The sequence below is a fragment of the Mucilaginibacter sp. RCC_168 genome, assembly GCF_041355315.1.
Lineage (GTDB): Bacteria > Bacteroidota > Bacteroidia > Sphingobacteriales > Sphingobacteriaceae > Mucilaginibacter.
The window spans coordinates 1-57,671 of record NZ_JBFUPN010000021.1; the positions used below are offsets into that span (position 1 = coordinate 1).

At 40.7% G+C, this 57,671-nt stretch carries 43 protein-coding genes (1 of these 43 running past the window's edge); 24 read left to right on the forward strand and 19 right to left on the reverse strand.

Annotation, left to right across the window (positions count from 1 at the left end):
* The 11 genes from AB6735_RS19765 to AB6735_RS19815 form a co-directional block, all read right to left on the reverse strand.
* Window positions 1–1,286, reverse strand: a 1,286-nt coding sequence (locus tag AB6735_RS19765; RefSeq protein ID WP_370997729.1) for a glycoside hydrolase family 3 protein, incomplete at its 3' end; no start/stop codon positions are given.
* Between the two features lie 55 nt (window positions 1,287–1,341).
* Window positions 1,342–1,572, reverse strand: a complete 231-nt coding sequence (locus tag AB6735_RS19770) for a hypothetical protein (RefSeq protein ID WP_370997732.1) — start codon at window positions 1,570–1,572, stop codon at window positions 1,342–1,344.
* A gap of 564 nt (window positions 1,573–2,136) precedes the next feature.
* A complete protein-coding gene (locus tag AB6735_RS19775) occupies window positions 2,137–3,909 on the reverse strand; it encodes a family 43 glycosylhydrolase (RefSeq protein ID WP_370997734.1) in 1,773 nt (590 codons plus the stop codon).
* 326 nt (window positions 3,910–4,235) lie between these two features.
* Window positions 4,236–5,708, reverse strand: a complete 1,473-nt coding sequence (locus AB6735_RS19780) for a cellulase family glycosylhydrolase (protein WP_370997735.1) — start codon at window positions 5,706–5,708, stop codon at window positions 4,236–4,238.
* Window positions 5,709–5,813: 105 nt separating this feature from the next.
* Window positions 5,814–6,008, reverse strand: a complete 195-nt coding sequence (locus tag AB6735_RS19785) for a hypothetical protein (RefSeq protein WP_370997737.1) — start codon at window positions 6,006–6,008, stop codon at window positions 5,814–5,816.
* Window positions 6,009–6,248: 240 nt separating this feature from the next.
* Window positions 6,249–6,800 (reverse strand): hypothetical protein, encoded by a 552-nt coding sequence (locus AB6735_RS19790; protein ID WP_370997738.1) that lies wholly within the window; start codon window positions 6,798–6,800, stop codon window positions 6,249–6,251.
* A gap of 183 nt (window positions 6,801–6,983) precedes the next feature.
* Window positions 6,984–8,498 carry a glycan-binding surface protein gene (locus AB6735_RS19795; protein WP_370997740.1) on the reverse strand — a complete coding sequence of 505 codons (1,515 nt, stop codon included), beginning with the start codon at window positions 8,496–8,498 and terminating at the stop codon, window positions 6,984–6,986.
* A gap of 24 nt (window positions 8,499–8,522) precedes the next feature.
* Window positions 8,523–10,112, reverse strand: coding sequence for a RagB/SusD family nutrient uptake outer membrane protein (locus tag AB6735_RS19800; protein ID WP_370997742.1), 1,590 nt, complete (start codon window positions 10,110–10,112; stop codon window positions 8,523–8,525).
* 31 nt (window positions 10,113–10,143) lie between these two features.
* Entirely contained in the window at window positions 10,144–13,335 is a 3,192-nt protein-coding gene (locus AB6735_RS19805) for a SusC/RagA family TonB-linked outer membrane protein (RefSeq protein WP_370997744.1), read from the reverse strand.
* A 543-nt stretch (window positions 13,336–13,878) separates the two neighbouring features.
* The gene (locus AB6735_RS19810) at window positions 13,879–18,090 is read right to left on the reverse strand and encodes a two-component regulator propeller domain-containing protein (RefSeq protein WP_370997745.1); all 4,212 of its coding nucleotides are present in this window, start codon (window positions 18,088–18,090) and stop codon (window positions 13,879–13,881) included.
* 394 nt (window positions 18,091–18,484) lie between these two features.
* Window positions 18,485–19,258 (reverse strand): helix-turn-helix domain-containing protein, encoded by a 774-nt coding sequence (locus tag AB6735_RS19815; protein ID WP_370997746.1) that lies wholly within the window; start codon window positions 19,256–19,258, stop codon window positions 18,485–18,487.
* Between the two features lie 106 nt (window positions 19,259–19,364).
* Between AB6735_RS19815 and AB6735_RS19820 the strand changes: the two genes are divergently transcribed.
* Window positions 19,365–19,838, forward strand: coding sequence for a hypothetical protein (locus tag AB6735_RS19820; protein WP_370997747.1), 474 nt, complete (start codon window positions 19,365–19,367; stop codon window positions 19,836–19,838).
* Window positions 19,839–19,946: 108 nt separating this feature from the next.
* On the opposite strand, the gene AB6735_RS19825 is transcribed toward AB6735_RS19820, so the two are convergent.
* The 4 genes from AB6735_RS19825 to AB6735_RS19840 all read right to left on the reverse strand — a co-directional run bounded on the left by AB6735_RS19825 (window position 19,947) and on the right by AB6735_RS19840 (window position 26,215).
* Entirely contained in the window at window positions 19,947–23,006 is a 3,060-nt protein-coding gene (locus tag AB6735_RS19825) for an efflux RND transporter permease subunit (RefSeq protein WP_370997748.1), read from the reverse strand.
* Complete coding sequence (locus AB6735_RS19830) at window positions 23,003–24,079, reverse strand: efflux RND transporter periplasmic adaptor subunit (RefSeq protein ID WP_370997750.1); 1,077 nt, start codon at window positions 24,077–24,079, stop codon at window positions 23,003–23,005. Before AB6735_RS19830 ends, AB6735_RS19825 begins: the two co-directional genes overlap by 4 nt.
* A 5-nt stretch (window positions 24,080–24,084) precedes the next feature.
* Window positions 24,085–25,470: a TolC family protein gene (locus AB6735_RS19835; protein WP_370997751.1), complete on the reverse strand. Its 1,386-nt coding sequence runs from the start codon at window positions 25,468–25,470 to the stop codon at window positions 24,085–24,087.
* Between the two features lie 133 nt (window positions 25,471–25,603).
* The gene (locus tag AB6735_RS19840) at window positions 25,604–26,215 is read right to left on the reverse strand and encodes a TetR/AcrR family transcriptional regulator (RefSeq protein ID WP_370997753.1); all 612 of its coding nucleotides are present in this window, start codon (window positions 26,213–26,215) and stop codon (window positions 25,604–25,606) included.
* A 443-nt stretch (window positions 26,216–26,658) separates the two neighbouring features.
* On the opposite strand from AB6735_RS19840, the gene AB6735_RS19845 reads away from it, so the two are divergent.
* The 14 genes from AB6735_RS19845 (at window position 26,659) to AB6735_RS19910 (ending at window position 43,846) form a co-directional block, all read left to right on the forward strand.
* Window positions 26,659–27,246: an RNA polymerase sigma-70 factor gene (locus AB6735_RS19845; protein WP_370997755.1), complete on the forward strand. Its 588-nt coding sequence runs from the start codon at window positions 26,659–26,661 to the stop codon at window positions 27,244–27,246.
* A 98-nt stretch (window positions 27,247–27,344) separates the two neighbouring features.
* Window positions 27,345–28,484, forward strand: a complete 1,140-nt coding sequence (locus tag AB6735_RS19850) for a FecR family protein (RefSeq protein ID WP_370997756.1) — start codon at window positions 27,345–27,347, stop codon at window positions 28,482–28,484.
* A 229-nt stretch (window positions 28,485–28,713) separates the two neighbouring features.
* Entirely contained in the window at window positions 28,714–31,146 is a 2,433-nt protein-coding gene (locus AB6735_RS19855; RefSeq protein ID WP_370997757.1) for a SusC/RagA family TonB-linked outer membrane protein, read from the forward strand.
* Between the two features lie 45 nt (window positions 31,147–31,191).
* Entirely contained in the window at window positions 31,192–32,187 is a 996-nt protein-coding gene (locus AB6735_RS19860; protein ID WP_370997759.1) for a hypothetical protein, read from the forward strand.
* A 27-nt stretch (window positions 32,188–32,214) separates the two neighbouring features.
* Window positions 32,215–34,140, forward strand: coding sequence for a RagB/SusD family nutrient uptake outer membrane protein (locus AB6735_RS19865; RefSeq protein ID WP_370997762.1), 1,926 nt, complete (start codon window positions 32,215–32,217; stop codon window positions 34,138–34,140).
* Between the two features lie 39 nt (window positions 34,141–34,179).
* Window positions 34,180–35,409, forward strand: a complete 1,230-nt coding sequence (locus AB6735_RS19870) for a DUF5000 domain-containing lipoprotein (RefSeq protein WP_370997763.1) — start codon at window positions 34,180–34,182, stop codon at window positions 35,407–35,409.
* 52 nt (window positions 35,410–35,461) lie between these two features.
* Window positions 35,462–36,667, forward strand: coding sequence for a DUF4998 domain-containing protein (locus AB6735_RS19875; RefSeq protein ID WP_370997765.1), 1,206 nt, complete (start codon window positions 35,462–35,464; stop codon window positions 36,665–36,667).
* A gap of 258 nt (window positions 36,668–36,925) precedes the next feature.
* Window positions 36,926–37,291: a transmembrane 220 family protein gene (locus AB6735_RS19880; protein ID WP_370997766.1), complete on the forward strand. Its 366-nt coding sequence runs from the start codon at window positions 36,926–36,928 to the stop codon at window positions 37,289–37,291.
* A gap of 78 nt (window positions 37,292–37,369) precedes the next feature.
* A complete protein-coding gene (locus AB6735_RS19885; protein WP_370997767.1) occupies window positions 37,370–38,179 on the forward strand; it encodes an EboA domain-containing protein in 810 nt (269 codons plus the stop codon).
* Between the two features lie 90 nt (window positions 38,180–38,269).
* Window positions 38,270–39,175, forward strand: a complete 906-nt coding sequence (locus AB6735_RS19890; protein WP_370997768.1) for a TatD family hydrolase — start codon at window positions 38,270–38,272, stop codon at window positions 39,173–39,175.
* Window positions 39,176–39,182: 7 nt separating this feature from the next.
* A complete protein-coding gene (gene eboC, locus AB6735_RS19895; protein ID WP_370997769.1) occupies window positions 39,183–40,067 on the forward strand; it encodes a UbiA-like protein EboC in 885 nt (294 codons plus the stop codon).
* Between the two features lie 7 nt (window positions 40,068–40,074).
* Entirely contained in the window at window positions 40,075–41,292 is a 1,218-nt protein-coding gene (locus AB6735_RS19900; protein WP_370997771.1) for a 3-dehydroquinate synthase, read from the forward strand.
* Window positions 41,289–42,497 carry a metabolite traffic protein EboE gene (eboE, locus tag AB6735_RS19905; RefSeq protein ID WP_370997772.1) on the forward strand — a complete coding sequence of 403 codons (1,209 nt, stop codon included), beginning with the start codon at window positions 41,289–41,291 and terminating at the stop codon, window positions 42,495–42,497. The genes AB6735_RS19900 and eboE overlap by 4 nt, the downstream gene beginning before the upstream one ends.
* Entirely contained in the window at window positions 42,497–43,846 is a 1,350-nt protein-coding gene (locus tag AB6735_RS19910) for an alkaline phosphatase family protein (protein ID WP_370997774.1), read from the forward strand. Before eboE ends, AB6735_RS19910 begins: the two co-directional genes overlap by 1 nt.
* Before the next feature lie 31 nt (window positions 43,847–43,877).
* On the opposite strand, the gene AB6735_RS19915 is transcribed toward AB6735_RS19910, so the two are convergent.
* Both AB6735_RS19915 and AB6735_RS19920 read right to left on the reverse strand, forming a co-directional pair.
* Complete coding sequence (locus tag AB6735_RS19915; RefSeq protein WP_370997776.1) at window positions 43,878–45,263, reverse strand: DNA/RNA non-specific endonuclease; 1,386 nt, start codon at window positions 45,261–45,263, stop codon at window positions 43,878–43,880.
* Between the two features lie 397 nt (window positions 45,264–45,660).
* Window positions 45,661–46,863 carry a proline dehydrogenase family protein gene (locus tag AB6735_RS19920; RefSeq protein ID WP_370997777.1) on the reverse strand — a complete coding sequence of 401 codons (1,203 nt, stop codon included), beginning with the start codon at window positions 46,861–46,863 and terminating at the stop codon, window positions 45,661–45,663.
* Window positions 46,864–46,921: 58 nt separating this feature from the next.
* Between AB6735_RS19920 and AB6735_RS19925 the strand changes: the two genes are divergently transcribed.
* From AB6735_RS19925 to AB6735_RS19960, 8 genes are all read left to right on the forward strand, one after another.
* Entirely contained in the window at window positions 46,922–47,128 is a 207-nt protein-coding gene (locus AB6735_RS19925; RefSeq protein ID WP_370997779.1) for an RNA-binding S4 domain-containing protein, read from the forward strand.
* Window positions 47,129–47,130: 2 nt separating this feature from the next.
* A complete protein-coding gene (gene aroB, locus AB6735_RS19930) occupies window positions 47,131–48,189 on the forward strand; it encodes a 3-dehydroquinate synthase (RefSeq protein ID WP_370997781.1) in 1,059 nt (352 codons plus the stop codon).
* A gap of 1 nt (window position 48,190) precedes the next feature.
* Window positions 48,191–49,090 (forward strand): sterol desaturase family protein, encoded by a 900-nt coding sequence (locus AB6735_RS19935; protein WP_370997782.1) that lies wholly within the window; start codon window positions 48,191–48,193, stop codon window positions 49,088–49,090.
* Between the two features lie 236 nt (window positions 49,091–49,326).
* The gene (locus AB6735_RS19940) at window positions 49,327–50,229 is read left to right on the forward strand and encodes a prephenate dehydratase (RefSeq protein WP_370997784.1); all 903 of its coding nucleotides are present in this window, start codon (window positions 49,327–49,329) and stop codon (window positions 50,227–50,229) included.
* A gap of 84 nt (window positions 50,230–50,313) precedes the next feature.
* On the forward strand, window positions 50,314–51,441 hold the full coding sequence (locus tag AB6735_RS19945) for a chorismate mutase (RefSeq protein ID WP_172333190.1): 1,128 nt from the start codon (window positions 50,314–50,316) through the stop codon (window positions 51,439–51,441).
* Window positions 51,442–51,453: 12 nt separating this feature from the next.
* The gene (aroA, locus tag AB6735_RS19950) at window positions 51,454–52,764 is read left to right on the forward strand and encodes a 3-phosphoshikimate 1-carboxyvinyltransferase (protein WP_370997785.1); all 1,311 of its coding nucleotides are present in this window, start codon (window positions 51,454–51,456) and stop codon (window positions 52,762–52,764) included.
* A 170-nt stretch (window positions 52,765–52,934) separates the two neighbouring features.
* Window positions 52,935–54,029, forward strand: a complete 1,095-nt coding sequence (gene aroC / locus AB6735_RS19955; protein WP_370997787.1) for a chorismate synthase — start codon at window positions 52,935–52,937, stop codon at window positions 54,027–54,029.
* A 111-nt stretch (window positions 54,030–54,140) separates the two neighbouring features.
* Window positions 54,141–55,376, forward strand: coding sequence for an MFS transporter (locus AB6735_RS19960; protein ID WP_370997788.1), 1,236 nt, complete (start codon window positions 54,141–54,143; stop codon window positions 55,374–55,376).
* On the opposite strand, the gene AB6735_RS19965 is transcribed toward AB6735_RS19960, so the two are convergent.
* On the reverse strand, window positions 55,373–55,888 hold the full coding sequence (locus tag AB6735_RS19965) for a DinB family protein (RefSeq protein ID WP_370997790.1): 516 nt from the start codon (window positions 55,886–55,888) through the stop codon (window positions 55,373–55,375). The two genes, AB6735_RS19960 and AB6735_RS19965, sit on opposite strands and share 4 nt — an antisense overlap.
* A gap of 240 nt (window positions 55,889–56,128) precedes the next feature.
* A complete protein-coding gene (locus AB6735_RS19970) occupies window positions 56,129–57,232 on the reverse strand; it encodes an alpha/beta hydrolase-fold protein (RefSeq protein WP_370997792.1) in 1,104 nt (367 codons plus the stop codon).
* Between the two features lie 311 nt (window positions 57,233–57,543).
* Here AB6735_RS19970 and AB6735_RS19975 point away from each other — a divergent pair, with 311 nt between their 5' ends.
* Window positions 57,544–57,671: the beginning of a L,D-transpeptidase family protein gene (locus AB6735_RS19975; RefSeq protein ID WP_370997794.1), read on the forward strand. The gene runs 1,417 nt beyond the window's last position; only the first 128 of its 1,545 coding nucleotides appear in the window; the start codon lies at window positions 57,544–57,546; its stop codon lies off the right edge, out of view.

The following is a 57,671-nucleotide window of genomic DNA, read 5'->3' on the forward strand; positions in this document are numbered from 1 at the left end:
TTTTGTTCGTCGGTTTTACTTGCCAGGTAATTGGCCCTGTAACCCTGCGCAAAACTGATACCGGCTGTTTTGCCAAATCTTGATTTTATGCCCTCCAGGGCGGTAACCTCATATTTGGCCTTTACTCCCGCGCCATACCCTCCCAGGGCAAATGTGCGTACCGCATTATCCCCGATTACTGCAATGCGTTTGATTGCGCTTGTTTTTAATGGCAATAAATGATTGTCGTTTTTTAGCAGAACAATGGATTCTGATGCGATATCATAAGCGGCTTTCGCATGTTCTGGCGTAGCTATTGATCCTTTAGGATGATCAGCACTCATGGAGGTATGGTACATGAGCCATAAAATCCTGCGCACTTTATCGTCAATCGTTTTTTCAGAAACCTGGCCCGCTTTTACAGCGGCAAGCAATGGCTGGGCAAAGTACCACCGGTCATACGGCCCGCTTGATCCCATTTCAATGTCAAGCCCGTTATTGGCCGCAGCAACTGTATGGTGTGTCCCGGCCCAGTCTGACATGACCACCCCTTTAAAACCCCATTCCTTTTTCAGCACTTTATTTAATAAAAAATCATTCTCGGAACACCAGTAACCATTCACCTTATTGTAGGCCGACATAACCGTGTAAGCATTCCCTTGCTGTACGGCTGCCTTAAAGGCCGGGAGATAGATCTCGCGCAAAGCCCTTTCATCAACCATCGTGTTTACGCTGTCGCGGTTAAGCTCCTGGTTATTGGCGGCAAAATGTTTTATGCAAGCTGCTACATGCTGGCTTTGGATCCCTTTGACAGATTGAACAGCCAACTGGCTGTTCAGATAAGGGTCTTCGGAATAATATTCATAGGTACGGCCGCAAAGCGGCATCCTGCAAATATTGAATGCAGGTGCAAGCATGACCATCTTTTTCCGGGCATTCGCCTCCTCCCCTATTACTACGCCATACCGGTTGGCCATTACCGGGTTCCAGGTGGCGGCTATTGCCGAACCATTTGGCAGGAACATGGCAGAATCGGTTGTCCAGTTAGCCGAGGCCCAATCAAACCGCTTTATCTCTTCGCGTACACCCAATGGCCCGTCATCGCAGGTGAGCTCCGGAATACCTAAACGTGGTACGCCCCCTGAAGAAAACAAAGCGTTGCCATGCAGCATCCCTATTTTTTCTTCCAGCGTCATTTTCCTGATGATCCTGTTGATCTTCGCGGTAAGCGCCACCTCGCTTTTGCTTTGTGCCGAAACTCCGCCAGCCACCAAAAACACCATTATACAGGCAATCGTATATTTCATAATTATTTATTCCTTTAGGTTATAACACATGTTTAAGTAGCATGTAGTTGAAATCTTATTTTGAAAGGTAACGCATCCCATAATGTTCTAAACACTTTTGAGTTAACTTCTTAATAAGAACTAAGCCATCGTTACACATTTTTTTCGACTCAGACGTTAAGATAGGGTTACTGAAGATAATAGGGTGCTCTTTAAGCAAAATACCAATCGTATCAAAATTCTCTATCAAAGCTTTAATTTCACTTTCATTTAATTCTGGCGCTTTTGAAATAATTTGATTTTCCATATCCCCTTTTTTAACCAGGTATCATTTGCCTCGGCAATCGTCATGCGTTCAAATAGATCACTGTTGATTTCTTTCAGCTTACTTTAATATTACACTTTGTGCAAAGGTTCATTGCCTGATGTTGAAAATAATTTACAGATTTTTCGTATCATATTTTAGTTAACGCCTGAGTTAAGATCCCGACGTTGAAAACAGAATTGTGGTAGTTAAAAAATGCCGGAACCTCTCGGTAAAGGCCCCTGGCATTCACTTATAAATAAACAACTAAACTCTCTCTTATTTAATTTTCATTACTTCTGATCTTTTATCGTAAAACTTAGCGTATTTTTAAAGTTTAGCTCGCCAGAAACGTACTGTCTTATCTGTTCACAGTACCGCTTCCAGTGAAAGCTTTAATCCAACATTACTGTTTATATCCTGCTTTTAATGGCATCCATCATACGCTGATCAAGCACTTTGCCTGGCTCTCAAAAGAAAGGCGTAACGGTTTCACCGAATCGGCAGCAACAGCCCTCTTTGATCGAACATCTGCTTATAAATAGCATCAATAAACCAGCAACCGGACTAATAAAATTTCCATTCATCAAACAAAAAACCCTCTCCATTAAATACAAAATAGATATTCCTTACTCCTTTATCTATGTTCAGTCCTATTTGCTTTGAGAGCGTAGTCCATTCCTTCGCATCACATACAAGAGAAACAAGAGCCGGGCCTTTAAGATTATTTACATAAACATCAATTGTACCTTTTCCTTTCACACGGGCTTCGAATTTGGCAGGAATCTGTTTGCTAAAATCGGCTCCCCGGACCATGAGACATTGTTTATCTATTTGTCCTTTGGCAACCATATTACCCACAACACCAACAGTATCGAACTGGACGTGCCCCGAAGTGCCTGCGGTGGTTTCAGCTTGCTGCAGAACGAACGGATTTAATAGATTAGTTTGTGACGGACCTTTAAAAGTTGCGTTGATCATGGGTATATTCACGCCACCCCCTTCATCCACCGGTGCTTCTTCGATACCCACATTACGAAAACCACCCTTAGTGTTAAAATAATCCTGTAAATACATGGCATGGTAAGCAAGATAATATTTCCCTTTAAACTTGAACAAGTGACTGTGATTGTTTGTCAAAGGTCCCACGTTAACGTCGCCGGTATTCTTAAAGTAATTATCGCGATACGTCCAACTATTCGGATCTAATGGTGTTTTACTCGTCATATAAGATATGTTGCATGCGGTTGGTTTAGCAATATTGCTATAAGGCCATTCAGTGCGTTCATCCCAACTCGTACAATAGCTATAAACCCAGGTTCCATTGATAAAATTAAGGTCGCTGGCCTCATTAAAATAAGGAGCGGGTATTTTAGAAATACTGCTGGCCAAACTGATCATATCTGGTCCTAATTTGACGATTCTGGCATTATCCGGCATATATTTTGTTTTAGGCTTTCCGGCTCCAAAAACCAGCCAGCCTGTACCTTGGTTGTCAATCATAGCCCCGGGATCGAATGGAACATCGACATCAACACCGGGAACAGAATGGTCGACTATGTTCTTTCCTAATGGGTCTTTCCAGGGGCCAACGGGAGAGGTGGAAGTAAGCACGGCTGAGCCAGCACCGCTATTGGAGTAATACAAATAGAAGTGCGTCTTACCATCTGCTTCCAGTCTGGATGTAATGGAAGGCGCCCAGGACGTAAAAGTCCATGGCGCCAGCTTTGCTGTATTTATGAGGCCATGATAAGTCCAATTGACCATATCATCGGAAGACATCATGACCAGTGTACGGATATACTCGTAACTATTTTTCCCATCCTTTCCTACCTTCTCATACTGTTGTTGGTCATTCGTGGCATACACATAAATTCTTCCATTGTATTCTATAGCTGTTGGGTCGGCCGTAAACATAAAATCTAATAAAGGATTCCCATTATTGGTGAGAAGTTTCGGCGAAACTTTTGCGAATTTTGCTTCCAGATCTTCATTATCCGGCTGTGAAACTTGAATTTGCTTTATATCACCATTAGAAGCGTTGATAGTCACTATCGCCTCGCGGCCAGCCCCCGTGTTGTTAGCGTTCGCGGTTAACTTAAGCGTAACATTTCCCGGGCCTCCCGATGACTGACTTATGGTGAACCATGGAGATAAGATGTTGGCCGCCGCTGTCCAATTACCATTTGTAGTAATGGAAAGATCAGAACTACTTCCTTTCGCCTCAAAAACAACTTGCAAAGAAGAAACAGTGAGTTGAGGCTCCATCGCTTTCTTTTTACAGGAAAAAGAAAGCGATGGGACCAAGAATAGTAAGACTAAAAATATACCTTTTTTCATATTTATTATATTGTTCATTTTTGTTAGGAGCTGTTTAAATTTGATTTGTTAAGAATGCTGTGAATGGTTTTGACAGGTAGATAAGCAAAGTTTCTCAGCTCTTATTGCATAAAATCACATCTTACAGACCTTAAAATGCTGCCAAATCCTATCATAATACTTTTCAAATTACCTTTTTTAAGCAGTTTCTTAGTTTGATTTATCTTTTCACAATCAATATCAATTATATACGTTAAGCTAAATTTTTTAAAGTTAGCTCACCGGAAAACGGTACTGTATAGCCCATTCACAGTACCGCTGTTCCAGTAAAAGCTTTTAATCCACCATTACTGTTTATATCCTGCTTTAATGGCATCCATCATACGCTGGTCCTTTACCACATTATTAGATCTGTCTAACATAAAACCTATCTCCCACCAGAATGGATGAAGGCCATTCGCAACAGCCGTTTTGGTCGCAAAAGTTGTCCAATAATCCACAGACTTGTTGTGCATATCCAGATCCTTAGGAAGATAATTGCTATTGGTGGCGGCAGTCCTCCTCCAGACGGCATATTCACCCAGCATCACAGGGATACCTTTATCAACAAACTTCTGTTTCATCTTTTGTAATTCAGAAGTGATCGCATCCTCTTCTCCATAGGTTGCATTGCGGTCTGGCTCAATAGTCGAATGATACCCAGCCCCCCAGTAGTAAACCATTTTGCCCCAACTTGCATCTCCATCCGTTAGTATCGTAAATGCAGCAGGCGTGTAGTCATGTACCTCCACCATCAACTTGTTAGGGATCTTATCTGTCGGAAGCGTATTCATCAAGTCATTAGTTTTATTAGGGTCGGTGTGAGGCCCCTGCACAACCAGCACCCGGTAACTGTTCCTGCCTCCGGTAGAGCGAACTGCATTAATAAATGTCTGGTGGTAACCATTGAGTATGGCCATCTGCTCGGCATTATCCGCTGCAGGTTCATTCGCGCCGGCAAATATAAGGTGCTCATCAAAATCGCGCATGGTTGTAGCAATCTGCTCCCAAATCGCCTTTTGCATCGCATTAACGGAATCTTTCTTTAACGCATTGACATTATTTTCCAGCCAACCATTATCCCCGTGAGCATTAAGTATCACATATACATCATTAGCAACACACCATCCAACCACTTCTTTCACCCGCGCAAGCCAGGCCGGGTCAATTGTTGCCTTTTTCCGATCGCTTAAATGACTCCAAACCCAGTTACAGGGAATCCGTACAGCATTGAAACCTAAACTTTTTACAAATTTCACATACGATTCGGTCATTTTACTACTCTGCCAATCACCTTCGTTTGGAGACTCCATGGTATTACCAAAATTTAGCCCCATCTGCATTTTTGCTGCCAGTTGCACGGCGGTACTGGTCATTCCGGTCATATCTGGCGCTATAGGGAATGTATTATAACCTGGGTATAAGGTGGGGGCCTGAGAAACTATCACCCTTCTTGCCTGCCCGTTGGAAGAACTTATGAATAAAATACCAGAGCGGGATGCCGTTGTAGCATTTTGTGATAATGTTGTTAAATGAATAACAGTGTTGCCGCTTTGGCCTGATGTTGTACTTAATTGCAACCACGAAAAAGCTGGGTTGTCGACGCTCCAATCGGCATTAACTGCAACGGTTATGTCCTGGCTTCCACCATCTCCTGTAAAATTTATTGTAGACGCACTAACTGTTAGTTGCGGGTCAAGAGTTTTCGCCTTTTTGCATGCGAATAAAGATATACCTGTAATAAGCGATATCAATATTGTAAAAGAATACTTAATTTTCATTTTGTCTTAATTTTTATTTAAAAGAGCCCTCTGAACCATACTGTTCAGAGGATTTTTTCTTCAGCCACAATATCATTTTTTATTTATATCCTGCAATAATGGCATTTACCATGCGCCGGCTATTAGCCACATTATTTTTTCTGTCAAAACCATTACTGCCCCCCACCAGAATGGTAAAATACCATTCGCTCTCATAGTTTTGGTCGTATAAGTTAGCCAGTAATCCACAGACCTGTTGTGCATCAGCGTATCCTTAGGATTACCCCGTGTTGGTTTCGGGAGTCCGTCTCCAGGTTCCATATTCACCCAGCACCACAGGGATACCTTAATCAACAAACTTCTGTTTTATTCTTTTGAAATTCAGAATCGATCACATCCTCTTCTCCAAAGGTGGCGTTGCGGTCCGGCTCAATAGTAATGTGTCTGCCCTGCATATAAAAAATTCAATGATTTATTTTTAACCAACTTAAATGATTTTGAGTAATTTGATTTTACTCCTTCAATCTAAACTATATACAATCCTGATTTCAGTCGCCAGGCTTACTGCTTTCCAGTAATTATAAAATTATCAAACATTATAGCATTAGCATTCACAGTATTAGGATTCATTCTGAGGCTTATTGTTTTATAATTCCCTAAAGGCAAAGCAACCGATTTTGTTTCTTTAGACCACTTTCCACCACTAGCAACTGTAGGTAGAGTTACCCAAGAAGCACCGCCATCAATACTTGCTTCAATTTTTGGTACTATAGCATCTCCTGCATCTTCAACAACAAATTCATAAGACAGGTTTAAATTTGTAAAACCGGCCACATTGATATTAGGTATGGTAACAGCAGCACCTTTGGATTCTATTTTCAATAGAAATCCGTCACCCCACCCTTGACGCAAATTTATATTGGCATTGTCAGCGGTTTTTAAATCGACTCCACCATTCCATTTTCCTGTCTTTGTAGATGGTGCAAATGAATACATATAGCCATCACTAACGGCGGTAACATTTGATTCAAAATTTTCGGCATACAGAGTTTGCTGTGCTTTGGCTAACATCCCTGTTGTTAGAGCCAAAAATAATAGTATGATTTTTTTCATGTTACTTGAGTTTTAAATATTAATAATTGTTCATTATTTGTTTGAAAAAATTGGTACAATAATTTTAGGTAATAGCATTAAGGGCTTCTGCCAGAGCTTTGTGCTTTTAAGGCTATTCTCATTTAGTCTCAAATTTTTATTAGTTAAAAGCCCCGCAGTCATATGCTGCCACGGGGCTTTAGCTTATTTAATTTTTATAACTCTCAAGTTATCAACAGCGCCATAAAAGCCGGTTGCTGTATTGAAAGCGCCATAGTTATGTAACCATATAAAGCACGTACCATTTCCTGAACTATCCAGTATATCAGAAAATTGTGTCATTGCAACACCTTTGCCATCGCCCAGATCAAGATCTGTTTTACGGAACTCCGTAAAAGGAACCGTCAGCGTCATCCAACCTTTTGTAGTGTAGGCTACGGTAGCAGTAGTCCCGGATCTTTTCCATGGTTCCCAACGATAAATAAATGTAGTTTTGCCGTTAACTTTAATATTAAGTGCACCTCCATTCCATGCTTTCGGAATACTTATTTCAAATTTTAATGCATAATTCTGAATAGAATCGCCCAAATTAGCTTGTGGAATCCATTGCTCCTTATCAAAGGCAAGTTGATAATCAGGCGGCCAACCATCACCATAGCCTTCTCCCGGCTCCAGAATATTGGTTTTTAGCACAGCAAAATTTGAAGTATTTCCGGGAAAATCAGGATTGTATGGCAGCCACGATTGAGCATTAGCAGGGTTGCCAGTACTTTGGGTTCCCCCATCCCAGCCTATCATACCCCACTTATCATTTTCTATATTGGCAATTATACCACTTACAAGATCGTGCACTTTGTACACGGTAGTACCTGTGCCAAAATCTGTAGTAACAGATACCGGCCCGCTTTGCGTTAGCGTTGGCAAAACGAACCCAACATAACTCCCATCTTTTGATGATTTATAAGAAGTAACTGGCGTACCGGCAAAAGTTAGCGTTTGAATATCTTTAAGATAGCTGCCATAAATATAAACCGAATCACCCGGGTTGGCATTTTCATTGGAAATACCTGCTATGACCGGGGTCGCGTTTATTTTAAAATTCACCGTACCGATTTTGGTGGTTACCAATACCCGATCATTGGTCGTTGCAGCCGGCATCAAAAATCCGATAGAAGTCCCGTTAGTATCTAATTTAAACGACGGGATTGCTGTACCCCTATATGAAAAGCTTCGAACGAAAAACAGATTTGCGCCATTAACAAAAACAGAATCACCCGGGTTGGCATATATATTTGAAATTGTCCAAACAGCAGGTGCTGCCGGGCCTAATTTAAAAGAAAACGTTGTTGAGCCGGCTGTTGTTTTATAGTCTACAGTATATAGCTTAGCAGTATCAATTTTTGCAAACTGTATGTTAGGTATTTGCACAACAGCACTACCAGGCGCAAATAAAGCATTGTTAAAAGATGCTGGAACCCCGTCAAAATTGATTTGAGTTGCATTTTGCAAATTTTGCCCGGTTATTACCACCCACTGGCCCTTTGCCTCGGCTCTATTTAAAACCGTGTCATTTGGTGAGGCTACATAACTTTTAATAGACGTAATAACCGGAGGAGCACTGCTGCCGACATCTGCATTCTTTTTACAAGCCGGCAGTAAGGCCACTATCATAAAGACAAGTGACAAAAAATACAAGCTTAAGTATGATTTCTTTTTCATAACAAAATATTTTAAATGTTTTAATTAATAATAGGGTACCGGCGGCTGTGCCAATTTAGGGTCGGTGGTCAACTCTGATGATGGAATTGGCAACGTAAATGAAGCGATAGTTGCCGGAAGTGTAACTGGCGGAGCAATAGTATCCCTTCTGGCTATCTTCGTTTTAGGATCATAAGTAAACGAAATCCGACCGTGATTAAGATCCTGATCATTAAGAAATTTCACCGCATTAGTTGGATCGTAATAAGAATACCTAACCAGGTCTATCCAGTATTGTCCTTCAAAAGCAAGTTCAACCCTTCTTTCCGTGCGTAGTAAAGTTGGGGTTATTGCAGTCACAATATCCACGCCGGCCCTTGCGCGCACAGCATTGAAATACTTTAGAGCATCACCATTACTTGTAGTACCATCGTTACCCAAAATAGCTTCGGCATATACCAAATACACATCGGCCAACCTAAGAATTGCATTATGTTCGGGAGATGACCAGGAATCCATTGTTGGTAAGTTGTTATCTTTTTCGGTGCCAATAATGTGTTTTTTCAGGCCTGGAGATTTAGCCGTATAACCACCACCTGCTTGATTCAATTCGGGATAAAAATCTCCGGTAAGCATAATAGTGGCTTTACGCCTTACCGTATCCTTACCCGAATACATCTGGTATAAATCATAGCTTGGCGCTAAGCTCTCCCATCCGCCTTGTTGTTGAGGAGTAACTTTACCATCTGGCGCAAAATATTGTTGCAGGGCATTACCAATACCATAACCCACGCCTCCGGCCCACTGGAGCGCGAACAATGATTCAGGGCTATCGTTGTTTTGCACCTTGAAAAGATCATAATAGCTGGGAAACAACGACAAGTTGCTATTTTTACACACATTGCCCGCATATTTTTTGGCACTGTCCAACAAGGCCTGGTCGCGGCTGCCACTTTTGCCTAAACCTGCCATCGTTAAATATACTTTGCCCAGCATTCCCTGCGCCGACCAGGTAGTTACCCGGCCTTTTTCATCTGTTTTGGGAAGATATTGCGTTGCGTAAGTCAGGTCTTTAGTAACAAATTTATACACATCCGAAACAATATTACGAGGAAGCAGCGGGTCTTTTAACAGTTTGCTGTTGTCTTCAATAATTGGCACAGCCCCCCAATACACCGCCAGGTGATAATAAGCCACGGCACGAATAAATTTTGCCTCAGCTATGGCAGCATTTTTGTCTGTTGCCGAAATGGATGAAGATGCCTGTTGCTGTATGGCACTGATAACCGTATTACATTGCGCTATAACATTATACAACCCAACCCAACCATTTGTCACAAGGCCATTTTGGGCGGTAATAGTTCGTGTAAAAAGCTGTACCAAATCGCCATTATACGGAAAGCTGGCGGTACCGGCCAATACGTCGCCAAGTGGTATGTAGCCCTGAGTGTTCCATTGAAACCACTCTGAACCGGCGTACAGGCTTGCCGTAGCCAGCCGTAATTCGGAAGTGGTTTTGTAAAAAGTATTAGCACTGATCTGCGAGTTGGACGGACGGTCCAAAAAACTCTTTTTACATCCGGCTATTGCGGCAACACATAGCAGGATGGTGATAATTTTGTGAATTGATTTCATAAACAAATATTTTAAATCGATAATCGTTTTATTATTTCAAGGTTATGTTTGCACCAATAGTAAATACTCTTGGCTGCGGGTAATAACCGCTGTCCCAACCTGCCTGAAGCGGGTTCCACGAACCTATCTCGGGATCCATGCCTTTATATTTTGTAATTATAAATGCGTTGGATACATTGGCATATACCCTGACAGACCGCACAGATATTTTTGATAAAAGGCTTTCTGGCAAGCGGTAACCTAAGGTGATATTTTTGCACCTCAGGAATGAGCCATCCTCGATCATTAAACTATTAGGCCGGTTATTGGTATTGGTATTATCATTTCTCAACCCAAAAACGGTAGTGTTTGGGTTGGTTACATATACATTGTTAACATCGGTTGCAGAGCCTTTGGGATCTACCAGAGCCAATTTGGCATAATTTAGTACCGATGTGAAAAAAGTGGCATGATTTCCCGGATCGGTTTGCTGTATAGCTATTTGATTGAATACTTTGTTGCCATAACTGCCGCTGAAGAAAATATTCAGGTCAAAATTTTTGTAGTTAAATGTATTATTGATACCATACTGGAATTTCGGGATTGGGGAGCCCAAAAAGGTTTGATCTTTTGAGTCGATAACACCGTCGCCGTTCAAATCCTTGAACATACGGTCGCCGTACCAGATACCACCGCCTGCCGAAGAAACCGGATAAGGGTTACCATTGGGATCAGCAGGCCGGGCATGGTTTTGAAAATCACTTGGCTTTGAAAATATCCCATCAAATACATAGCCGTAAAATTCGCCAATAGCTTGGCCCACCACTGTTTTTTCGATTATATCATTAATTGTATAAGATTTCTGGCTTAAGTTAGCCATGTCTCCACCAGCACCTAAACTGGTCACTTTATTTTTATTTCGCGATATGGTAAAAGTAGATTTCCAGCTGAAATTTTTAGAAATAATATTGGTAGAGTTGATTTGGAAGTCGACCCCTTTGTTGCTTAGCGAGCCGACGTTGGCAAAAGGCGCTTGCATGGCCCCCGGCCCCCAACCCGCCACAGTACCAGAGTATTCTGGAAGCGGTACCTGTAATAAAAGGCCGTGTGTTTCGCGGTCATAAACGTCTAATGAAAAGCCTAACCGCCCGTTCCAGAACGATCCATCGATCCCGGCATTATAATAATCAGTTTTTTCCCACTTCACGGCTGCGTTTGCCAAATTGTTTTGAAACTGCGCTGTACCTGACAGGCTGTTAGGCACCGATGTAAGTTGGGTTACAAAAGTATTGCCCGGTATGCCTTGATTATTGGTTAGCCCATAACCAAGCCTCAGCTTCAATTCGTTGATAGATTTTACGCCTTTTAAAAACGCCTCGTTATTAATTTTCCAGGCAAACCCGCCCGAATAGGTAGTAACCCAACGATTATTGGTGGGGAAATTTGAAGAACCATCGTTCCTTACATTGCCGGTGAGCAGGTATCTGTCATCCCAGGAAAAATTGAGACGGCCGAACCAGGATTCCTGTGCATTGCCGCCAGTGGGGGTTGATTGTGAATTATCGCCCGAGTTTGTGGCCGTGCTGGCATCCCCGCCATTAATGGCCTGCACATTGTCTGAAGCAAAATTCCTTCGCGCGCCGTAAAGAGATTCAAAAGTTCTCTCCTGCGATTCATGCCCCGCTAAGGCATCAACATGAAGTTTTTTGAAATTATGGTTATAAGTTAAAAAATTGCGTATTGCTATATAAAAATTTTGGCCGGCATTTGAGGAACCGAAATTACGGCTGATACTACTTTTGCCAAAACTATAAGTTGGTGAATACCTATTTTCCGTATTAAAATCGAAATTACCAGATAGTTCACTTCGCAGGTTTAGATCTTTGGTAAACTGTATTTCGGCGTACACATTGCCGAATATCTGATTATTCTTTCTCTGGTCTTTTACAATTTGGGCTAATGCCACCGGGTTGGCAACAGGTGCTACCCAACCGGCGGGGTCGGTAACGCCGCCATAGGAACCATCAGGATTTTTTACCACAACATCAGGGCTAATGCTTAGTGCGGTGGCAATTACATTACCAGAGGTTGAATTTACACTTTCATTAACATGCGCCAATTGAAGGCTGGTCCCTATTTTTAGCCAATTAGTGGTTTTGTTATCTAAATTCAGCCTTACCGAGTATCTTTTAAAATCAGATCCAATGGCTATCCCTTCCTGGTCAAAATACGAGGTTGATAGTAAATATTGGGTTCTGGCATCTCCGCCGCTTACCGTAAGCGTATGATTCATCATCGGAGCCTTCCGGAATAATTCTTTTTGCCAGTCGGTACCGGTGCCCAGGTATTGAGGGTTGACAAATTGGGGCCTGGTATCAAAGCCCCAGACAATGCCCCGGGCATTAATGATAGTAGCAAACTGCTGCAAATTCACCACAGGCATCCGTTTTAGTATTTCCTGATAACCTGTATAAAAATCATAAGTTATCTGCGGCGCTCCGGCTTTACCCCTTTTTGTAGTGATAACAACCACACCATTGGTTGCCTGCGAACCGTATATGGCTGTTGCCGAAGCATCTTTCAATACATCTATCGATTCTATTTCAGCAGGATTGATAGCATTTAATGGATTAGAACCGCTACCGGGATCGCCAACCGGTGGAATAATGATACCATCTATGACGTACAATGGCGAATTTGAGCCGCTTATTGAAGATACACCACGTATCTGGATAGATACGCCGCCACCGGGCTGACCCGATACCTGCTGGACCACTACACCTGCAACTTTACCCTGCAGGGCCTGATCAAACGTGGTGGGTTGGGTTTTGCGCAATTCGCTACCCGAGATGGAACTTATTGCCCCTGTAAGGTCTTTTCTTGCTCGCTTAGCAAAACCAACAACAACAACCTCGTCTAAGTTGCTGGATGTTGATTTGAGGGTAACATTAATTGCGCCAGCTTGCTTAACAGTTATTTCCCGTGGCGAATAGCCTAAAAAGTTAAAAACGAGCACCTTGCCGGGTTCGGCCGCTATGGAATAACTACCGTCAATACTGGATATAGACCCCAGCACCGTTCCTTTAATTTTAATACTTGCTCCAGGTATTGGCGCACCATCGTCGGCGCTTGTTATTTTGCCCGTAATATTTACGGTTTGCGCATGGGCAGAAAAATAAAGAAACATGCCCGTGATAAATAATGAAATCTGATATTTCACTCTTCTTTGTAAATTTTTATCCATCTTTTAAAAGGATTTTAAGGTTTGATAATTGGTTCATTGGTTTGGTTAGTAATTAATTGGTTTTTATTTCATTCATAATTTATTTTGTTATCATATCTTTTCAGATAGCCTAATACTCAAAACAACCTTTGGAAACTATTTACTGTTAGTTTCTTCACATGAAATGACTGCCCGAACAATCAGTTAAAAAACTTCAGTTGCAGTCAGACACATGTTTATTAATTCAAAAAAGTTAACTGTTGGTCCAATTGGTTATTGGTGGAACATTGTTTAAAAGCAACATCTTTAAACACATTACTTTGAACTTATATTCTGGGGAATGAAACTATGATTGTTAAAAAGAAAGGAATACCGAATTTGATAATGAATACAACCCAAAATGTTAACTACTTTACAATATTCTAAAAATCAACACTTTAAATCGTTAAAAACCACCCCACTTGATGGTTTTTTTAATTTTTCACAAAATTTTGACTTCAGTGACAACAAATCTGGACTAATTGGCTGTCGTAACGCGGACAAGAAGGGGCTGACAATAATTGGTTAAATTTGACTGTTCTTTTCTTCCAGTTTCTGTTGGCGAATTGAACTGACATAGGTGGAAGGAGGGATGTTATACTCATCCTTAAATGCTTTTGTAAAATATTTGGGCGAATTAAAGCCAACTTCGTAGCCAATCTGACTGATTGTCATTTGGCTGGTTTCAAGCAAATACACGGCTTTCTTAAGTCTTATAGAACGGATAAAGTCAACAGGCGACTTTCCCGTAAGCATTAAAACTTTTTTATAAAGCGATACCCGGCTCATATTCATCTTGCGGCTTAATTCATTTACCGAAAGGCTTTCGTTCGTTATATTGAATTCTATATATTCAACAATACACCTTAATAGTTTTTCATCTTCATTTTGTAAAGGAGTTTCCTGCAATTGCACATCTATCTGTTTTTTGTACGTGCGTTTATAGGTGTCTCGAAGGGTTAAGATATTTTTGATTTTTGAAAGCAATATTTCAAAATTAAATGGTTTTGTCATGTAATCATTCGCGCCAATTTCCAGGCCTTTTATCTGGTCTTCGTCACCCGTTAACGCGGTTAACAGTACAACGGGAATGTGCGAGGTACGTTTGTCATTCTTTAGTTTTTTGCACAATTCAATTCCTGTCATTTCAGGCATGCTGATATCACTTACAATAATATCAGGGTGTTGCGATAACGCCTTTTGCCAGCCTTCCCTCCCGTTCGAAGCTTCGATTAAAAAAAATACATCTTTTAAATTGTCTTTCAGGTAAAAGCGAAAGTCATCGTTATCCTCTACTAAAAGAACTACCTGCCTTTTATTTGATAGCGGCTGTTTGACAATAGTTTTACCCTCATTAGGAGTAATTTCGTTTGCGCTATTGTAATCAATGTCATTGTCTGATGGCAGGTCAATATCCCGATTGTTATAGATAACAAACGGTAGTTTAATGATAAAACAACTTCCGTGATCAGGCTCACTCTCAACAGCTATTTCACCTCCGTGCATCTTCACAAACTCATGCGTAATTGCCAGGCCGATGCCGCTGCCCTGATTAATCATTGACTCCGGAATATCGTGTTGAAAAAAGCGTTCGAAAATTTTACCTTGTTTTTCATGCGGAATACCAATACCGGTATCAATCACCTTAATTTCAAGCGGGGCGTCACCTGTTTCGCTATCTACATTAAGCAAAACGCTTACCTGGCCGCCGGGAAGTGTAAATTTAAAGGCATTTGATAGCAGGTTAAACAATATCCTTTCTATCTTATCATGGTCAAAATCAGTAAACAACGAATCAATCGTGGTATCAAAAATAAAATTAATCTCTTTTTGTTCAGCGATATCAGTAAATGAAAGGTATATCTCGTTGATGAACTTCACAATATCTCCGGGCTGGTTATGCAGTTTCAACTCCTGAACTTCCATCTTCCTAAAATCAAGCAACTGGTTTACCATGTTCAACAATCGCCTGGCGTTTTTTCCAATCATGCTCAACTGTTGTTTCTGTTCCTGATCAGCGTGGGTAAGCATTTTTTCGACCGGTGCCATGATCAGCGAAATCGGTGTCCTGAACTCGTGACTTACGTTGGTCAAAAATTTAGTTTTAAGTTGATCAAGATCTTGCATTCGCTTAATCTCCTGCCGCTCTTGTTCAATTATCAATTTTGCTTCCTGTTTTTCTTTCTCTGCTATAAATTTTTCTTTCTCTGCAATGAATTGTCTTCTTATTTTTTGTATTCCGCGCCGGCGTATAAAAAAGAGAATCCCGGTTATCAGCAACACATAAATAACATAAGCTAAAGTAGATTTCCAGAACGGTGGCAATACCTTAATTTTTAATTTTATATAGCTGGGTTTCCATTTTCCCTCCTGGTTGATAGCCCGTACCTTAAAAGTATAATCGCCTCCATCAAGGTTGGTATAGGTTGCTTTCCGGGTAGCGTTGTTTGCAGTAAGCCACCCTTTATCAAAACCCTCCATCATATATTGGTGCGTTATTTTATTGGGGTTAAAGAAATTTAAGCCGGCAAATTCAATGGTGAATACATTTTCGCTGTGGTTCAGCGTTATTTCCTGTGTCGCCGAAATTGCTTTAGATAATACGACATGGCCGTCAACTTCTTCATTGGCTGCTATACTTTTGTTGAATAGCTGAAAATCGGTGAAAATTAATTTAGGCTCATCTATATTCGGATGTATACTCTGTGGGTCGAAAATATTGAAGCCGTGCGAACCGCCAAATACTAATTCCCCTTTACTGGTTTTTAAAGCTGCATTTACCGTGAACTCTCTGCCTTGCAGGCCATCTGTTTCATCAAAGCTTTCAAATTGGAACTTATAAGTGCCATTGCCTGGTGTCAATGTTACCCGGCCCAGCCCTTTTGATGTACTTAGCCACATGGTCCCCCTGTTATCTTCCAATACATTCAAAATCTGGTTGTCGGGCAACCCGTCCTTTTTCTTCAGCGAGATAAAACGATTAGTTTCGGGGTTCAATATGCTCAATCCGTCCCTTGTCGCTATCCACATCAGGCCGCGGCTGTCCTGCGTAATATTATGGATATCATCATTGATCAAACCGTTAGGGTCGTTCTTCTTTTTATTATAATGTATAACGCTACGCCCATTTTTTAATATTTTATCTATCCCAAGGTATCCTCCTACCCAGAGATTACCTTTTGTGTCCTCAAAGAGTGTGGATATATAAGACGACCTTATATCTGTTTGCTTCAAGGGAGGGGAAAATATTTTTTTGTTTCTGTCAAATATTTGCAAACCCGCGGCAAAAGTGCCTATCCATAACCGGTTCGATGAATCTTCCAGAATATTCCATACCCGGTCATCAGCAATGCTCGTGGGCACCTTTTCATTATGTTTGTAATGAATAAATTTTCTTCCGTCAAAATGATCCAGCCCGCCAAAATACGTACCTATCCATAGTTGCTGATCATGATCCATACATAAGCTTACAATAATATCACTGCTGAGGCTATTGGGGTTTCCCGGATCGTGTTTATACTGGGTAAACTTGCCTGTTTTGCGATCAAAATAAATTAAACCGCCTCCATTAGTCCCAATCCATAAATTACCGTTTTTATCCTCAGCAAATTTATTAACATCTTCAAAACTAAGACTCCGGGAATCTGAGGCGAAGTGTCTGTATAACGGGAACCTGATAATATTTTTATGATAATAACTTACCCCCTCTCTAAGCGTGCGAGCCCACATAATGCCTTTATTGTCTTTATAAAGCGCTACAGTGTTCTGTCCCAATGATTTTGCGTCATCTTCCCTATTTAATAAGTAAGTAATTTTTCCGCTTTTTTTATCCAATAAGTTTATGCCGCCATGATCAGTGGAGATCCACATAAGGCCGTCGTCGGCCTGAATAATATTAGTGATGTTGTTTGAGGTAAGCGGTGTTTCTGACGATTCTTTTGTGATGTACCGAAACCGTCCGGTACGACGGCTGTAATAATAAATGCCGGAATCCATATTGGGGTTAAACACCCAGAGATCGCCTTCGCTATCGATGGTTACCGAGTAGTCTCTACCCCTGTTATTGGCAGCTTTTTTAAAAACCTCGGTATGGTACGTAATTGCATTGCGTTTTACATCAAATAGCTCTATTACACCGTCGTCATAAGCAAGCCATATATTGCCGGTTGTATCTTGCACAATGTCTGTAACAAAATTTGAATATAATGACGGGTTGGAAGTATGGTGATGATAATAACGCGTGGCAGTTCTTTTTAGTTCATTATACCTGTAAAGGCCCGAATTAGGGCACAAAAACCAAAAGTCGCCTTTCCCGTTATTAAGTATTTTTCTAATGGACGGAAACCCCGGAAGCTTGAAAGAATAAAGTACTGACGATACATCATTGTTAAACTGCTCCGTTTCGGGGTCATAAAAAGAATATCCAGCAGGGGTTGTTATCCATAATTTTTTGTCGGGCCCTTCCCCAATATTAACTATGTAATCCTCATTAATGGAATTTTCATTATTTACGTCGTGCTTGAATACTTTAAAAGTATAACCGTCATAACGGTTAAGGCCAGAAGCCGTGCCGAACCACATGAAGCCTTTGCGATCTTTAAATATGCAATTAACCTGGTTGTGTGATAGCCCGTTGCTTATATTAAGTCGTGAAAACTGATACTGGCGATTTTGCGCAAAATTGTTTGTGTAAGCAAAAAACAACACTGAAACGACAATATAAACTTTTACACGCATTAAAATTTAGTTGAGATCTTTGAAATTGGGAACCTGGCCTTTAGCAGGCCGGTACACTAAGATAGCATAAAAGTAAAATAAATTCGCAATTAACGAGATAAAATGGCAATTCCTTTATCTGATCACCGAAATATAAATAATCTACCCTGAAATTAATAAGTCGCCAATACTATGGTACTCATGCCCGAACTTACAGTGAAATAAAGCTTGTTACAGGTTGTCATTTAGCAGGCTATCCCGATCATCCGGTTTAAAAAAAAGCGGTGGCACACCCTTAGTCTCCATTTTTTATCCTCTGTATCCTAGCAGTTATTGGATTTGAATTCGTAGTACTGCCTGATTCTTTCATTGTACCCAAATCCTGCCCGCTTTTCTGATGGAATACAGAATTATTCTAAAGTTTTTTCACCTGAGAGGGCGTTAAACCGGTATATGATTTAAATTCCTTAATAAAGTGCGCCTGATCATAATATCCGCATTCAAAAGCTATTGAAGTCAGCGATGCCTGGGATGAGCGTAATAACTCAAGGCTTCTATTAAACCGATGTACAGAAAAAAACTTTTGGGGAGTTATGCCAATCCAATCCATAAAAAGTTTCTGAATATACCGTTCAGAAAAACCATAGTACGCCGACAAGTTTTGTATGTCAAAACTATCTGTATTAGAAACGTAGCTACACAAATGCTCTACTAATTTCAATTGGCGATTATTTTTTTTATTATTAATCAGCCGCTGAATTAAAAATGTTTCCAAAACTGCTACTTTGTGTTCTATGGAGCGTTGTTCCATTAAGCGATTATAAAAATCATCAGATTCTTTGTAGAAAATGTTACAGAGATCAATCGACTCGTTAGTAAAATCAGAAGCCGGATTTGGAAAGAAAAGCGAACTGGCATATGGCTGGAATCGTGTTATAATACACGTATTACCTTTCTTAAGAGCCGCCATGGTAGGAATTGTCCAATGTCCTAAAACTTCCAAATCAGGCACTTTCATTGAATTATTTCCACGGTGTCTGATAGTATCATTAGAGGAAATGTCTATACAGAGCTCTATACAGCCACTCGGATACATAACCTCCATGACATCCGCATCATGACGGCATGTCCAGTAATTCTTTACAAAAGGTTTTAAAATATCTGATGGAAAAAATACCCGATCTCTCATAAATAAAGATAATGATATTATGAAATATATCATTTGTTCGTTCTTTTACAATTTTTCTTGTAATCCGGGTTTTACTTTTGTTAAAAACAACTTAAAATTTATCAATATGGAAAATTGCAAAAAAACGCTGCTGGTTTTCTTCCTGGTATTAGGGCATTTTATTGTAAACGCTCAATCTGATAAGGGAAATACATTTTTAGCGGAAGCTAAAAAAGAAATTGCCGCGAGTAATGCTACCTATTTTATCGCAATTGCAAAAAATGACGGATCTATTCTTAATCATTATGCAGATGATGCTTGCTTGCTGCCACCTAACTCTCCTGTCCTATGTAGCCATGCTGAAATGGCAAAATTTTTTAAGGATGGGTATGAAAAATATGGTCTTAAAGGAGGTAAGTTCATCACCAAAAATATTTACGGAGATGGCCGGGAGTATGTTACCGAAGAGGGACTTTGGCAGTCTTTTGATGCTCATGGAAAAGTATTTGACGATGGCAAATTCTTAGTTCTTTGGAAAAAAACCAAAAATGGCTGGAAAATGTTCCGCGACTCATTCAGCAGTAACCGTACTCAAAAGTAAAACAAAAACTCTCTAACTAAATCTTGCTGTGATGTAATGTTTGTTAGGTTAAATGATTATAAGGGCACTATAGCCATTGCTATAGTGCCCTTATAATTTCTTTTGGATTTACTCATTTGCTTTATCGCCTTCTATTGCCGGTGGGATCAATTCATAAACGATCGGTGTTACAATTCGAGATAACAATGTGGAACTTATCAATCCTCCAATAAGCACTATTGCCAGTGGCGATATTAAAGGATTAGTAGAGATTGCGATTGGAATCAACCCACCTATCGCGGTTAAAGATGTCAATACAATTGGTAAAAACCGGACCTCTCCAGCTTCGCGGATAGCATCTTGCAGGCTCTTACCTTGTTGTCTTAACTGGTTGGTAAAATCTACCAGCAAGATCGTATTCTTCACTTCGATCCCTGCCAGTGCGATTAATCCGATGATAGCTACAAATGACAAAGAATTACCTGTGGCCCAAAGTGCAACTGCTGCTCCTACCACACCTAATGGTATTACAGAAAGGATGATCAATGTACTTTTAAAAGTTTTAAATAACAGAACAAGGACTGCGATAAATACAAATACCGTAACCAGGATAATACTCATAAAACCACCAAAAGAATTGTTTTTTGATTCTACTTCACCGCCCATTTCATAGCTGTAGCCAGAAGGGAGTTTTAATTTATCCATTTTTTGAGTTACATCATCAATTACACGGCTAACTAAAAAGCTTTTCTGCACATTGGCTTGTACAGATACAACCCGTTTTTTTTCCTGATGATTAATAACGGCCGGTGAGGCTTCCAATTGCAGATCTGCTACCTGTTTCAGGGGCAACGCGTTTCCCTGAGCATTATTTACATATAAATTCCTGAAGGCATCAATACTTGGGCGACCTTCCTTTATACGGGTGAGTAAAACGGTATAACCGTATTTATTATCATTATTGTAATAAGTCCCCATATCCAAACCGGTAACTGCTAATCTTGCAATTTGATCAACAGCCAAAGAGTTTACGCCTAATTGCAGTGCCTTTTCTTTATTTACCGCTATACGTATATCGCTTTTTAATAAGCTTACCGGGTTGTTTATATACATGGTTCCTGCAGTTTGGTGCAGCAATTGTTCAACTTTTAAGGAGTAAATCCGCAGAGTATCCAAATTATCGCCAAACAGTCGTACTTCTATTGGTGCAACTACCGGAGGCCCCTGCTCAAAATTCTTAACCTCCACCTTGGCACCCAGGTAATGTGCCCAGTTATGCTGTAACCGTTGTATTAAGGCTAATTTCTGATCGGGTTTGGTATCATCATCCAGCTGTACAAAAAGCTGCGCAAAATCGCTGCGGTTATTTTCCGAATTCACGTTATAGTAAATACGCGGGTTACCATGCCCCACGTTGGTGGCATAGTATTGAATAAGTGGCTCTTTTTTTAACTGCTTTTCAATTTCCCGCGAAACACTATCGGTATAAGGCAAGTTAGATTGATTAGGCGTGGTGATATTGATCAGAAACTGTGGTTTCTCTGATGATGGGAACAGGCTGAATCCAATAACTCCAAACAGATAAATGGCAGATACAAACAATACAACCGCTACACTAATAGTTAAAAATGGTCTTTGAAGGGCTTTGTCCAACAAACGGGCATAACTGCCATGGATTAACCTCTTCAAAGCACGCATCAGGAAATTTCCTTCGGGATTGCCGGTATGATTTTTCAACAAACGACTCGATAAAAATGGAATGATAGTTAATGATACCAGCATGGACGCTAATACACAGAAAATAACCGCCAGTGGTAAACACCGGATAAAATCGCCTGACCCTTCAGGCAAAAACACCAGCGGCATAAAGGCAATGATGAGAATAACAGTACAACCTACTACGGCCTTCCCAATCTGGCCGGTTGCTTTTAGGGTTGCTTCCAAACGGCTATGCCCTTCCAGCATCCAGCGTTCTATATTTTCCACCACTACTATACTATCATCTACCAGAAGTCCTAACGCAACTACCAGTCCCACAATGCTCAACTGATTTAAATTAAAGCCAAACAATTGCAATAACACAATACCAATAGCTAATGAAAGTGGTATAGAGATCATCACAATTACAGCCGGGCGTATACCCAGAGGCAGCAAAGTAACAGCAACCAGTAAAATAGCGATAATAAAATCATGGCTTAAGCCGGTTAAACGCCTGCTCACATTATCTGCCTGATCAAAATTTTGTACGAGATCAATATTAGCTGGTAATAGCTTCTTGAAATTGGCAAGTACTTTACTATAATCTGCCTGTGTTTTATTGATATTTTCTCCATCCTTCTGAGCTGCCGTTACAAATACACATCGATGGCCGTTCAGTCGGGTTATATGTTTTTCCTCACCATAGCCGTAATATACATGGGCAATATCTTTTAATAAAATATTCTTGCCGTTTGCGGCATAAACAATGGTGCTGTTTACCGCATCAAGTGTACGATAATCATTAGTCTTGATATTAAATGTAAGATGGGCTGCATCAATACTACCTCCGGGCACACTGGCCATTTCACTGTGTAAACCGTTAACTACAGCACTTACGGGTAAGTGCATTTGGGCCATTTTTTCGAGATCAAGCTCTATGCGGACCTGTTGACCAGGTAGGCCAAAAATAGATACTAACTTTAGGGATGATACCTTTTCAAGTTCATCCTGTAATTTCTCAGCAAAGTGCTGCAATAAACTACGGGGAGCATTTTCGGATACCAAAGCCACCTGCAACACGTTAACATCCGTTGGCTGCTGCTTCTGGATCTCAATATTAGTAACATCTGCGGGAAGCTCACTTCGTTTATTATTTACCTCACGCACTATTTCCTGATATTTGGAGTCGATGTTGCTACTATACTTATATTCAACCCGTAATACTGCAACGCCGTTGGAAATATTGGTACGAATACGTTTGATATCATCCAAACCACCTATTGTTTTTTCCAATGGGGTCACTACCCTATCCTCAATATCACGCGGGCTTGTACCCGGGTAATTAACAATAACTAAAAAAGCTGGTGGGTGCATCTCCGGATCTTCCGACCGGGGCATATTTAACATAGTAGTTACCCCCAAAGCAATGATCATGATAAAGATTACCAGCGTAAACTGGCTGTTCTTTACAGCATATTCTGATATTTTCATTTGCTTGCTGTTTTAGGTGATTGAACAACAATAGCACTGTTATCGGTCAGGTAGGCCGAACCAGAGATGATCAGGGCCTTAGCATTTTCTAAACCGGTGCTAATGGTAACTGTGCTTTTATTGATTCCGGCAACGACTACTTTTACCTTATGGGCGGTTTTATTGTCATCCGTCACAAATACATAACCGGTGGTGCCATCTCCATCTAACAATGCTTCATAAGGAATTTGCCATTCACTACCACCTATTACTGTGTAGGAGGGTGTTATGATGGCCTTTCCAAACATCCCGGCGGCTATTCCTTTTGGTTTTTTACCGCTAAGCGTGATGTCGGCACTAAAAGTACCCGTAACTGCATCTACCCCCTCCGATTTACGGCTTATTATACCATAAAGTATTTGTCCAGGAAAGGCTGTGGTTTGAATTTGGGCAGGATCGTTTAACTGCAATCTTGTCCATTCACTATCACTAATACCAACTCGTAAGATCCATTTGTTGGTTTCCGCTCCATTAGTTTGTAATACCGGAGCACCGGCGGTTACCAATTGCCCGGCATTGGCCAACTTACGCAGTATGTATCCGTCTTTTGATGCATGTATTTCTGAATACTGGCGATTATATTTCGCCATGTTCAATTGCTGTTGTGTTTGTTGTAACGCGGTTTTACTATTCTGTAATTGTTCCAGTGTAGCTACACTGTCTTTATACAAATTTTGAATACGCTGATAATCACGCTGCGCTTTTTCTACAGAAAGGCTTGCCTGTTGTACCTGCGCATCAATTTCTGTAAGGTTAAGGGTAGCCAACAGCTGACCTTTTTTTACAGCGTCGCCCTCTTTTACATTAAGACTATTAATGATCCCGCCTGTTTTAAAGGATAACATTACTTCATCATCGGTAGTAAATTGTCCGGATACAGCCATAGCAGCATTGCTATTTTGTTGTTTTAACAATATGGTTTGTACAGGAATGGTATCAGCACCACCATTTTGACTGACCTTAGTTGGGTGTGATTTGCAAGCATACATCAATGGTATGCATAGTAATAAACTGGTGTATTTAAAGGTTTTCATATAATTTATTTCTGATTAGGATTGTCAATAGGATAAGTAGCTTGTTCACGTTCAAGTTCGGCAAGAGCAATTTGTACATTGGCTTCTGCATCTGCCATTTGAAGACGCGCATTGGTAAGCTGATCTTGTGCATCTACCAATTCGAGGTAAAGCAATTGCCCTGCCCGGTAGGCTTTTAGCTCATCGTTATAGTATTTACCTGCAAATAACAGTTGGGCTGTAATACTTTTATAAGTCGCTATGGCAGATTGATAATTGTTATAGGTTTGATCAAGCTGTAACTGTAAAGATTGCTGAATTTGATCAAGCTGCGCAATGGTGGAGTTTACATTTGCTCTTGATTGTTCGGCACGATACTTACGCTGTCCACCTGTAAAAATGTCCCACTGCAGGTTTATACCCCATAAATAATACCTGGTTTTATTATTGATGTTAAAATCAAATCCTTGTGAGCCCAGATCAATAAATGTATTAACTTTAGGAATAAAGCCCGATTTCTGCAATTTATAATCAAGTGTGTAAACCTGCTGCATCGTTTGCAGTTGCTTTATTTCCTCACGGCGGCTGGTACCAAGAGTGGTATCAGGTGCTGTAATTATATCAGCGACGGTTTCACTTTCGATGAATATAGAATCCTGCAATGGGCGATTCAGTAGAAAATTAAAATACGATTTCGCATTTCGCATATTATGCTGTGCCTGTATCAAGGCTGCATTATTTTTCTCCCGTTCTGTTTGTGACCGGAGCAAGGCAGTGCCGTTACGTATACCATTCCGCAGCATACTTTCGTTTTCCCGGATGTTCTCTTTTATCAATAACATAGCGCTGTTATAAGTTGCTATGCTTTGCATTGATTGGTAGTATCGATAATAAGCCGTCTTAATATCTTTTACTAAAGCTCTTTTATAAACATTTACTGCAGCTTGCTGACTGGTGATCAATTGTTGCTTGATCAGCTTATTGTAGCGGATCTCAGCGTTAATGAGTGGCAATGAGGTGCGTAATTTGGCATCGTAAAAGTTATTGGGATTGAGCAGAAAGGATTCATTTTTCAGTTGAGGGAATCTATTTGAATTAGTCAATTGATTTAGGGCTGTGTAAACCGGGTTAACCAGATCACCAACCGGCACATCTATAGTACGACCACCAGCCGACCGCGTGTAACTTCCAAGCAGGCTCACCGTGGGCAAATACATGGCCTGTGCCTCCTTTAAGGCAGCCATAGATTTATCAAGATCAAACTGTTGCTCCCTCAATCCTTGATTTTGTGCAAAAGCTATAGCCACATAATCATCAAGCTGCAGATGATCATTTTGGCCAAATGCATCTATATGGCAGAGCAATAAAAAAATAGAAATAGGAATTAATCCTCTTGTAAACAATGTATACATAATGAACTATGTTTAGTTAAAAAGTAAAAAAATTTATTTAAATGTTATTTTTAAAACGATACATGACATACCCTTATTAATTATATTTTACGTTTAGATAATGAACGACGTTTATTAATAGATTAAATTTTTTTTATTTTGTTACAGCTAATAAATAATCTTCCATCGTTTTTATCAACACTTGTGGCACAGTTTCCTCCGATTCGACAATAATTTTTAACCGGCACCGTAAATTAAGAGATACCAGTCCGTGTACAGTACTCCATATTTGTAAGGTAGCTTGCTGCACATCGTTCATACGAAGCAGGTCTTTATTGATACAATCTGTAAGACAATCGATCAAAAAATTCAGGCAATTCGCTCCATTAACTTTGTGGAGTTCCTCATCTACGTTCATGGGAGCACGAATGATAAACATCAAATCATAGAGTTCCTGATTATTTAAGCCAAAGTTGATATAGGCCCGAGCAATCTGATTGAGTTTTTTAAGCGGATCAGTACTGGTTGCTTCTTTTTTAAATACATCCAGTAAGCGACCATAGGCATTGGCCTGTACTTCATACAATAGTTCATCTTTATCCTTAAAATACAAATAAATTGTACCAGGACTATATTCTATCGCATCTGCTATACCCCGAATTGAAGTTTTAGCGTAACCATCTTCCAGGAACATTTTCATGGCAGCAGCCGTAATCAGCTCTCTCATCTCCAGTTTTTCGCGTTCTTTTCTTTCTGTAACTCCCATGGCTAATTAAAAATGCGCTGCAAATATAATGAACAATGTTCAGTATTCAAATAATACTCAATTGAGGTATTAAAGGGATTCCATTCCGATTGATTACCACCCTTTAAAAATCGACTAAAATTTCCTGAATTTTACTACCTTAGCTATCCTGACTTGTTCAATTATAACCAATTTCATCTGTTGTAAACAAAAACAGTTTATTCATTATCAATAGCTGTTCTATTGATTTGAAATTTTAATATATTACCTGAACAAAAATTATTCAGAATATAATTTAGAATTGATGCTGCGCATGTTTATAGTATAATGTTTTATTTTAAATTAAAATATGGAAAAAACTTTACTTCAAATTTTGAGTGTGGCTTATTCGAATGATCTGCGTAACGTCATCCCGTGACTATTAATTTTACTATTGATACTTCAAGCTTAGGGCCCCTCTCCATATGTCAGATTATAGCCATTATACTGATGAGTTACTTACCTTTCATTTAAAAAAAGGTGAACAGGCTGCATTTACCGAAATTTATAACCGGTACTGGAAGCAAATGCTGGCTATTGCGTGGAATCATAGTAAAGACAGCGCGGTTGCTAAAGATATTGTTCATGATGTATTTATTTCACTGTGGGAAAAGTGTAATCAAGCTGAAATTAGGAATTTACCGGCCTTTCTTGCAGGCTCTATCAAATTAAGTATCTATCATTATTATCAGAAAGAACAACGCCGCGGTGAACTTGTGCAGCAGCATTTGGATTTTGAAACCATGGCCTATACAGAAGATAAGCTGGATGCGCGTTTTCTACAACAGTATATCGACAGCATTGTAGAGGAACTTCCGGAAAAATGTCGTATGGTTTTCAGGTACAGCCGTGAAAATGGCATGAAAAACTCAGAGATCGCAACTGAGATGCAAATTACCGAAAAAGGTGTTGAGGCCAATCTTACCCGTGCCCTTAAGATTATCCGGGGAGGTCTTAAGAAATATGGTGGATTAATACTGATATCTTTCCAACTATACCGATCTATCTTTTAAAATCAATCAATGGTAGCTTTTGAATAAAAATTTATTTTAAAATGGATATAGGGTAAAACGTTTTTCATGTAACATACCATTATAAAGCGCAATACCAATTGAACCGCCAAACCATTTATAACTTAATACAAAAGCACCAGGAAGGCCGGGCCACTGCTTCAGAGAAGCAAGCTTTAACTAATTGGTACAATAAAGTTTCAAGCGAAGCATCTGAATTTCCGGAGGATGAAGATAGTGTTCACGAAGAAATACTAACACGGCTCCTGAGTGAGATCGACTTTCCAAAATCCAGATCCTTCCGCTATAAAAATTGGGCAGTTGCAGCTTCCATATTAATGATTTTATCTGTTGGCGCCTTTTTTTTTGCTGGCAAACGCAGGCAAATCACAAATTCCACCATCACACTTAACCAGCAAATTAAACCTGGCAGTAACAAGGCTTTTTTGGTGTTAGCTAATGGAAAAAAAATATTCTTAGCCGATGTCAAGAACGGTAAGATAGCACAACAAGAAGGAAGTCAGGTGATCAAAACTTCTGATGGGCAATTAGTGTATAATGACAATCCTGCCACACCTACCGATGGCTCATCCCAATACAATACCATAGAAACACCTAAAGGAGGGCAATATCAGTTGCTTTTGCCCGATGGAACCCGGGTGTGGCTTAATGCTGCATCCTCCTTAAAATATCCCGTAAGTTTTACTTCGGCCAAAGAAAGAAAAGTTGAATTAAGCGGCGAAGCCTATTTCGAGGTGGCGCATAACAAAAACATCCCATTTCGGGTAGTAACCGATAAACAATTGGTTGAAGTATTGGGCACTCATTTTAACGTAAATGCCTATCACGATGAGCTTGATACCAAAACTACTTTATTAGAAGGTGCAATTAAAATTACCGCTGGAGATAAAAATACGACGCTAAAACCCGGGCAGGAAGCTGACCTCACAGGCACACTCAAGGTATCAGAAGTTGATCCCCGTGATGCTATAGACTGGAAAAACGGCTTCTTCAGATTTGATGATGATCTGGAAATCGTTATGCGGCAAATAGCAAGGTGGTATGATGTAAAAATTATATATGATGACGAAAGCGTTAAAAAGGAACCATTAGTTGGAGTTACCGCCCGCTTTTCCGATATATCCATCTTATTGAAAAAGATAGAGCAAATAACTGATGTCAAGTTCATTATTGAGGGCTCTACCATCATAGTTACCAAAAATAAACAAACCAAATTATAACCTGATTTAATTTAAACCGAGAAGAAAATGAAAGATTCAAGCTGACAAAAAGAAAATAGTTTAAAAGCAGGATCAGAGACACTCGCGATGTCTCTGACCTTAAAGCTTATTAAACTAAAATGCTATTGGAGATAACAATTTTAACATTAACCAGCCTAAACAAATGTACAAAAATTTTACTACAAACATTTGTACGCATTCGTGCTACACCAAGAAATTCCTTCTAATAATGAAACTAACGAGCCTTATACTCCTGCTTGCATTTATGCAGGTTAGCGCATCGGTCTTTTCGCAAAAAATAACTTACAAACAAAACGACGTTACACTAAAACGGCTTTTTAGTGAAATTAACCGGCAAACCGGGTATAATGTATTCTGGTCGCCTAAAGGGCCTCAAAAGAATTATACACTGAGTGTTGACTTTAAAAATACCACTCTTGAAGAGGTCTTGAACATAGCCCTTAAAACTTTCCGGCTCTCTTATATTATTGATGGTAAATCCATCATCATTAAAGAAGTCACTGTAACAAAACCCACTGTTACACCGGCTTTAATTATAGCCGATGTAACTATTACTGGGTCTGTTAAGGATAGCAAGGGTGTGCCCCTGCCGGGTGTGAGTGTTGCTGTTGTGGGTAACTCCAAGCTGGGAACGGTAACAGATGTTAACGGTAAATTTATTTTAGATGTAAAAGACAATGCTGTAATTAAACTAACTTTTGTAGGCTTTAAATCACAAACACTAACAGTAACACCCCAAACCAAAACATTTAATATTACACTGGAAGAAGACGTGCAAACTGCAGATGAAGTGGTTGTAACCGCCTACAACAGAAAACAGACACGTGAAGCCATAGTGGGATCTGTTACTACGGTAAAACCCGCCAATTTAAAAATACCGGCAAGTAACCTTACCAATGCGTTGGCGGGACAGGTTGCGGGAGTTATTGCCTACACGCCAAGCGGACAACCAGGACAGGATAACGCGCAATTCTTTATCAGGGGGGTAACTACATTTGGTTACAGGCAAAGCCCTTTGATCCTTATAGATAATGTGGAGTTAACCTCAAATGATCTGGCTCGATTAAATGTAGATGATATAGAAAGCTTTTCGATATTAAAAGATGCGAGCGCCACTGCTTTATACGGAGCCCGGGGAGGTAACGGCGTTATCCTGGTTAAAACAAAAGAGGGTAAGGCAGGTAAAGCGCAAATTAATGTGAGGGTCGAAAACGCCAGATCTCAATCTGTAAAAAGTATTGAGCTTGCCGATCCTATAACTTACATGAAACTTTATAATGAGGCTACCATTACCCGTAATCCATTGGCCGAACGTCCTTTTACAGCTAATAAAATAGCCAATACAGAAGCTGCTATGAGGGGTGATCCGGGAAGCAATTCTTATGTTTACCCTGCTGTAGACTGGCTTGGTTTGTTATTTAAGAATCATACCAATACCCAGCGCGCGGATATGAGCATACAAGGTGGCGGCGGAGCTGCGCGCTATTATGTTGCCGGTTCATACAGCAATGATAACGGTATCTTAAGAACGGACATCAGGAATAATAATAACAACAACGTTAAGTTTACCAATTATCAGCTGCGTTCAAATATAAATATCAATGTAAGTGATAAAACAGAGCTTGTTGTTCGTCTGTCGGGCACATTTAACCAATATAACGGACCGCAAAGTGCTGATGGAGGCTTTTCAACCGATCTTTATAATGAGGCAACGCATACCAGTCCGGTTTTATTTCCGGCTTATTATGAGCCGGATTCTGCCAATTTGAATATTAAACATATCCTCTTCGGTAATGTGCCTGGAACAAGCCCCAACACAACACAAACACGTAATCCGTATGCCGATCTGTTACGGGGGCATAAAAACTCCAACGAATCAAGGTTGCTTGCCCAATTGGAGCTAAATCAAAATTTAGAATTTGTAACCCAAGGCTTAAATTTTCACGCCATTTTTAGTACAAACCGTTATGCGTACTTTGAATCAAGCATGGCCTATAACCCTTTTTATTATACGGTGGGCAATTACGATAAGGCATCAAATCAGTATACCTTACAATGGATAAATTCCCAGCCCGGACAGGCCCAGGAATACCTTAACTATAACCGTGATCCGGGATCTGATAATCTGCAAACGCAGCTTTATCTGCAGGGAGTATTAGAGTACAGCAGAACCTTTGGTACTAACCATTCCATAAGCGGCGCTTTAATTGGCACTCGCCAACAGCAAGTATACTCAAACAATAAAGACCCCGATCTTCAGCAATATACATTACAGTATTCATTGCCATACCGTAATCAAACGCTTGCCGGCCGGGCCACTTACGCGTTTAAAAGCAAATATTTTCTGGAGTTTAACTTTGGTTATAACGGTTCTGAGCGGTTTTCTGATAACCACAGACTGGGTTTTTTCCCAACTATCGGCGCGTCATGGGTCCTTTCCGAGGAGAAATTCTGGGGAGATCTGTATAATGTGTTTGACCGTTTTAAACTGCGCGCCAGTTACGGTTTAGTAGGTAATGACCAGATCAGCAACCGCAGGTTCTTCTACCTGTCTGATGTGAATTTGAATGGCGGTGGCGGTGCCTCCTTCGGTACCAATAATAGTTATAGCCATGGCGGTGTTAGCATCAATAACTATTAAAATGATGATGTAACCTGGGAAAAATCTAAACAACTTAACCTGGGTGTGGAATTCACCGTTCTTAAAAACTTCAATGTAACTGCCGAAGTTTACAAAAACAATAAATATGATGTACTGCAAAACCGGAACAACATACCTTCAACCATGGGGCTGGAAGCAGCCATAGCTGCAAACATCGGCAAAGTAGAGTCGAAAGGTATTGATATCCAGATCGATGGTAAAAGGAGTATAGGTAAGGATGGTTTTTTATCGGCAAGGGCAAATTTTACCTATACTGCAAACAAGTATGTTCAGTATGAAGAACCGAGTTACAATGAAAAATACCGGCTTTTAACCGGGCAGCCGCTCAATCGCAATTTTGGTTATGTAGCCGAACGCCTATTTGTTGATGATGAGGAAGCCCGAAACTCACCAACGCAAATTTTTAGTACAAATGGCTTCCCGCCTCAAGGGGGCGATATTAAATATCGTGACCTTAATGGCGATGGCAAAATAGATGGCGCCGATCAAACATTCCTGGGCGATCCAAGCATCCCTCAAATAGTTTATGGTTTTGGTGTAAGTGGCGGCTGGCGCGGCTTTGATCTTTCGGCATTTTTCCAGGGACAGGCAAAGGTTTCTTTCTTTATTGACCCTGCCCGTACAAGCCCTTTTATTCAAAGTCCTGACAATTATTATAACGGTAATACACAATTATTGAAGGCTTATGCCGATAACCATTGGTCAGAAGATAACCAGAATTTATATGCTTTATACCCTCGATTGGGTATTAACGGCGCTCAAATAGAAAACAACAGGCAAAACAGTACCTGGTGGATGCGCGACGGTAGTTTTCTGAGGCTTAAATCGGCCGAGTTAGGGTATACTCTACCGGCTAAAATTGCTAAAAGCTTAGGAGTAAAAAAGACCCGTATATACTTTAATGGTTTAAATCTGCTTACCTGGAGCCCCTTTAAAATGTGGGACCCGGAACTGGGCGGCAGAGGGTTTAACTATCCTATACAAAAGGTATTTAACATAGGCATAAATGTTAACCTGTAATAATTAACTGACAAATAGTTTAAGAATATGAAATCATATTATAAATATTTATTCATGGTAGCCTTGACAATTACCGGTGTATCATGTAAAAAGTACCTTGATGTTGTCCCTGATAATGTTGGCACTATTGATTATGCCTTCAGAAATCGTAACGAGGCCGAAAATTATCTTTTTGGATGTTACAATGCACTGCAAAACTTTGCCAACGTACAAACCAACGTGGGTTTTGTAACCTCGGGCGAAACTCTTTTTCCTAATGATCTTCAGGATAACAATAGTGTTAACACGATAGGCTTTAACCTGATACGCGGAACTCAAAGCGCTCAAAATCCTGCCCTTAATTATTGGGATGGACAGAATAGTGGCCAGGCATTGTTTGTGGCTATCAGAAAATGTAATACCATGCTCGAAAATATTGATAAGCCTATTGATCTGAGCGCGGCCGAAAAGGAAAGATGGATAGCTGAAACAAAATTTTTGAAAGCTTATTATAATTACTACCTCTTTAGGATGTATGGCCCTATACCTATCGTTGACGTAAACCTGCCTATTACCGCCACTACAGAAGAAACAAAAGTAAAAAGAGCACCCGCAGATTCCGTAGTAAATTACATAGTTAAATTGCTGGATCAGGCTATACCTGGCCTGCCTCCGGTTATTCAGAACCAGACTGAGGAATTGGGCCGGATAACAAAAACAATTGCTTTGTGTGTAAAGGCTGAAGTACTGGCAACTGCAGCAAGTCCCCTATTTAATGGAAACCCCGACCTGGCATCATTAAAGAACAAAGATGGTCAGGCACTTTTTAATGGGACCTATGATGCTACCAAATGGGACAGAGCAGCTACCGCATGTTTTGATGCCATTAAAAGCGCCGAAGCAAACGGGAACAGGCTGCATGTGCAAAGCGATCTTACAGCTAACATTCCCGCAAGCCTTACCGATTCATTAAAGAAGGTATTAAACCTGCAAACTACCATTACCGATAAATGGGAAACAAACCCAGAACTAATATGGGCCTTAAACGGACATTTTGGATTTGGGAATCAGGAATATTTTATGCCAAGGTTAACCGCCGGAGCTGCAGGTAATTTAATAGCCCAGGGAACAATTGCAGCTCCAATAAGCCAGCAGGAATTGTTTTATACTAATAACGGAGTACCCATTAATGAAGATAAAACATGGGATTATACTAATCGATATGCTAAACAAACCGGCGACGATGCCAATAGATTTTATATCCACAACGGTTACGAAACTGTAAAAGCGCATTTTAACCGTGAACCCAGGTTTTATGCCGATTTAGCCTTTGATGGTGGCGTATGGTATGGTAATGGAATTTTAGGAGATGGTGAAAACGCCTTATATGTAGCAGGTAAAGGCCCGTCATCATTTGCGGGTCCTAAAGATAACATACGGCTAAATGTAACTGGTTACTGGCCCAAAAAACTCGTTAACTATTTAACAGTTTATGATAAAACCATGACTTGGGAAGATTTTCACCTGCCGGTAATAAGACTCGCGGGCATGTACTTATTGTATGCCGAAATCTTAAATGAGCAGGGAAAATCATCTGCAGAAGCTATACCCTACATTGATAAGGTCAGAACCAGGGCCGGTTTACCAGGTGTTGTTGAAGCGTGGACAAACTATTCGAAAACCCCAACCAAGTTTACTACAAAGGATGGTTTACGTCAAATAATACATCAGGAACGACGGATTGAACTGGCTTTTGAAGCACAAGCCGGATGGGATCTGCGCCGCTGGAAGGAATTACAAGATGTAATGACCAGGCCACTGCAAGGGTGGAACGTTTTTGAAGAATCATTTGTGAATTATTATCGTGCGCGCACCATTGTAACGCCAGTTTTCAATAACAGGAACTACATATGGCCAATAAGGGCTGATAACCTGATAATTAATAATAATCTTGTTCAAAATCCAAACTGGTAACTGTATAACTAAAGGATTTTAAGAAATAATTGAAAAATTATGAAAAATATAAATAAATATTCATTGCAGCTCTTTTTGGGTTTGTTATTGATAGGTATAATTTCCTGCAAACGGAATGATGGTTTTAGTACAAGCCCGATCTCGACAGATAAAACCAAACCCGGGGTAGTTACCAATATTAAAGTGGATAATTTTAATGGGGGCTCATACATCACATATACGCTTCCCAGTTCAGATAATCTGCTGTATGTATTAGCCAAATATAGCATAAGAGATAAGGTTGCCAGAGAAACCAAATCATCATACTATAAAGATACTGTGGAAGTGAACGGTTTTGCTGAATCAAAGGATTATCAGGTTACCTTGTACGCAGTTAGCAAGGCCGAAGTAATGTCCGATCCGGTTACCGTTACCGTACACCCTAAAACTCCTGTTTATCAATTGGTGAGGCCGAGCGCGGCTATATCGGCCGATTTTGGTGGTGTTAATGTAAAAGCATTAAATCCCCTGAAAAGAGATATTGGTGTAATAGTTACCGCTTTTAATGATGTAACAAAGTCAATGGAAGTAGAAGAGCAGCATTTTACAAAAGGTGATACCATTGATTTTTCTATAAGGGGCTTTAAATCAACTTCAAGGGATTTTGGAGTGTATATAACCGATGAATGGGGAAATATTTCAGATACTTTGAAAAAGAATTTGACTCCCTTATATGAAGAGTTACTGGATAAGAGCCAATTTGCAACCTATACTCAGCCAAGTGATGATGAGCTTTATGAGGGCGGAGGCTGGACAGTAAACAAATTATGGGATGGTAGCACAGATGACCCGGGATGGCATACCAATTCAAATTCAACGCCTCCTTTTACATGTACTTTTAGTGTGGGTAAAACTTATAAATTAAGTCGCTTTAAAATGTGGGGGCGCAAAGGTTTTGAATACGGGCATGGTAATCCACGTGATTTTAGTATTTGGGGATCTAATAAAACGTTACCCGCCGACGCTGCATTACCAATTACTGCTCCTGAAGGAACAGTTATAGGCGACTGGACAAATTTAGGTAATTATCACTGGCCGGCACCGCCGTCAGGTTTGCCGCCAACAGCTATTAACCAAAGCGATAAAGATTTCTTTAATCAGGGCGCAGAGTTCAATATCCCATTTAATGCACCTTCGGTTAAATACTTACGTATCTCTATAGCAAAAACATGGTCGGGTGGTACCCTTGCACATATAATTGAAGTATCATTTTATGGTAAACCGGAATAATGCTCCGGTTTATAAAAACAGGAATGAATTAATTACTTATTAAAATAAGAACATGAAAAATCTTCTATATATGCTGTTTGGCTGTATGTTATTAATCACAATGTACGGTTGTAATAAAACACAAACAGACTTTAAAAATTTGCTGGGCAATCAGGAAGTTGTTTATACCGGTGCGGTAAAGGCAGTAATTACTCAGCCCGGAAATCTGCGGATAGGTCTTAAATGGAAATCAAGCTCAGATCCAAGTATTGTTAAATATGTGGTATACTGGAATAACAAGGCCGACTCTCAAATAGTTAAAATCTCAACTAAAACAGATAGTGTAAGAACCACTATTACAGGGCTTAAGGAGTTTGTTTACACCTTTACCATATACTCTTTTGATGCAAAAGGCAATAAATCAATTCCTTTTGAGGTAAATAATATAAAGGTTTACGGTCCTGTTTATGCCGGCACCTTACTCAACAGGGCCTACAGTGGAGCAAACCCGTATAGAAACAACCCAAACGGATCGGTTACCCTGAATTTTACTACACCGGATACTATCAATATTAAAACGGTGATCAGGTATACCGATAGTTCGAATGCCACAATTGAGAAAACCCTTTTACCCGATAGTAGCTCTATTACGCTGCCCAACTATAAACAGGGTACCAAAATTCAATACCAGTCATATTATATTCCGGAACGCGCCGCTATCGATACGTTTGTGGTGAATAGGTTTGATGATTTTCCAGATATCGTGCTACAATATGTGCAATGTAATAAGTCCCTATTCAAATCCATATCGCTACCAAATGATGTACATGCTGACTTTGGGACAAGTTTTGAAAAACTATGGGACGGCAGTGTAGGTCCTCAATCATACCCTAATATTTTCCACTCCAATGAGTCGAAGTTGCCGCATCATTTTACATTTGACCTGGGCGCGGTATATAATTACCTGGCGCGTATTGAGGAAACGGGTCGCGATCAGTCACATAATCCTCTTGATTTTGAAGTATGGGGTATAGCCGACATCAGCAACGCTGCTACAACCTTACCGGGTACAGATCCGGGATGGACGGCTGAAATGAAAGCCAAAGGATGGACACTGCTCAAGGAGTGCGTACGTACCGATGATGGTAAACAAGCCATGAAGTTTGATTTCATCGGTAACCCGCCGCCGGTACGTTACATCCGGATAAGGGTTAAAACCAATACGAGCGGCGAAAACTATAGCAATATCAGTGAGCTCACGCTCTGGAATCTGCAATAAAACGCTGGTCAAAATATAAAAAGGGCTCTTACGTATGTAAGAGCCCTTTTTATATTTTGAAAACGCATCAGCAGATATCTTTTCCTCCTTAAACTCAGGCAAAATCACTCATGATTGCAAGTAAAAAAATTGAAATTTTCTTTTAAGAATTTTTACCCTCATATTAGCCACCGCAATCGATAACAAACCAGATATCATAACGTTTTGGATATATGGTTATCAGATCGTAATTGCATACCATAATTAATTCAAAATTTTATGATCCTAATTATCCTAAACATTATTTTTTGTTTATCATTTTTGGTATTTGCCTACCTCAATTTAAATGATGTTGATCCCTGGCTTTGGGTGCCGATCTATCTGAGTGCTTCTATTAGCTGTGGACTGGTTGTCTTTGGTAAATATTATCATACCATATGGCTTCTATTGGTGGCTTTTTATTTAATTTATGCAATAATTCTGTTTTTTGCTAAGGATGGTGTACGTGACTGGATTACAAAATATAAGAAGCCAAGCCTGGTTGAAAGCATGCAGGCCACCAAACCTTACATCGAGCAAACGCGCGAATTTTTTGGTTTATTGATCATTTCAGCTGCATTGCTGATCAATTATTTTGCCACGTGAGTATTTCATATACATCTGTAATATTTCATTACTCACCTCATGATTTGATTTTTTATGTCTATTTATGATATAACAAAAATGGATGCTACTATGGCAGGTATTATTAAGTATAATGTTTCGCCCGATACCTGGATGTGGCTCCAACAGTTCAAGAAGCTGCCAAATGATTATTCCGCGCTCAATACAGCGTTTATGATCATTCCACGAAAAACAGGAAAACCAGCTGTAGACGTAACTATAGATCCATTCAAAAACTGGACTATTGACAGGCTATGCCGGGTATGGTTGCTTTTGCAATGGGACACTACAGATAAGGACAAATATTATCAAACCATTGATAGTTTGTTTTTATCAGCAGAAATGAATGAATCGGTGGCATTATATTCCGCGTTACCTTTTTTGGCTTACCCTGAGATATGGATAAAAAGATGCGCCGAAGGTATCCGAAGTAATATCGGCTCCGTTTTGGAGGCCATTATGTATAACAATCCGTATCCATCGGTATACCTGGATCAGGCAGCCTGGAATCAACTGATATTAAAAGCTTTTTTTACCGAAAAAAATGTGCCGTTAATAATTGGTCTGGATAGACGGGCCAATAAAGAGCTGGCATTAATACTTAGCGATTATGTCCGCGAACGATGGGCGGCTGGTCGTAAGGTAAATCCAACATTATGGCGATTGGTGGCAGGATTTATTGATGATAAAATTTTTGAAGACATCAAAATTAGTCTTACTCATGATGATATGGCCGAAAAAGAAGCAATAGCGTTGGCTATTTCAGAATCCGGCTTTGAGCCTGCAAAGCAATGGTTAAGTAATATTCCTGAATTAAAGTCGATAGTAATTGATAAAGCATTAAATTGGAATAAGATTTCTATAAATTAAAATATAATTATGTGTTGTAGCCATTCGATAGAAAAAGATAAGGAGGAGAGAAAAACTCTTGAGGCGTTTGATTTAAGTTCGGTAAAAGGGATGAAGTTTTTTGATCCCCATGTTCACATGACTTCCCGCACCACTGATGATTACCAGGCCATGGCCGATGCCGGTGTTGTGGCGCTTATTGAACCTGCGTTTTGGCTGGGTCAGCCACGTACTGGTCTGGATAGCTTTAGAGATTATTATAGCAGCCTTATCGGTTGGGAGAGGTTTCGTTCATCCCAGTTTGGTATAAAGCATTACTGTACAATTGGATTGAATTCACGCGAAGCCAATAACGAACCTTTAGCCGAACAGGTGATGGAGCTTTTACCTTTGTTTGTTTACAAAGATGGCGTGGTTGGTATCGGCGAAATAGGTTTTGATGACCAGACAGTCGCTGAAGAGAAATATTACCGCCTGCAATTGGAGCTGGCCAAAGAAGCCGGTTTGCCCGTGCAAATTCATACTCCGCATCGCGATAAAAAAAGAGGTACCCAACGCAGTATGGATATTGCTTTGGAACATGGCCTTGATCCATATAAAGTGATTGTTGATCATAACAATGAGGAAACCGTTAAAGAAGTGCTCGACAGAGGTTTTTGGGCTGCTTTTACTATCTACCCATTCACAAAAATGGGTAATGAACGTATGGTTGACATTACTGCACAATATGGCTCCGAGCGGATCATGATCAACTCAGCTGCCGATTGGGGTATCAGTGACCCATTGGCGGTTCCTAAAACTGCCGCATTGATGAAAATTCGCGGCTTGAACGATGCGGACATTGAGTTGATAACTTATCGCAATGCCATAACGGCATTTGCACAAAGCGGCCAGATTGATGAAGCCGATTTCGCGACGCCAAAGAATATCGATCAAACCGAGAAATTTGAGGGCAATACGATTTTACGTGGAGGGCAGCAACCGCGTATTGATAAATCTTCCATTATTATCAGCTAAAGTCATAGTGAAAAAGTTATTCATTTATTTACGAATGATGAGGCCTGCTAATATTGTTACCTCCGTGGCCGATGTATTAGCAGGTATTGCCATTGCCGGTGTGTTTACAGCCGCCGTTGCAGGCCACTGGCTTTCCATAGTATCATTGTGTTGTTCAACAGCTTGTTTATACGGAGGCGGGATAGTTTTTAATGATGTTTTTGATGCCGATTTAGATCGCATGGAGCGTCCTGAACGTGCTATACCAAGTGGGTTAGTTACCTTAACCGAAGCATCGCTGCTGGGCGCAATATTGCTTTTAACAGGCGTAATCCTGGCAGCTCTGTATAGCCTAACATCGGGATTATTTGCTTTAGCAATCGCGTTTTTCGCTTTATTGTACAATAAAGCGGGTAAGCATCACTCCTTTTTTGGCCCCTTAAACATGGGAATCTGTCGGGGCTTGAATCTATTACTGGGCGTTAGTATAATTCCGGCCATGCTTTATACCCATTATTGGCTTGCCTGCATACCGGTTATTTACATCTTTTCTATCACCATGACAAGCCGGGGTGAAGTACATGGCGGCAATCAAAAAAACCTGTATATAGCAGCCGGCCTTTACGCCATAGTTATAGGTTCCATTCTATATTTTTCCTTTATCAACCAGCAATGGTTATGGTCGCTTATTTTTCTGTTGCCATTTGCATGGATGATATTTAAGCCATTGACCAAGGCTATACAACAACCGATCGGCAAAAATATCGGCGCTGCAGTTAAAGCGGGAGTTATATCATTAATTTTGATGGATGCGGCCTGGGCAGTTACCTTCAGCTCTATTTACCCGGCTTTAGGTATCGCCGCCTTATTGCCGGTATCTATATGGTTGTCCAAAATTTTTGCTGTTACCTGATTTCATTATGCTCAATAATAAACTTCAATACCCATATTATATGGATACGCTACACCAATCATTTACTGTAAAGTTTAGTTATGATATTTTTTTCACATCAGCACTTTTTGATGTTACCAATAAACTCATCAATGATTTTTTAATTGGTGCCAACCCTTCCGTTTCTGTAAAAAAAATTCTTTTTGTGATTGACGATGGTGTGGCCAATACTCATCCTGCTTTGGTTGGTCAAATAAAAGATTATTTTATTCAGCATAACCAAACGCAATTAGTAGAGGATATATTGATTATTCCAGGTGGTGAAGCAGTAAAAAACGATACCCGGTATTTAGACCAGGTTCTGGAAGCCATCAATACTCACGGGATAGACCGGCATTCTTTTGTGACGGCCATAGGTGGAGGTGCCGTATTGGACATGGTTGGCTACGCTGCTACCATTAGCCATAGAGGCGTTAAACATATCCGGATCCCCACTACCGTTCTATCGCAGAATGACTCCGGCATAGGCGTTAAAAACGGCGTTAATTATTTTAATAAGAAAAACTTCCTGGGTACATTCTCCCCTCCTCTCGCAGTTTTTAATGATGAATTGTTTTTGAGCACACTATCCGATCGCGACTGGCGTTCAGGCATAGCAGAAGCTATAAAGGTCGCCCTGATCAAAGACCAAAGCTTTTTTATATGGCTGGAAGAAAACGCCGCCTTCTTAGTACAGCGTGACAGGGTTGCTATGAATTATCAGATATGGAAATGCGCCCAATTACACCTGGAACATATCCGCGGTACTGATCCTTTTGAAAGCGGCTCTTCACGACCACTTGATTTTGGTCATTGGAGCGCACACAAATTGGAATATCTCACCAATTTTGAGGTCAAACATGGTGAGGCTGTTGCCATGGGAATCGCTTTAGATACCGTATACTCCAATTTATCAGGCCGCTTATCAGCTGATAAATCACAAAGGGTATTGAACCTGATCCAAAAATTGGGGTTTGAACTAACACATCCCTTACTTCAGGTTGAACAGGATAACAGTCCTATATTATTGGGTTTACAAGAGTTTCGCGAACATTTAGGCGGGCAATTAACAATCACCCTGCTAACAGCCATAGGCAAAGGCGAAGAGGTTCATGAAATTGATGCAGGAATAGTTAAAAAAGCAGGTGAAATTTTACAGGAGCTCAACCAGCAGGCAACCCACAACCTTTCATCTTCTATCTTATGAAATTAAATTCAGGACATTTAACTTTCTGTACAAATATTTATGCCGGTGAAAGCTGGGCTGCTCATTTTGCCGTTTTAAAAGAAAGTTTCCCGTTGATTAAAAAAGACCTATCGCCTCATGAACCTATGGGAATAGGCCTCCGCCTTTCAAACCAGGCCAGTATAGAAATATTGCAGGACAATCATCTCCCGGAATTTAAACAATGGTTACAAGCCGTTGATGGATATGTTTTCACTATGAATGGCTTTCCTTATGGAGGCTTTCATCACACCCGGGTTAAAGACCAGGTACACGCGCCAGATTGGACTACTGATGAGCGGGTGGCCTATACCATCCGGCTCTTTAATATACTGGCGCAATTATTACCAGCTGGAATGGATGGCGGGATTTCAACTTCTCCCTTAAGTTATAAACCATGGTTTACAACAGCGGAAGAAAGCGAAGATGCTAAAAATGTCGCTACACAAAATATCCTGTCAGTGGTCGAAGCGCTACATCACATACTGGAGTCTACAGGTACTTTGTTACACCTGGATATTGAACCAGAACCGGATGGTTTTCTGGAATCAGGACCGGAATTTATCAACTGGTTTGAAAACGATCTGCTTGCGAAAGGAAAAATCTATTGTTCGGAAAAATTACATATAACCCAGGACGAAGCAGTGGAGTTATTGAAGAGGCACGTTTGTTTATGTTATGATGTTTGCCACTTTGCTATTGGTTATGAGCCGCATACAGCTATAATTGAGCAGCTCAGGGCAAAAGGTATTCAAATTGGCAAAATTCAAATTAGTGCCGCGTTAAAAACTCAGCTTCCGGCATCACCGGCCGAAAGATCAAAAGTACTTGACGAACTTTCGAAATTTGATGAACCTACCTATCTTCATCAGGTTATTGCCAAACGTAATGATGGTTCGCTGATACGTTATCCGGATCTTTCAGAAGCATTAGCAGATGGACAAAATCCGGATGTTACGGAGTGGCGGGCACATTTTCATGTCCCGATCTTTGAGGAAGACATGGGTATAGTCAAATCCACACAAACCGATATTACAGAGGTGCTTTCACTCCAAAAGAACAAACCTTTCACCCACCATCTGGAAATAGAGACTTATACGTGGGAGGTTTTACCTTCCTCGTTAAAAATACCCTTAAACGAATCAATTATCAGGGAGTTGGCATGGGTTAAAACAAAATTATCATAATGAATAAAACAGTAGTAATTGATATTGTAGGATTATCATCTTCGGTAATAGGACAACATACGCCCTTTCTTCAACGATATATTGCTCAAAAACATCTAAGGACTATTGAACCATTATTACCAGCAGTTACTACCGCGGTACAATCAACCTATTTAACAGGCAAATTCCCGTCAGACACGGGCATTGTGGGGAATGGTTGGTACGACCATGCCGACAGCGAGGTAAAATTCTGGAAACAGTCAAACAAACTCGTTCAGGGCGAAAAAATATGGGATAAAGCAAAAAAAGAAGAACCATCCTTCACCTGTGCCAATATGTTTTGGTGGTATAATATGTATTCATCGGCAGATTATTCGGTAACCCCGCGTCCTAATTATTTGGCAGACGGGCGTAAATTACCCGATTGCTACTCCCAGCCGGCTGAATTACGCGACCATCTACAAAGCAAACTGGGCCAATTTCCCCTATTTCAGTTTTGGGGACCTGGTGCCAATATTAAATCAACACAATGGATCGCTGATGCAGCCATGGAGAATGAGGAGCTGCACAATCCTACGCTTACTTTGATCTATCTCCCCCACCTTGATTATTGTCTTCAAAAATTCGGGCCCGATCTGGCTAAAATTGGTAAAGAACTGCAAGAGATTGACGAGGTGGTTAAACAGCTGGTAACCTTTTATCAAAACAAAGGAGCCCGTATTATCCTGCTTTCGGAATATGGCATTGCTCCGGTAAATAACCCCATTCACCTCAATCGCATATTGAGGGAACAGGGGCTTTTACAGATCAGAACAGAGCGTGGATTAGAGCTGTTGGATGCCGGTGCATCCAAAGCATTTGCCGTGGCCGATCATCAGATAGCCCACATCTATATCAATGATAAAACAGTAACAGAACAGGTAAAAGCCTTACTGGAAGGCATACCTGGTGTAGAATTGGTGCTTGATAAAACGGAACAGATTAAACATCATATCAACCATGAACGCTCGGGCGATCTGGTACTGATGGCGGCCGAAAAAAGTTGGTTTACCTACTATTTCTGGGTTGATGATGCCAAGGCGCCCGACTACGCACGAGTGGTTGACATTCACAAAAAACCCGGCTATGATCCGGTAGAGATGTTTATGACCTCCAAACTAAGAGCAGGATACAAACTTTTAAGAAAAAAATCAGGCTTAAGATATGTGATGGACGTTATACCACTTGATGCCACTTTAATAAAAGGGTCACATGGCCGGATTGGCGTTCCTGAAGCTTATAAACCCATTATCGTTACAGATGAGAAAAATGATATCAAAAACATCAACGCGACTGATGTTTTTGATATCATATGGCAGCACCTGCATTAACCAGATATTATTTCTGCTTAAATTTAGATGATTAGTTGGCTGTACCCGCGTCTCGCTTTGTTTCCAATGCGGTACGTATACTGGCAGGCAAATTGGAAAACAAGGTATAGCCTGTAGCGTTCTCGATATCTTTTACTGTAGTGATATACTGAGTCCAGTCTGTGCTGAGGGTGTTGATATTAGGTGTATTTACGGCTATCACCCGGGTATCAGTGGTAATACGACTCAAATCGTTATTTCCATTGGGGAGAACCACAATCACCTTCCAGATGTTGGATGGTACAACTACATGTCCACCATCAACCGTGGTAGCAGAGCTGCTGGAGCCGGTACCACCCGAACCATAACTCCCCATCACTACATAGATCTCATTGCCTGCGGTTACTAAAGACCGGCCATAAGCTTCCAGGTTGGCCCAGGTATGCTCGTTATTGTTGGGGGCCTGCGGAATCATATTATCCATTAAAAAAGTGGCTTGATTAGCCGCTGTGGTAGAAGTCCTGTCGGCGCTTGGGCAGTTATGTCCCCTGTCAAAACCCGAACCCGAATAGCTGGTATTGGATACTTCATACCAGCCGGCAGGCAAATTGGTATCCGCCCTAAAGTCATTAGAGCGATCAATAGAACCTAATGACGTACTACCTACATACCAGCTTACCCAGTTGGGTACGCCTTTATCACGATTGTAACTCTCGATATAATAAGTCTGATCGATCAGGTAATTATCCGCATTAGCAGTACTATTAGTGGCAGCGCTTGGGTTACCTAACAATAAGTTAGTATTATCAGCTGTTGAACTTCCTGATCCTCCACTGGTTCCACCTCCTGACCCACTGTCAAAGCTGTTGATGGTAAAATCATCAATGTTAATTCGGTTGGCCCCCCCCGAAGTCTTTCTCAGTTGAAACCGTAAAGAACCGGATTGGTTAACATTAAAAGTAGCCGTGTTTAACGTAGTACTTGATGCTGTTATCTCAATAGATCCCACTTGTGTATAACTGCTTCCTCCGTTTGCGGAAACCCATAACTGAAATGCTGAAGATCCATCGGTACCATAAACCGCGTAATTCATAGTAACGGTCGAAGCACCTGTACTGACATCAAAGTTCATACTTAATGTTCCGGTATTACGGATCCGAACAGAGCGGCTGCCATTTTTCTGGTCAGAAGTACTGGTCCCGATCAAAGCGTCATCAAGATTCCAGGAGCCGCTATTCAATGCAACATCGGCTGCTGCATAACCGGTCTTTGATCCGGACTCAAAATCTTCATCAAAAGTTTGTACCACTGCCTGAGTTTTTGCTTTGGTACTGATCGTTGCAGGATCTGTTGGAATTGGGCTTACTAATGATTTCTGGCAGGATATCAATAGCAGTGATGAGATAAGGAGAACAAATGAAGACCGTTTTAATTGCATACTATTTAATTTAGTTTATAATGCAATAAAATTAAGCCAGGCAATATTAGCCCCTGATTAAATGATTGTTCTTTAATTATTAAGAAAATGGAATATCCAGATGAACTGCCTCAATTCATTTCTACAAGCATTCATCATGTTGTATCATTGCTGAGTTGACGTTTAGCAAAAAATATTTATGCAAAAACATGGTTTACACTGTAAACCGTTTTTTTATGGTAAAATAAAAATAACTAATTGATTAACAGAAATTTAAATACATTTTAACCATAAAAAGTGTAAACCATGTAAACCCAATTTTTGTTAATGGGGTATTGATTAAATGGCTTTTAAAGATAATTAACAAGGCCACTCCTTTTTAAAGAAATGGCCTTGTTGATATTGTTGCAATATATAGTTATTGCTTCCGTCTTTTCCGTTCTTTCACAATCAAACTAAGCTCTCGGCTCATTTGGCCGGCTATAGCTGTATTTTCCTGCGCGCGCCTGAATAAGTAGGGCAATACAGCCTTTATTGGGCCATACGGAACGTACTTGGCTACATTATACTGAGCATCAGCCAGATTAAAGCTCAGGTTATCGCTCATCCCTAATAGTTGCGAAAAATACACGTGAGGGTGTTTATGATCAATTCCTTTGGTATCTAAAAGCTCGGCCAATAATCGGCAGCTTTCTTCATTGTGGGTACCGGCAATAAACGCGATTTTATCAATATGCGTGGTACAGTAATCCAACGCAGAATCATAATCCAGATCGGTAGCTTTTTTATCCAGTTGTATTGGTGACGGGTAACCATTTTCTGCTGCACGTCTGCGTTCTTTTTCCATATAGGCACCACGCACAATTTTGGCCCCTAAAATAAAGCCTTCACTAACAGCAATTTCATGATCGTTTAATATAGATGCCAGCTTATCATGCCTGTACATTTGATAGGTATTATAAACTATCGCCGTTTTAGTATTAAAGCGGCTCATCATGGTCAGGGCTAAAAGATCAATGGTTTCCTGTATCCAGCTCTCTTCTGCATCTATCATTACCGGTACGTTATTGGCATGTGCCTTATCGCATATAGCCAATACTCTATTTTGTACTCTTTGCCATTCTTTTTCTTCCTCTGCATTAAGAGCAAGTTTGGCATCCAATTTCTCCAGCAACGCAAACCTGCCAACACCGGTTACCTTGAAAACAGTAAGCGGTACAGCCTTGTCCGAAGTTGCACGTTCTATGGTACGGATGATCTCATCACGGGTGCTGTCAAAAACAGCTTCGTCATCCTCTCCTTCTATAGAGTAATCTAATATGGTACCAACTCCACCACTATTCAAATTCTTAATGGTATTATTACACTCAGTAATGGTTTCGCCACCGCAAAAGTGTTTAAATATGGTTGCCTTGATCAGACTTTTGATAGGTAATCCTATTTTAATAGCAAAGTTGGTTACCGGAGGCCCTATCTTTACTAAAAAGTTAATATTGATTATCTTGAATAACCAGTAAGCCCGGTTAAGATCAGCATTGGATGAGTGACGGAAAGCGATTTCTGTATTTTCAAAAGAGGGCTTAACCTGTTGAGTTTTATTATTCGTTTGGTTAGAAAGCATCTGCAAAATTATAAAATGATATCTCAATATTCCATGAATAGTTTATTTTTGCCGCTCCATGACAGAATTTAAATTAATAGGCGACCATATTCCAATGATACAGCTGCTAAAAGCTGCCAACCTGGTATCAACAGGTGGAGAGGCACAAATAGTTGTAAGTGAAGGAGAAGTGAAATATAATGGAGAGGTTGACTATCGAAAACGCCTTAAAGTTAAACGCGGAGACATTGTTGAATTTAGGGGAAATAAAATCCTGGTAATATGATCATGAATACCATTCAAAGCGACAACTATCCTATATATTTTAATAACAGCATTGACGAACTGGTTAACTTTGTAAAAAAAGGCGCCTATTCCAAATTTTTTATTTTAACTGACGAAAATACCGGCGTTCATTGTTTACCTCTTGTAAAAAGTAAGTTAGATGAACTTGGTGATTACGATCTTATCGAAATAAATGCCGGCGAAGAGAGCAAGGACATCGATTTTTGCATCGGCGTATGGAAAATGCTGATAGATTTTGGTGCCGACCGCAAAAGCTTGATGATAAACCTTGGCGGAGGCGTTGTAACCGATCTGGGAGGCTTTGCTGCCTCAACCTTTAAAAGGGGAATTGACTTTGTACATGTACCTACTACCCTGCTATCACAGGTAGATGCCTCCGTTGGTGGTAAAACAGGTATTGACATTGATAGTATCAAAAACATCGTAGGTACTTTTACTCAACCCAAAGCTGTATTTATTGAGTACGATTTTTTAAAAACCCTCCCCCCTCGTCAAATACTTTCGGGTCTGGCAGAAATGCTTAAACACGGCCTGATAGCTGATGCTGCTTATTGGGACGAACTGAAGTCAAGCGATCTGAAAAACCCTGCACTTCAATGGGTTTATCGTTCTGTAGAGATAAAAAATGTGATCACTATTGAAGACCCTACAGAAAAAGGCATCCGGAAAGCTTTAAATTTTGGTCATACTATTGGTCATGCGGTTGAGACCAATTCATTGATCAACGATAAAGATCCACTATCTCATGGTGAAGCCATAGCTATCGGCATGATCTGCGAATCATATCTTGCTCATAAAAAAACAGGTTTAAGCGTAGAAGAGTTGAATGAGATCACCCGTGTATTCAGTGACCTTTATCCAAGATATACGATCAAAGAGAATGATTTTGATACCCTGTTTGCTATCATGCAAAAGGATAAAAAGAACCAGGATAATAAAATAAATTGCACTTTGCTTACTAAAATTGGGCAATGCAATATTGATAATATCTGTACAGAAGCCGAACTTCGTGAAAGTTTAATATATTACATTAATTTGTAAAATGTCTGAGTTAGATCCCCGGAATAGGGCCGCACTGGTGCTGATGGGTTTACTGGTGGTATTAACCATTGTTGAAATGGGGTTAAGCTACTGGGAAAATCGCAAATACTATGAAAAACGCGATACGTTCAATAATATCTACCTAACCTCAATCGCGGTAGTTACCAACCTTTTAGTTAAAGCCAGTACCTTTTTCATGCTGAGTTTTGCCTATCAGTTCAGGCTTTTTCAAATCCACAACGTTTATCTGTATTGGTTTGTACTGGTTGTTGTACAGGACTTTTTGTACTGGGTGCTGCATTACACCGGGCATTATTGCAGGCTTTTTTGGGCAATGCACGTAACGCATCACTCGTCTGAGCATTTTAATTTAACCACAGGTTTCCGGTCGACAGTTTTTGAACCCTTTTACCGTACTTTTTTTTATTTGCCATTAGCGTTGATGGGGTTTAATGCCATTGATATTTTATATGCGTATCTCATCACCCAGCTTTACGGCAATATAGTACACACCCAATATAAAGTAGCGCTCCCTAAATGGTACGGATGGCTTTTTGTAACACCGGCGCATCATAGAGTGCATCATGCCTCCAATATTCCGTACCTGGATAAAAACATGGGCATGATGCTCATCATCTGGGACAGAATGTTTAATACTTTCAGGGATGAAGATCTACCAGAACCGGTTAAATACGGGCTTACCAAACAACCAGAAGACATGGGCCCAGTGAATATTATCTTTCATGAATGGAAGGCCCTCATCCATGATGTTAAATTTGCACCAGGTTTCAGGAATAAGATTGGGTACCTGTTAAATCCCCCTGGATGGAGTCATGATGGTAGTTCGCAAACAGCCCGCGCACTGCAACGTGAATACGAAAAACAAACTTTAGACAAATAAAATTCTGTTCAGCTTGTTTATTTCACAAAAAATAAAATTTTCTATTGACAAAAACATTTTTTACCGTACATTTACAGCGTAATAAAAAACAAATGAAATTCACAAGCGCATATTACTTCGGTTACTACTTTTACTTTAACAGTGAGAGCCGGGACTAATATGTACTTAACACACACATAAAGAACTTAAAAAGTCCCGGCACAAAATGCCGGGACTTTTTGCTTTAACAGGGGTTTATGAAGATAGAAAGACCAAGAGTTGCAATTCAGGGAATACGCGCTTCTTTTCACGAAGAAGCTGCTTTACGGTATTTTGGAGAGAACACGCAAACCATTGAATGTAACACATTTAAACAAACTTTTGAGACTCTAAAAAACAGAGAGGCAGATTATGTGGTGATGGCTATTGAGAATAGCATTGCCGGAAGTATATTGCCTAATTATACCCTATTACTTGATTATGGTTTCCCAGTGGTAGGCGAAATCTACTTGCCTATTCAACTGCATTTAATGGCATTGCCCGGTGTAAAATTTGAGGATATCAAATATGTAACCTCCCACCCTATCGCTTTACGCCAGTGTGTTGATTTTTTTGATGAATACCCACATCTTAAAATTGTAGAAAGTAATGATACCGCTGCTTGTGCCAAACGTATCAGAGAAGAACAGTTAACTGACACAGTTGCCATTGCAAATTCACTTGCCGCCAAACTTTACGGATTGGATGTGCTGGAACGCCGCATAGAATCAAACAAGAAGAACTTTACCCGTTTCCTGATCCTTACCCACCATGATAACGTGGAAAAGAAGAACTCTAATAAAGCCTCACTTTGCTTTCAGGTAAGCAACAAAGTAGGCGCATTGGCCAAAGTGCTTAACATTTTTGCCGAAGAGGGTGTGAATATGAGCAAAATACAATCTATGCCTATTTTGGGTAAACGTAATGAATATAACTTTTACGTAGATATTGAATGGGACGAACCAAAACAATACGATGTATCAATAAGACAAATACTTAAATACACGCATAATTTTAACATACTTGGCGAATATGAAAGACATGATGATGAATTAACAACTCCCAAACCTCAAAAAAACGACCGGATACGAAAGTATATCAATATCCGCCGAAACATCTAAGACCCAGTAATTAATAAACAAGATTTAAACAAAATATAAAAACACACCGGTAAAAAACTAAAATGCCGGACAAATAACAAAACGATGAAATTGAATTTAAACATACAGCCGCTTCATACCTGGATCAAAACCGGAAAAGAACCATTGGTAATAGCAGGCCCTTGTAGCGCCGAAACTGAAGATCAATTAGTGGCTACAGCTCATTTATTGGCTCAAACCGGTCGTATCTCTGCATTACGTGCGGGTATCTGGAAACCACGTACTCGTCCGGGTGAATTTGAAGGCATTGGTAGCATAGGCCTGGAATGGCTTAAGCGTGCCAAAGAAGAAACCGGATTACCTACAGCTGTGGAAGTGGCAACTGCAAAACACGTAGAAGAGGCGTTAAAAGCAGGTGTAGATATTTTATGGGTGGGTGCTCGTTCAACCGTTAACCCTTTCACGGTACAAGAAATTGCTGATGCTTTACAAGGTGTTGACGTGCCGGTAATGGTTAAAAACCCGGTAAACCCCGATCTTTCTTTATGGATAGGTGCGTTAGAGCGTATCAACAATGCGGGCATCACTAAACTGGCTGCTATTCACCGTGGGTTTTCATCTTATGAAAAATCAGCTTTCCGTAATGAACCAATGTGGGATATCGCCATCAATTTAAAAACACTGGCCCCTGAACTGCCGATCATTAACGATCCAAGCCACATTTCTGGAAATCGCGACCTGATCGGTTACATTTCACAAAAAGCATTAGATCTTGATATGCAAGGCTTAATGATCGAATCACATATCGACCCAAGCGTAGCCTGGACAGATGCCAAACAACAAGTTACCCCTGCTGCCTTAGCCGACATTATTGATCACCTGGCCTTACGTAAACCAGAGATCCGTAATGCAGAGTTAAATGACAAACTTGCTGAATTACGCAGCCAGATAGATAAAATTGACGACCTGGTTATTCAGAAAATAGCTGAGCGTATGCAAATTGCCGAGAAGATCGGTAACTACAAAAAGGACAACAATATCACCATTTTACAGGTAGGCCGTTGGGATGAGATCGTTCAAAAACGCACTAACTATGCAAAAGCGTTAAAGTTAGGTTCTGAATTTACCGAAAAATTATTAGAGCTTTTACACAGTGAGTCGATCCGCAGACAAACCGAGATCATGAACACCAATGAGGCCGGACAAGCAGCAGAAAAACTTACCCACGTATAATAGAATATATTGATGCAAAACGTCATCCTGAAAAAAAGCAATAAGCAAATAAACGGCACGGTACATCTTACCGGCTCAAAAAGCGAATGTAACCGTGCATTGGTTATAGAGGCTCTGAGCAATGGTAAGGTGAAAGTAGAGAACGTGTCTGACGCCGCCGATGCAGTATTGCTGGCGGGTATATTGAGAAGTTCTGAGTCTGAAATTCTAAGTCTTGAGTCTAAAGTCTTAAGTCAGAATTCAAAAGACTCAGAACTCAAGACTCAAGACTCAAGACTTGTAGACATCGGCCCTGCCGGTACAGCTATGCGCTTTTTAACCGCCTATTTTGCTATACAGGATAATGAAGTCATATTAACCGGCAGCCAAAGGATGAAGGAAAGACCAATAGGCATATTGGTCGACGCGCTTAGAGAGTTAGGTGCCCATATTGATTATGAAGAAAAAGAGGGCTATCCCCCTATAAAACTAAAAGGCAGTTTCGGGCAGCTAACTAGTAAGATCAGTATTAAAGGTAACATCAGCAGTCAGTACATTACTGCCCTGTTACTCATCGCTGCGCGGCTGCCTTTTGGTTTGGAGCTTCATATTGAAGGTGAATTAACCTCTCGCCCATATGTAGAAATGACGCTTGCCATGCTGGAAACAGCCGGTATACAACATCAATGGCAGGATAACGTTATTGCAATAGCAAATCAGGAATTTACTACCACTTCATTACACGTTGAACCAGATTGGAGCGCGGCGTCATACTGGTATGCCATAGCTGCACTGGCCGACCAGGCGGAATTGTTCTTAACCGGACTAACACCGTACAGCTTACAAGGTGATAGTGTGATCACCGAGATCATGGCTAATTTTGGCATCACTTCGCAGTTCAAAGATGGCGGTGTTCTGCTAACCAAAGAGAATAAACCATTTAGCCACAAAATATTTGATCTGAAGGAATGTCCAGACCTTGCACAAACCATTGTTGTGGTATGTGCAGCTTTAGGACATGAAGCAGCTTTCACCGGCTTGGAAACCCTGAAAATAAAGGAAACTGACCGTATCTTAGCTTTGCAAAACGAACTGGCCAAAATGGGCGTAAAACTGATTGAGAATAACGAAGTATATCAGTTAGATTGCAGCGGAAAATTTATTCCGGAACGCATGTTTATCAATACCTACCATGATCACCGTATGGCTATGGCATTTGCACCGCTTGCCCTGATCATTCCTGAACTGGAGTTTGAGAACGGGCCGGTAGTTGATAAATCATACCCCGCTTTCTGGACCGACCTGGCCAAACTTGGCTTTGAAGTTCAGGAAGTAAAAGGATAAGGTTAAATAACTACTAAGCGTCATTGCGGGCGATAGCGTGGCAATCCCCGACACACAGAGCAGCTTTGCTAATTGGGGATTGCTTCGTACCTCGCAATGACGATTTAAACAAATAGATTTGAGATGCACCTTCTCAAATCTCATATCTAACACATCACATATTTAATATCATGGCAGGCAACTCATTCGGGCAAATATTCAGAATAACCACCTTTGGCGAATCACATGGTGAAGCTATCGGGGTAATTATTGATGGATGCCCTGCGCAATTACCGGTCGACCTGGATTACATTCAGGGTGAACTGGATAAACGCAAACCCGGTCAGTCAAAAATAACCACGCAACGTAAGGAAAGCGACACTGTAAAGATCCTTTCAGGTGTATTTGAGGGTAAAACCACAGGAACACCTATAGCTATGCTGATCCCTAATGAAGATCAGCGCTCTAAAGATTACAGTCATAATGTGGATGTGTTCCGCCCCTCCCATGCCGATTATACTTACCAAACCAAATATGGCATTCGCGATCATCGCGGTGGTGGTCGTTCATCCGCCCGTGAAACCGCGGCACGGGTTGCTGCAGGAGCTTTAGCCAAGCTTTTATTAAAAAGCCAGGGTATCGAAATAGCGGCCCATGTAAGCAGCGTAGGTACCATTAATGCACCTAATGTAAGCATCCACAGTGTACAGGAGTTTATTGACGAACGCGAAAAAAACATTGTACGCTGTGCCGATCCGGCAACCGCCGAAGAAATGATCGCATTTATTGACAGTGTACGTAAAGACGGCGATACTGTTGGCGGCAAAATTAGTTGCCACATAAAAAACTGCCCTGTAGGCCTTGGCGAGCCGGTATTTGATAAGCTTCATGCCGATTTAGGTAAAGCTATGCTGAGCATCAACGCCGTACATGGTTTTGAATTTGGTTCGGGCTTTGCCGGCAGCGAAATGCGCGGATCGGAGCATAACGACATATTTGTAAAATCACATTTAGGCGATATCAGCACCATTACTAACTTCTCTGGTGGCATACAAGGTGGAATCAGTAATGGTATGCCTATTGAGTTTAAAGTAGCCTTTAAACCGGTAGCTACCATTATGAAGAACCAGGCAACTATTGACAGCGAAGGCAATGCGGCCGAAATATCAGGCAAAGGTCGCCATGATCCTTGTGTGGTACCGCGCGCCGTACCTATTGTTGAAGCTATGGCCGCACTGGTCTTAGCCGATCACTGGCTCAGGAACAGGAATTCTATTTTAAGCTGAAAGCTCAAGGCATAAAGCCTTAAGCAACTTAAATAGTCCATAAAGCCCGGAGCCAAAAAGCTTTGGGCTTTTCGCCTTGAGCTTTCTGCTTATAATTATCTTTGTAAACCTATGCTAACCTCTGTCATCCAATTATACAAACAAGCTTATAGCGGACTATCTAAAAACAGCTGGTACCTGAGCATAGTGATGTTCATCAACCGGAGCGGAACTATGGTGGTGCCCTTTATGAGTATCTATACCATTCAGCAGCTGCATTTTACCATCGTACAATCGGGTTGGGTAATGGCATTTTTTGGTATAGGAGCCATATCAGGCGCATTTATTGGTGGCAGGTTAACCGATAAGATCGGCTTTTATGACATCCAGGTGGGCGCATTGCTTATTGGCGGCATATTATTCCTGATATTGGGTTATCAGCGTACTTTTCTGAGTGTAAGCATTGGCACTTTTATACTCAGTGTTTGTAACGAATCGTTTCGCCCGGCAAACTCCACAGCTATAGCGCATTACAGCAACGATGATAACAAGACCCGCTCCTACTCACTTAATAGGCTGGCAACCAATCTGGGTTGGGCCTTTGGCGGTGGATTAGGCGGTTTCCTGGCTTCATTCAATTACCATTTACTTTTTTGGGTTGATGGCTGTACTAATATTTTTGCTGCGCTTTTACTACTAAAGCTGATGCCACGTGCAACGATCAGGAAAACGGTTAAAGAGCTGGCTGATAAAGCCGCAGCCTCTACATCAGCCTATAAAGACGGTATTTACCTGGTGTTTATCTTATTATGTACTTTGTTCGCCACCTGCTTTTTTCAGTTCTTTATTATGCAACCTGTGTTTTATAAGATCCAATGGCATTTTAACGAACGTTTTATAGGCTTTCTGCTGGCTTTAAATGGCATACTCATCGTTCTGATCGAAATGGTATTGATCCATAAATTGGAGGGCAAAAGAAACCCGCTTACTTATATCAGCGCAGGTATTATTATAGCCGGTATCAGCTTTGCACTATTGAATTTGCTGCCACATGCGGCATGGGTGGCTATATTAGTCGTTGTGATGATCACCCTTGGCGAGATTATGAGTATGCCTTTTATGAATGCCTACTGGATAAACCGCACTACCAATAGTAATCGCGGCGAATATGCAGCATTATACAGCATGTCGTGGTCGGCGGCGCAGATCATTGCTCCTGCAGTTGGCAGTCAGATCATCGCATATGGTGGCTTTAGCATGCTCTGGTGGGTATTAGGTTCGGTATGTCTGTTATCGGCTACCGGCTTTTTTGTGCTGAAAAAGCTTACACCAAACACCAGGCCTATGCTTATTGAAAAAATTAATTAACTATTGTTTTTCAATACTTTAACCGTAACCAAAAGCTGCCCCAGATGCCGCATGGTATGCTCTGCGGCGTGTACATATAACCCAATTACGGTTGATGGCAATTGCGCCCTACCTACCCCACGCTCCTGTTTCAGTGTTTTCTCATCTGTTGTTTTCAATTGAGCAATGGCTTTATCAACCTCTTTATCAAATAGTTTTACCATATCAGCTGTAGTTGTATTTTCGGCTACTTTCCCTTCGGATGACAGATAATCCAGCTGTTCTGCGGTAAGCGCTTCTCCCCTGGCATAGGTAAAAAGCCGGTTTAGTACCCCGGTCAAATGCTGTAGGTGGAAGCCTGGAGATGCCATACCGGCCACCTTTTGCCATAATAGCTGATCCGCGAAACCGGCCATCAGTTCATGTAGTTCTTCCCTGGCCTGGAGCAGGGCTTGGGCCACGGGTTGAAGGAGTGCTGGCACATCATCCAAAGGCCCACGGAGCCAAACCTCGGTTTTGTTTTTTGCTGTCATCGTTTTTAGAAAATTGGTTTTGTTTTAAGCCTCCAAAAACTTTTTAAACCTTTAATTTTAACACTTTTTTAGGCAAAACAGGATAAAAAAGCGTGATTATTGTCCATTTTAACAAAGCTTCAACCCCATTTTAACACTTTTTAACAAATTTTTGATAAGTTTCGAAAGGTTTAAAAAGTATTAAATAACTGATATTGGAATAACTATATGAAAAACGATCAATTTTTGCTCCATTTTCCTTTAACTAAAACAGCCCGGCTTTCTCTTGAAAAAGAAAACCGGGCTGATATTACCTATGGTAAAGTTTGCGCTGCCCTCCTGTTCGTAGCCCGGGCGATAGGTAAGCTCTTTCAAATTCAATTGCGTAGTATTAAGGAGCATAAGCTCATTGCCTTCCATTTTTGGCGATGTCATGGTAGGTTGGCTGCCATCGGTAGTATAATGCAGCTCTTTCACAAAGTCACCCTGAAAACGCATTTTAAAAGGTTTGTCCTTCAGCAATACTCCACCCATGGGGTAAAAATTTAAATCCTGCTTGTTGTACCCGTGATAGGTTAACTTTAAACCATCATATACCGTGCGGAAGATCATACTGTTATGGGTTTCGTCATTATACAGCATCAGCTTATAATGCAAACCTGCGGGAGCTGCCTTTTGGATTATCGAATCCATGGCATTTACCCGCTGTTCTTTGGCCGGCTCTCCCTCTCGGCCGGTAATTAGCAAAGTGGTGTTGTTTAAGCTAATCTTACCTATGCTATCCCGTACCAGCTTGGGCAGGTAATCTTTGTCCCACCAAAAGCTTGGGTCGGCCAGCAGGTATGATTGAAAAAGCCGGGGTTCCTTCATCAGTGTATACATACCAAATAGTCCACCTAAGGAGCCGCCATGATAAGTATTCATGCCGGTAGTCCGGTACTTTTTGTTAATGTAAGGCATCAGCTCGGTTTTTATAAAGGCAATATAACGGGCGGCGCCGCCCGATTGCGGGTCTCCGTCTGTCCGGGTGGGTGTAAGATCGCGTCCTCGCATGTTTTGGCCTTGTAGCATGGTATTGGGCAGGCTCACCATAATATTAGCAGGTATAAACTGGATCTCTAAAAACCGCTCGATATTGCTTACTATCTGGGTATTCCATTCTCCGTCGGTAATATAGATCACATCGTATTTGATAGCGGCGGTATCACTGTAACCCTCCGGCAGTACAATTTCAATCGCCCGCTTTTCTTTGAGTATATTGGAATAAATAGTATCGCGGATAATATTTAACGATTTCAATTGCGCCAGAGCGCTGCTTGCTAAACAAACCAACAGGACAAAGAGCAGGGTAATAGATTTTTTCATATGATACAAATGTATTAAGGAACAGCTATGAAGTAGCCAAAATTGAGACTACACCCGGCAACAAAACGTTACAGCCAAAAGATCATTTAGCTTACTCCGTATCGCCGGAACTTCCCCCCTTTACCGTATCTTTGTATTTAAATATAGAAATGGCAGCCTTAAATGGTACACCTTATGATTTATACACCAGTAAGCATGAGCCAGAGTTCTGCCGTTTTGATATAAAACAGCGGTTTTAAAAAATAATCGTTGTCATTTTGCTTTGTGGTATGGCTATTGCTAACACAAGAATTATTAACTATACTTTTATCATGATTTTTGCCTTCTCAAAAAAGTCCCCCGTTTACCTGGTAATTCTGGGTCTTTTTGCATCCCTGTTTGCTTTGCAAAGCTGCAAAAAAAAGCATTCAGCCATAGCCGATCAACTTTTTAAAGTTAC

Bases quoted from the DNA above. Each gene is read 5' to 3' on its own strand.
- aroA (WP_370997785.1), top strand. From the start codon at position 51,454: ATGCAAAACGTCATCCTGAAAAAAAGCAATAAGCAAATAAACGGCACG.
- AB6735_RS19875 (WP_370997765.1), top strand. From the start codon at position 35,462: ATGAAAAATCTTCTATATATGCTGTTTGGCTGTATGTTATTAATCACA.
- AB6735_RS19800 (WP_370997742.1), bottom strand. From the start codon at position 10,112: ATGAAATCAATTCACAAAATTATCACCATCCTGCTATGTGTTGCCGCA.
- AB6735_RS19820 (WP_370997747.1), top strand. From the start codon at position 19,365: ATGGAAAATTGCAAAAAAACGCTGCTGGTTTTCTTCCTGGTATTAGGG.
- AB6735_RS19815 (WP_370997746.1), bottom strand. From the start codon at position 19,258: ATGAGAGATCGGGTATTTTTTCCATCAGATATTTTAAAACCTTTTGTA.
- AB6735_RS19940 (WP_370997784.1), top strand. From the start codon at position 49,327: ATGAAGATAGAAAGACCAAGAGTTGCAATTCAGGGAATACGCGCTTCT.
- AB6735_RS19840 (WP_370997753.1), bottom strand. From the start codon at position 26,215: ATGGGAGTTACAGAAAGAAAAGAACGCGAAAAACTGGAGATGAGAGAG.
- AB6735_RS19915 (WP_370997776.1), bottom strand. From the start codon at position 45,263: ATGCAATTAAAACGGTCTTCATTTGTTCTCCTTATCTCATCACTGCTA.
- AB6735_RS19965 (WP_370997790.1), bottom strand. From the start codon at position 55,888: ATGACAGCAAAAAACAAAACCGAGGTTTGGCTCCGTGGGCCTTTGGAT.
- AB6735_RS19835 (WP_370997751.1), bottom strand. From the start codon at position 25,470: ATGTATACATTGTTTACAAGAGGATTAATTCCTATTTCTATTTTTTTA.
- AB6735_RS19885 (WP_370997767.1), top strand. From the start codon at position 37,370: ATGGATGCTACTATGGCAGGTATTATTAAGTATAATGTTTCGCCCGAT.
- AB6735_RS19825 (WP_370997748.1), bottom strand. From the start codon at position 23,006: ATGAAAATATCAGAATATGCTGTAAAGAACAGCCAGTTTACGCTGGTA.
- AB6735_RS19900 (WP_370997771.1), top strand. From the start codon at position 40,075: ATGCTCAATAATAAACTTCAATACCCATATTATATGGATACGCTACAC.
- AB6735_RS19890 (WP_370997768.1), top strand. From the start codon at position 38,270: ATGAAGTTTTTTGATCCCCATGTTCACATGACTTCCCGCACCACTGAT.
- AB6735_RS19910 (WP_370997774.1), top strand. From the start codon at position 42,497: ATGAATAAAACAGTAGTAATTGATATTGTAGGATTATCATCTTCGGTA.
- AB6735_RS19970 (WP_370997792.1), bottom strand. From the start codon at position 57,232: ATGAAAAAATCTATTACCCTGCTCTTTGTCCTGTTGGTTTGTTTAGCA.
- AB6735_RS19795 (WP_370997740.1), bottom strand. From the start codon at position 8,498: ATGAAAAAGAAATCATACTTAAGCTTGTATTTTTTGTCACTTGTCTTT.
- AB6735_RS19855 (WP_370997757.1), top strand. From the start codon at position 28,714: ATGAAACTAACGAGCCTTATACTCCTGCTTGCATTTATGCAGGTTAGC.
- AB6735_RS19780 (WP_370997735.1), bottom strand. From the start codon at position 5,708: ATGAAAATTAAGTATTCTTTTACAATATTGATATCGCTTATTACAGGT.
- AB6735_RS19870 (WP_370997763.1), top strand. From the start codon at position 34,180: ATGAAAAATATAAATAAATATTCATTGCAGCTCTTTTTGGGTTTGTTA.
- eboE (WP_370997772.1), top strand. From the start codon at position 41,289: ATGAAATTAAATTCAGGACATTTAACTTTCTGTACAAATATTTATGCC.
- AB6735_RS19925 (WP_370997779.1), top strand. From the start codon at position 46,922: ATGACAGAATTTAAATTAATAGGCGACCATATTCCAATGATACAGCTG.
- AB6735_RS19785 (WP_370997737.1), bottom strand. From the start codon at position 6,008: ATGGAACCTGGAGACGGACTCCCGAAACCAACACGGGGTAATCCTAAG.
- AB6735_RS19770 (WP_370997732.1), bottom strand. From the start codon at position 1,572: ATGGAAAATCAAATTATTTCAAAAGCGCCAGAATTAAATGAAAGTGAA.
- AB6735_RS19945 (WP_172333190.1), top strand. From the start codon at position 50,314: ATGAAATTGAATTTAAACATACAGCCGCTTCATACCTGGATCAAAACC.
- AB6735_RS19775 (WP_370997734.1), bottom strand. From the start codon at position 3,909: ATGAAAAAAGGTATATTTTTAGTCTTACTATTCTTGGTCCCATCGCTT.
- AB6735_RS19845 (WP_370997755.1), top strand. From the start codon at position 26,659: ATGTCAGATTATAGCCATTATACTGATGAGTTACTTACCTTTCATTTA.
- AB6735_RS19920 (WP_370997777.1), bottom strand. From the start codon at position 46,863: ATGCTTTCTAACCAAACGAATAATAAAACTCAACAGGTTAAGCCCTCT.
- AB6735_RS19810 (WP_370997745.1), bottom strand. From the start codon at position 18,090: ATGCGTGTAAAAGTTTATATTGTCGTTTCAGTGTTGTTTTTTGCTTAC.
- AB6735_RS19880 (WP_370997766.1), top strand. From the start codon at position 36,926: ATGATCCTAATTATCCTAAACATTATTTTTTGTTTATCATTTTTGGTA.
- AB6735_RS19790 (WP_370997738.1), bottom strand. From the start codon at position 6,800: ATGAAAAAAATCATACTATTATTTTTGGCTCTAACAACAGGGATGTTA.
- AB6735_RS19865 (WP_370997762.1), top strand. From the start codon at position 32,215: ATGAAATCATATTATAAATATTTATTCATGGTAGCCTTGACAATTACC.
- AB6735_RS19960 (WP_370997788.1), top strand. From the start codon at position 54,141: ATGCTAACCTCTGTCATCCAATTATACAAACAAGCTTATAGCGGACTA.
- AB6735_RS19935 (WP_370997782.1), top strand. From the start codon at position 48,191: ATGTCTGAGTTAGATCCCCGGAATAGGGCCGCACTGGTGCTGATGGGT.
- aroB (WP_370997781.1), top strand. From the start codon at position 47,131: ATGAATACCATTCAAAGCGACAACTATCCTATATATTTTAATAACAGC.
- AB6735_RS19830 (WP_370997750.1), bottom strand. From the start codon at position 24,079: ATGAAAACCTTTAAATACACCAGTTTATTACTATGCATACCATTGATG.
- AB6735_RS19805 (WP_370997744.1), bottom strand. From the start codon at position 13,335: ATGGATAAAAATTTACAAAGAAGAGTGAAATATCAGATTTCATTATTT.
- aroC (WP_370997787.1), top strand. From the start codon at position 52,935: ATGGCAGGCAACTCATTCGGGCAAATATTCAGAATAACCACCTTTGGC.